This window comes from Bradyrhizobium sp. ORS 86 (assembly GCF_045571475.1).
GTDB lineage: Bacteria > Pseudomonadota > Alphaproteobacteria > Rhizobiales > Xanthobacteraceae > Bradyrhizobium.
Genome location: NZ_CP120699.1, coordinates 3,308,750 through 3,362,506 on the forward strand (window position 1 = coordinate 3,308,750; position 53,757 = coordinate 3,362,506).

The 53,757-nt window shown below is 64.0% G+C and carries 64 protein-coding genes; 50 read left to right on the forward strand and 14 right to left on the reverse strand.

Annotation, left to right across the window (positions count from 1 at the left end; translation table 11 throughout):
• Positions 1-370: 370 nt before the first annotated feature.
• From rpsL to P6U25_RS15170, 33 genes are all read left to right on the forward strand, one after another.
• Positions 371-742 carry a 30S ribosomal protein S12 gene (gene rpsL / locus P6U25_RS15010; RefSeq protein WP_006611834.1) on the forward strand — a complete coding sequence of 124 codons (372 nt, stop codon included), beginning with the start codon at positions 371-373 and terminating at the stop codon, positions 740-742.
• 15 nt (positions 743-757) lie between these two features.
• Positions 758-1,228: a 30S ribosomal protein S7 gene (rpsG, locus tag P6U25_RS15015; RefSeq protein WP_280977347.1), complete on the forward strand. Its 471-nt coding sequence runs from the start codon at positions 758-760 to the stop codon at positions 1,226-1,228.
• A 30-nt stretch (positions 1,229-1,258) separates the two neighbouring features.
• Positions 1,259-3,331: an elongation factor G gene (fusA, locus tag P6U25_RS15020; RefSeq protein WP_407151928.1), complete on the forward strand. Its 2,073-nt coding sequence runs from the start codon at positions 1,259-1,261 to the stop codon at positions 3,329-3,331.
• Positions 3,332-3,370: 39 nt separating this feature from the next.
• A complete protein-coding gene (gene tuf / locus P6U25_RS15025; RefSeq protein WP_407151929.1) occupies positions 3,371-4,561 on the forward strand; it encodes an elongation factor Tu in 1,191 nt (396 codons plus the stop codon).
• An 86-nt stretch (positions 4,562-4,647) separates the two neighbouring features.
• Positions 4,648-4,956, forward strand: coding sequence for a 30S ribosomal protein S10 (gene rpsJ, locus P6U25_RS15030; RefSeq protein WP_002712302.1), 309 nt, complete (start codon positions 4,648-4,650; stop codon positions 4,954-4,956).
• A gap of 54 nt (positions 4,957-5,010) precedes the next feature.
• Entirely contained in the window at positions 5,011-5,730 is a 720-nt protein-coding gene (gene rplC / locus P6U25_RS15035; protein WP_407151930.1) for a 50S ribosomal protein L3, read from the forward strand.
• A 1-nt stretch (position 5,731) separates the two neighbouring features.
• Positions 5,732-6,352 (forward strand): 50S ribosomal protein L4, encoded by a 621-nt coding sequence (gene rplD / locus P6U25_RS15040; protein WP_407151931.1) that lies wholly within the window; start codon positions 5,732-5,734, stop codon positions 6,350-6,352.
• The gene (locus tag P6U25_RS15045) at positions 6,349-6,648 is read left to right on the forward strand and encodes a 50S ribosomal protein L23 (protein ID WP_044538543.1); all 300 of its coding nucleotides are present in this window, start codon (positions 6,349-6,351) and stop codon (positions 6,646-6,648) included. Before rplD ends, P6U25_RS15045 begins: the two co-directional genes overlap by 4 nt.
• Positions 6,649-6,660: 12 nt before the next feature.
• Positions 6,661-7,494 (forward strand): 50S ribosomal protein L2, encoded by an 834-nt coding sequence (rplB, locus tag P6U25_RS15050; protein WP_407151932.1) that lies wholly within the window; start codon positions 6,661-6,663, stop codon positions 7,492-7,494.
• A gap of 12 nt (positions 7,495-7,506) precedes the next feature.
• Positions 7,507-7,785 (forward strand): 30S ribosomal protein S19, encoded by a 279-nt coding sequence (gene rpsS / locus P6U25_RS15055; protein WP_008136357.1) that lies wholly within the window; start codon positions 7,507-7,509, stop codon positions 7,783-7,785.
• Positions 7,786-7,795: 10 nt separating this feature from the next.
• On the forward strand, positions 7,796-8,182 hold the full coding sequence (gene rplV / locus P6U25_RS15060; protein WP_280977354.1) for a 50S ribosomal protein L22: 387 nt from the start codon (positions 7,796-7,798) through the stop codon (positions 8,180-8,182).
• Between the two features lie 17 nt (positions 8,183-8,199).
• Complete coding sequence (rpsC, locus tag P6U25_RS15065; RefSeq protein WP_280977355.1) at positions 8,200-8,904, forward strand: 30S ribosomal protein S3; 705 nt, start codon at positions 8,200-8,202, stop codon at positions 8,902-8,904.
• Positions 8,905-8,934: 30 nt separating this feature from the next.
• The gene (gene rplP / locus P6U25_RS15070) at positions 8,935-9,348 is read left to right on the forward strand and encodes a 50S ribosomal protein L16 (RefSeq protein ID WP_212498891.1); all 414 of its coding nucleotides are present in this window, start codon (positions 8,935-8,937) and stop codon (positions 9,346-9,348) included.
• A 5-nt stretch (positions 9,349-9,353) separates the two neighbouring features.
• Positions 9,354-9,560, forward strand: coding sequence for a 50S ribosomal protein L29 (gene rpmC, locus P6U25_RS15075; protein WP_407151933.1), 207 nt, complete (start codon positions 9,354-9,356; stop codon positions 9,558-9,560).
• 10 nt (positions 9,561-9,570) lie between these two features.
• Positions 9,571-9,819: a 30S ribosomal protein S17 gene (gene rpsQ, locus P6U25_RS15080; protein WP_407151934.1), complete on the forward strand. Its 249-nt coding sequence runs from the start codon at positions 9,571-9,573 to the stop codon at positions 9,817-9,819.
• Positions 9,820-9,894: 75 nt separating this feature from the next.
• A complete protein-coding gene (gene rplN, locus P6U25_RS15085) occupies positions 9,895-10,263 on the forward strand; it encodes a 50S ribosomal protein L14 (RefSeq protein ID WP_006611848.1) in 369 nt (122 codons plus the stop codon).
• Positions 10,263-10,577 (forward strand): 50S ribosomal protein L24, encoded by a 315-nt coding sequence (gene rplX, locus P6U25_RS15090; protein WP_280977358.1) that lies wholly within the window; start codon positions 10,263-10,265, stop codon positions 10,575-10,577. Before rplN ends, rplX begins: the two co-directional genes overlap by 1 nt.
• A complete protein-coding gene (rplE, locus tag P6U25_RS15095; RefSeq protein ID WP_407151935.1) occupies positions 10,570-11,127 on the forward strand; it encodes a 50S ribosomal protein L5 in 558 nt (185 codons plus the stop codon). Before rplX ends, rplE begins: the two co-directional genes overlap by 8 nt.
• Positions 11,128-11,173: 46 nt before the next feature.
• The gene (gene rpsN, locus P6U25_RS15100) at positions 11,174-11,479 is read left to right on the forward strand and encodes a 30S ribosomal protein S14 (RefSeq protein ID WP_280977360.1); all 306 of its coding nucleotides are present in this window, start codon (positions 11,174-11,176) and stop codon (positions 11,477-11,479) included.
• Positions 11,480-11,494: 15 nt separating this feature from the next.
• Complete coding sequence (gene rpsH, locus P6U25_RS15105) at positions 11,495-11,893, forward strand: 30S ribosomal protein S8 (RefSeq protein WP_280977361.1); 399 nt, start codon at positions 11,495-11,497, stop codon at positions 11,891-11,893.
• A 14-nt stretch (positions 11,894-11,907) separates the two neighbouring features.
• On the forward strand, positions 11,908-12,441 hold the full coding sequence (gene rplF / locus P6U25_RS15110; RefSeq protein WP_407151936.1) for a 50S ribosomal protein L6: 534 nt from the start codon (positions 11,908-11,910) through the stop codon (positions 12,439-12,441).
• Between the two features lie 11 nt (positions 12,442-12,452).
• Positions 12,453-12,812, forward strand: a complete 360-nt coding sequence (gene rplR / locus P6U25_RS15115; RefSeq protein WP_407151937.1) for a 50S ribosomal protein L18 — start codon at positions 12,453-12,455, stop codon at positions 12,810-12,812.
• A gap of 57 nt (positions 12,813-12,869) precedes the next feature.
• Positions 12,870-13,445, forward strand: coding sequence for a 30S ribosomal protein S5 (gene rpsE / locus P6U25_RS15120; RefSeq protein WP_016843761.1), 576 nt, complete (start codon positions 12,870-12,872; stop codon positions 13,443-13,445).
• Positions 13,446-13,484: 39 nt separating this feature from the next.
• Positions 13,485-13,676, forward strand: a complete 192-nt coding sequence (rpmD, locus tag P6U25_RS15125; RefSeq protein WP_028335461.1) for a 50S ribosomal protein L30 — start codon at positions 13,485-13,487, stop codon at positions 13,674-13,676.
• 22 nt (positions 13,677-13,698) lie between these two features.
• Positions 13,699-14,187, forward strand: coding sequence for a 50S ribosomal protein L15 (gene rplO / locus P6U25_RS15130; protein WP_407151938.1), 489 nt, complete (start codon positions 13,699-13,701; stop codon positions 14,185-14,187).
• Between the two features lie 161 nt (positions 14,188-14,348).
• Entirely contained in the window at positions 14,349-15,680 is a 1,332-nt protein-coding gene (secY, locus tag P6U25_RS15135) for a preprotein translocase subunit SecY (RefSeq protein WP_407151939.1), read from the forward strand.
• A 76-nt stretch (positions 15,681-15,756) separates the two neighbouring features.
• Positions 15,757-16,617, forward strand: a complete 861-nt coding sequence (locus P6U25_RS15140) for an adenylate kinase (protein ID WP_407151940.1) — start codon at positions 15,757-15,759, stop codon at positions 16,615-16,617.
• A 190-nt stretch (positions 16,618-16,807) separates the two neighbouring features.
• Positions 16,808-17,176, forward strand: coding sequence for a 30S ribosomal protein S13 (gene rpsM, locus P6U25_RS15145; protein WP_137483446.1), 369 nt, complete (start codon positions 16,808-16,810; stop codon positions 17,174-17,176).
• A gap of 125 nt (positions 17,177-17,301) precedes the next feature.
• Positions 17,302-17,691, forward strand: a complete 390-nt coding sequence (gene rpsK, locus P6U25_RS15150; RefSeq protein WP_006021048.1) for a 30S ribosomal protein S11 — start codon at positions 17,302-17,304, stop codon at positions 17,689-17,691.
• Positions 17,692-17,792: 101 nt separating this feature from the next.
• The gene (locus P6U25_RS15155; protein ID WP_407151941.1) at positions 17,793-18,824 is read left to right on the forward strand and encodes a DNA-directed RNA polymerase subunit alpha; all 1,032 of its coding nucleotides are present in this window, start codon (positions 17,793-17,795) and stop codon (positions 18,822-18,824) included.
• Between the two features lie 140 nt (positions 18,825-18,964).
• The gene (gene rplQ / locus P6U25_RS15160; protein WP_280977368.1) at positions 18,965-19,381 is read left to right on the forward strand and encodes a 50S ribosomal protein L17; all 417 of its coding nucleotides are present in this window, start codon (positions 18,965-18,967) and stop codon (positions 19,379-19,381) included.
• A 135-nt stretch (positions 19,382-19,516) separates the two neighbouring features.
• Positions 19,517-20,311: an SDR family NAD(P)-dependent oxidoreductase gene (locus P6U25_RS15165; RefSeq protein WP_407151942.1), complete on the forward strand. Its 795-nt coding sequence runs from the start codon at positions 19,517-19,519 to the stop codon at positions 20,309-20,311.
• A 6-nt stretch (positions 20,312-20,317) separates the two neighbouring features.
• Positions 20,318-20,614: a DUF1330 domain-containing protein gene (locus P6U25_RS15170; RefSeq protein WP_407151943.1), complete on the forward strand. Its 297-nt coding sequence runs from the start codon at positions 20,318-20,320 to the stop codon at positions 20,612-20,614.
• 40 nt (positions 20,615-20,654) lie between these two features.
• Here the strand turns inward: P6U25_RS15170 and P6U25_RS15175 are convergent, their stop codons facing one another.
• The 3 genes from P6U25_RS15175 to P6U25_RS15185 all read right to left on the reverse strand — a co-directional run bounded on the left by P6U25_RS15175 (position 20,655) and on the right by P6U25_RS15185 (position 24,348).
• Positions 20,655-21,782, reverse strand: a complete 1,128-nt coding sequence (locus P6U25_RS15175; protein WP_407151944.1) for a hypothetical protein — start codon at positions 21,780-21,782, stop codon at positions 20,655-20,657.
• A gap of 71 nt (positions 21,783-21,853) precedes the next feature.
• The gene (locus P6U25_RS15180) at positions 21,854-22,933 is read right to left on the reverse strand and encodes a phosphotransferase (RefSeq protein WP_407151945.1); all 1,080 of its coding nucleotides are present in this window, start codon (positions 22,931-22,933) and stop codon (positions 21,854-21,856) included.
• 401 nt (positions 22,934-23,334) lie between these two features.
• Positions 23,335-24,348 carry a zinc-binding alcohol dehydrogenase family protein gene (locus P6U25_RS15185; protein WP_407151946.1) on the reverse strand — a complete coding sequence of 338 codons (1,014 nt, stop codon included), beginning with the start codon at positions 24,346-24,348 and terminating at the stop codon, positions 23,335-23,337.
• A gap of 120 nt (positions 24,349-24,468) precedes the next feature.
• On the opposite strand from P6U25_RS15185, the gene P6U25_RS15190 reads away from it, so the two are divergent.
• Positions 24,469-24,846, forward strand: a complete 378-nt coding sequence (locus P6U25_RS15190) for a winged helix-turn-helix transcriptional regulator (RefSeq protein ID WP_407151947.1) — start codon at positions 24,469-24,471, stop codon at positions 24,844-24,846.
• Between the two features lie 84 nt (positions 24,847-24,930).
• On the opposite strand, the gene P6U25_RS15195 is transcribed toward P6U25_RS15190, so the two are convergent.
• Positions 24,931-26,523 (reverse strand): OprO/OprP family phosphate-selective porin, encoded by a 1,593-nt coding sequence (locus P6U25_RS15195; protein ID WP_407151948.1) that lies wholly within the window; start codon positions 26,521-26,523, stop codon positions 24,931-24,933.
• Between the two features lie 312 nt (positions 26,524-26,835).
• On the opposite strand from P6U25_RS15195, the gene P6U25_RS15200 reads away from it, so the two are divergent.
• A complete protein-coding gene (locus P6U25_RS15200; protein ID WP_407151949.1) occupies positions 26,836-28,248 on the forward strand; it encodes a DegQ family serine endoprotease in 1,413 nt (470 codons plus the stop codon).
• Complete coding sequence (locus P6U25_RS15205) at positions 28,245-29,579, forward strand: replication-associated recombination protein A (RefSeq protein ID WP_407151950.1); 1,335 nt, start codon at positions 28,245-28,247, stop codon at positions 29,577-29,579. The genes P6U25_RS15200 and P6U25_RS15205 overlap by 4 nt, the downstream gene beginning before the upstream one ends.
• A 108-nt stretch (positions 29,580-29,687) precedes the next feature.
• Here the strand turns inward: P6U25_RS15205 and P6U25_RS15210 are convergent, their stop codons facing one another.
• The 4 genes from P6U25_RS15210 to P6U25_RS15225 all read right to left on the reverse strand — a co-directional run bounded on the left by P6U25_RS15210 (position 29,688) and on the right by P6U25_RS15225 (position 33,480).
• Positions 29,688-30,551: a class I SAM-dependent methyltransferase gene (locus P6U25_RS15210; protein ID WP_407151951.1), complete on the reverse strand. Its 864-nt coding sequence runs from the start codon at positions 30,549-30,551 to the stop codon at positions 29,688-29,690.
• A 159-nt stretch (positions 30,552-30,710) separates the two neighbouring features.
• Positions 30,711-31,637: an NmrA family NAD(P)-binding protein gene (locus P6U25_RS15215; RefSeq protein WP_407151952.1), complete on the reverse strand. Its 927-nt coding sequence runs from the start codon at positions 31,635-31,637 to the stop codon at positions 30,711-30,713.
• A 156-nt stretch (positions 31,638-31,793) separates the two neighbouring features.
• On the reverse strand, positions 31,794-32,549 hold the full coding sequence (locus P6U25_RS15220) for an alpha/beta fold hydrolase (protein ID WP_407151953.1): 756 nt from the start codon (positions 32,547-32,549) through the stop codon (positions 31,794-31,796).
• A 37-nt stretch (positions 32,550-32,586) separates the two neighbouring features.
• The gene (locus tag P6U25_RS15225; RefSeq protein WP_407151954.1) at positions 32,587-33,480 is read right to left on the reverse strand and encodes an NAD(P)/FAD-dependent oxidoreductase; all 894 of its coding nucleotides are present in this window, start codon (positions 33,478-33,480) and stop codon (positions 32,587-32,589) included.
• A 115-nt stretch (positions 33,481-33,595) separates the two neighbouring features.
• Here P6U25_RS15225 and P6U25_RS15230 point away from each other — a divergent pair, with 115 nt between their 5' ends.
• On the forward strand, positions 33,596-34,330 hold the full coding sequence (locus P6U25_RS15230) for a TetR/AcrR family transcriptional regulator (RefSeq protein WP_407151955.1): 735 nt from the start codon (positions 33,596-33,598) through the stop codon (positions 34,328-34,330).
• 182 nt (positions 34,331-34,512) lie between these two features.
• Positions 34,513-35,262, forward strand: coding sequence for an IS5 family transposase (locus P6U25_RS15235; protein ID WP_407151956.1), 750 nt, complete (start codon positions 34,513-34,515; stop codon positions 35,260-35,262).
• A 578-nt stretch (positions 35,263-35,840) separates the two neighbouring features.
• On the opposite strand, the gene P6U25_RS15240 is transcribed toward P6U25_RS15235, so the two are convergent.
• Positions 35,841-36,779 (reverse strand): alpha/beta hydrolase, encoded by a 939-nt coding sequence (locus tag P6U25_RS15240; RefSeq protein ID WP_407151957.1) that lies wholly within the window; start codon positions 36,777-36,779, stop codon positions 35,841-35,843.
• A 131-nt stretch (positions 36,780-36,910) separates the two neighbouring features.
• On the opposite strand from P6U25_RS15240, the gene P6U25_RS15245 reads away from it, so the two are divergent.
• From P6U25_RS15245 to P6U25_RS15255, 3 genes are all read left to right on the forward strand, one after another.
• Positions 36,911-38,161, forward strand: a complete 1,251-nt coding sequence (locus tag P6U25_RS15245; RefSeq protein ID WP_407151958.1) for an RluA family pseudouridine synthase — start codon at positions 36,911-36,913, stop codon at positions 38,159-38,161.
• Positions 38,162-38,312: 151 nt separating this feature from the next.
• A complete protein-coding gene (locus P6U25_RS15250) occupies positions 38,313-39,506 on the forward strand; it encodes an amidohydrolase family protein (RefSeq protein WP_407151959.1) in 1,194 nt (397 codons plus the stop codon).
• Positions 39,507-39,564: 58 nt separating this feature from the next.
• Positions 39,565-39,876, forward strand: coding sequence for a hypothetical protein (locus P6U25_RS15255; RefSeq protein ID WP_407151960.1), 312 nt, complete (start codon positions 39,565-39,567; stop codon positions 39,874-39,876).
• A gap of 11 nt (positions 39,877-39,887) precedes the next feature.
• Here the strand turns inward: P6U25_RS15255 and P6U25_RS15260 are convergent, their stop codons facing one another.
• Positions 39,888-40,235: a hypothetical protein gene (locus tag P6U25_RS15260; protein ID WP_407151961.1), complete on the reverse strand. Its 348-nt coding sequence runs from the start codon at positions 40,233-40,235 to the stop codon at positions 39,888-39,890.
• 258 nt (positions 40,236-40,493) lie between these two features.
• Here P6U25_RS15260 and glsA point away from each other — a divergent pair, with 258 nt between their 5' ends.
• From glsA to blaOXA, 8 genes are all read left to right on the forward strand, one after another.
• Positions 40,494-41,492, forward strand: coding sequence for a glutaminase A (gene glsA / locus P6U25_RS15265; protein WP_407151962.1), 999 nt, complete (start codon positions 40,494-40,496; stop codon positions 41,490-41,492).
• A 72-nt stretch (positions 41,493-41,564) separates the two neighbouring features.
• The gene (locus tag P6U25_RS15270; RefSeq protein WP_407151963.1) at positions 41,565-43,217 is read left to right on the forward strand and encodes an MFS transporter; all 1,653 of its coding nucleotides are present in this window, start codon (positions 41,565-41,567) and stop codon (positions 43,215-43,217) included.
• Positions 43,218-43,301: 84 nt separating this feature from the next.
• The gene (locus P6U25_RS15275; RefSeq protein WP_407151964.1) at positions 43,302-43,865 is read left to right on the forward strand and encodes an HdeD family acid-resistance protein; all 564 of its coding nucleotides are present in this window, start codon (positions 43,302-43,304) and stop codon (positions 43,863-43,865) included.
• A 111-nt stretch (positions 43,866-43,976) separates the two neighbouring features.
• Entirely contained in the window at positions 43,977-45,341 is a 1,365-nt protein-coding gene (locus tag P6U25_RS15280; protein WP_407151965.1) for an amidohydrolase family protein, read from the forward strand.
• Positions 45,342-45,553: 212 nt separating this feature from the next.
• Positions 45,554-46,339, forward strand: coding sequence for an ATP12 family chaperone protein (locus tag P6U25_RS15285; protein WP_407151966.1), 786 nt, complete (start codon positions 45,554-45,556; stop codon positions 46,337-46,339).
• Between the two features lie 63 nt (positions 46,340-46,402).
• Positions 46,403-48,001, forward strand: a complete 1,599-nt coding sequence (locus P6U25_RS15290) for a flagellar hook-length control protein FliK (RefSeq protein WP_407151967.1) — start codon at positions 46,403-46,405, stop codon at positions 47,999-48,001.
• Entirely contained in the window at positions 47,998-48,261 is a 264-nt protein-coding gene (locus P6U25_RS15295) for an EscU/YscU/HrcU family type III secretion system export apparatus switch protein (protein ID WP_407151968.1), read from the forward strand. Before P6U25_RS15290 ends, P6U25_RS15295 begins: the two co-directional genes overlap by 4 nt.
• A gap of 73 nt (positions 48,262-48,334) precedes the next feature.
• Entirely contained in the window at positions 48,335-49,147 is an 813-nt protein-coding gene (gene blaOXA / locus P6U25_RS15300) for a class D beta-lactamase (protein WP_407152526.1), read from the forward strand.
• Between the two features lie 6 nt (positions 49,148-49,153).
• On the opposite strand, the gene P6U25_RS15305 is transcribed toward blaOXA, so the two are convergent.
• Together P6U25_RS15305 and P6U25_RS15310 are read right to left on the reverse strand one after the other, a co-directional pair.
• Positions 49,154-49,714: a hypothetical protein gene (locus tag P6U25_RS15305; protein WP_407151969.1), complete on the reverse strand. Its 561-nt coding sequence runs from the start codon at positions 49,712-49,714 to the stop codon at positions 49,154-49,156.
• Between the two features lie 34 nt (positions 49,715-49,748).
• Positions 49,749-51,104, reverse strand: a complete 1,356-nt coding sequence (locus tag P6U25_RS15310; protein WP_407152527.1) for a PLP-dependent aminotransferase family protein — start codon at positions 51,102-51,104, stop codon at positions 49,749-49,751.
• Between the two features lie 152 nt (positions 51,105-51,256).
• On the opposite strand from P6U25_RS15310, the gene P6U25_RS15315 reads away from it, so the two are divergent.
• The gene (locus P6U25_RS15315) at positions 51,257-52,153 is read left to right on the forward strand and encodes a DMT family transporter (RefSeq protein WP_407151970.1); all 897 of its coding nucleotides are present in this window, start codon (positions 51,257-51,259) and stop codon (positions 52,151-52,153) included.
• 72 nt (positions 52,154-52,225) lie between these two features.
• Here the strand turns inward: P6U25_RS15315 and P6U25_RS15320 are convergent, their stop codons facing one another.
• Positions 52,226-53,227: a dienelactone hydrolase family protein gene (locus tag P6U25_RS15320; protein ID WP_407151971.1), complete on the reverse strand. Its 1,002-nt coding sequence runs from the start codon at positions 53,225-53,227 to the stop codon at positions 52,226-52,228.
• Positions 53,228-53,285: 58 nt separating this feature from the next.
• Complete coding sequence (locus P6U25_RS15325) at positions 53,286-53,696, reverse strand: DUF4260 domain-containing protein (RefSeq protein WP_407151972.1); 411 nt, start codon at positions 53,694-53,696, stop codon at positions 53,286-53,288.
• Positions 53,697-53,757: the final 61 nt, after the last annotated feature.

Sequence of the window (53,757 nt, forward strand, 5' to 3'; positions counted from 1 at the left end):
CGTCGGAACGGGACACCCCAAGCTCTCTTTTCGGGAGCCGAACGGGCACCAACCTCGACGAATGCCGCTCAAACGCTGTCGAAGATAGCTAGGCAATGCCAGGACGATTTTAGTTCTCTTGAGCAAGTCCTCTTGAGAGTGAATTCGGATGCATGACCTCGGCGGCGGGCTGAACGGCGAACGCTGAGCAGTTCTTTGTCGCGGTCCTCTGTGGCGTCGATGCGCTTTCCGCTCAGCGATGAGTGGTTGGCGCGATTTCGTTTTGCGTGGGTGTTTGTTCCGCGCCGAACGGGCCGTACGGGATGGCTGATCCCGAGAAGAATTTGCGGGGCCACTGAAGGTTTCGCGCGAACTAAAGGGTGAAGGCTGCATGCCGACGATCAACCAACTGATCGCTAATCCACGTGAAGTGCAGAAGTCGCGCAAGAAGGTGCCGGCGCTGCAGCAGTCGCCGCAGAAGCGCGGCGTTTGCACGCGCGTCTACACCACGACCCCGAAGAAGCCGAACTCGGCGCTTCGTAAGGTCGCCAAGGTGCGCCTGACCAATGGCTTCGAGGTGATCGGCTACATCCCGGGTGAGGGCCATAACCTGCAGGAGCACTCGGTGGTCATGATCCGCGGCGGCCGCGTCAAGGACTTGCCGGGCGTGCGTTACCATATCCTCCGCGGCGTGCTGGATACCCAGGGCGTCAAGAACCGTAAGCAGCGTCGTTCGAAGTACGGCGCGAAGCGTCCGAAGTAAGCGGGAAACGATCAGATGTCGCGTCGCCATTCTGCCGAGAAGCGTGAAGTTCTTCCCGATCCGAAGTTCGGGAACATCGTCATTACGAAGTTCATGAACTCGGTGATGTACGCCGGGAAGAAGTCGGTTGCCGAAAACATCGTCTACGGTGCGCTCGGCATGATCGAGGCCAAGACCAAGCAGAACCCGCTCGGCGTGTTCGAGCAGGCGCTCGAGAACGTGATGCCGACCATCGAGGTTCGCTCCCGCCGCGTCGGCGGCGCGACCTACCAGGTGCCGGTCGAAGTCCGTTCGGTGCGCCGTCAGGCGCTTGGCATCCGCTGGCTGATCTCGGCCGCGCGCGAGCGCAACGAGAAGACCATGACGGAGCGGCTCTCGGCGGAGCTGCTGGACGCGTCGAACAATCGCGGGAACGCCGTCAAGAAGCGTGAAGACGTGCACCGGATGGCGGAAGCCAACCGCGCCTTCTCGCACTATCGCTGGTAAGGCGAACAACGGAATCTAAGGAACAGTCTCATGCCCCGCCAACATGCCATCGAGGACTACCGCAACTTCGGTATCATGGCGCATATCGACGCCGGCAAGACCACGACCACCGAGCGCATCCTCTATTACACCGGCAAGAGCCACAAGATCGGCGAAGTGCACGAAGGTGCCGCGACGATGGACTGGATGGAGCAGGAGCAGGAGCGTGGCATCACGATCACCTCGGCTGCGACCACCGCGTTCTGGAACGGCAAGCGCCTGAACATCATCGACACCCCCGGCCACGTCGACTTCACCATTGAGGTCGAGCGTTCGCTGCGCGTGCTCGACGGCGCCGTTTGCGTCCTCGACTCCAACCAGGGCGTCGAGCCGCAGACCGAGACCGTGTGGCGTCAGGGCGACAAGTACAAGGTGCCGCGTATCGTCTTCGCCAACAAGATGGACAAGACCGGCGCCGACTTCTTCAAGTGCCTGTCTGATATCGTCGACCGTCTCGGCGCCAAGCCGATCGCGATCCAGCTTCCGATCGGTGCCGAGAACAACTTCAAGGGTCTCGTCGACCTCGTGAAGATGAAGGGCATCGTCTGGAACGATGAATCGCTCGGCGCCAAGTTCGACTACGTCGACATCCCGGCCGATCTCGCCGACCAGGCCAAGGAATATCGCGAGAAGATGGTGGAAGCCGCCGTCGAGCTCGACGACGATGCGATGGCCGCTTACCTCGACGGCAAGGAGCCGGACGAGGCGACGCTGAAGCGGCTGATCCGCAAGGCGGTGCTGACCGGCGCGTTCTATCCGGTGCTGTGCGGCTCCGCGTTCAAGAACAAGGGCGTGCAGCCGTTGCTCGATGCTGTCGTCGACTATCTGCCGTCGCCGCTCGACGTGCCCGCGATCAGGGGCACCGACGACAAGGGCAACGAGGTTGTGCGCAAGGCGGACGACAAGGAGCCGCTGGCGCTGCTCGCGTTCAAGATCATGGACGACCCCTTCGTCGGCACCATCACCTTCTGCCGCATCTATTCCGGTATTCTGCAGTCGGGCACCGGCGTGGTGAACTCGACCCGCGAGAAGAAGGAACGTATCGGCCGCATGCTGCTGATGCATGCCAACAACCGCGAAGACATCAAGGAAGCCTATGCCGGCGACATCGTCGCGCTGGCGGGCCTGAAGGAAGCGCGCACCGGCGACACGCTGTGCGATTCGGCCCATCCGGTGATCCTCGAAAAGATGGAATTCCCGGAGCCGGTGATTGAGATCGCGATCGAGCCGAAGTCGAAGGCTGACCAGGAAAAGCTGGGCGTGGCACTTGCCAAGCTTGCCGCCGAGGATCCGTCATTCCGCGTGTCGACCGACCACGAGTCCGGCCAGACCATCCTCAAGGGCATGGGCGAACTCCATCTCGACATCAAGGTCGACATCCTCAAGCGCACCTACAAGGTCGACGCCAATATCGGCGCACCGCAGGTGGCGTTCCGCGAGCGTGTCACCAAGCGGGTCGAGCACAGCTACACCCACAAGAAGCAGACCGGCGGTACCGGCCAGTTTGCGGCCGTGACGCTGATCGTCGAGCCGAACGAAGCCGGCAAGGGCTATGAGTTCGAGTCGAAGATCGTCGGCGGTGCGGTGCCGAAGGAATACATCCCCGGCGTCGAAAAGGGTCTGGAGAGCGTGCTGTCCTCGGGCGTGGTCGCCGGCTTCCCGGTGGTCGACGTCAAGGTGCAGTTGATCGACGGCAAGTTCCACGACGTCGACTCATCGGCGCTGGCCTTCGAAATCGCCACGCGCGCCTGCTTCCGCGAGGCGCTGCAGATGGGCAAGTCTGTTCTGCTCGAGCCGATCATGAAGGTCGAGGTGGTGACCCCGGAAGACTACACCGGTTCGGTCATCGGCGACCTGAATTCGCGGCGCGGCCAGATCCAGGGCCAAGACATGCGCGGCAATGCCAACGTCATCAACGCGATGGTACCGCTCATGAACATGTTCGGTTACGTGAACAACCTGCGCTCGATGAGCCAGGGTCGCGCGACCTTCACCATGCAGTTCGATCACTACGCCGAAGCTCCGGCGAACGTGTCGGCTGAAGTCCAGAAGAAGTTTGCCTGATTGTCGTTGACGGCAGTCAACGATTGAACGGAGAGTCAAATGGCCAAAGCAAAATTCGAACGTACCAAACCGCACTGCAACATCGGCACCATCGGTCACGTCGACCATGGCAAGACGTCGCTGACCGCAGCGATCACCAAGGTGCTGGCAGAAACCGGCGGTGCAACGTTCACCGCCTACGACCAGATCGACAAGGCGCCGGAAGAGAAAGCGCGCGGCATCACCATCTCGACCGCGCACGTCGAATACGAGACGACCAACCGTCACTATGCCCACGTCGACTGCCCCGGCCACGCCGACTACGTGAAGAACATGATCACCGGCGCTGCCCAGATGGACGGTGCGATCCTGGTCGTGTCGGCCGCTGACGGCCCGATGCCGCAGACCCGCGAGCACATCCTGCTCGCCCGCCAGGTCGGCGTGCCCGCGCTCGTCGTGTTCCTCAACAAGTGCGACATGGTCGACGATCCGGAGCTGCTCGAGCTCGTCGAGCTCGAAGTCCGCGAGCTGCTCTCGAAGTACGAATTCCCGGGCGACAAGATCCCGATCATCAAGGGTTCGGCGCTCGCCGCCCTCGAAGACAAGGACAAGAAGCTCGGCCATGACGCCATCCTCGAGCTGATGCGCAATGTCGACGAGTACATTCCGCAGCCGGAGCGTCCGGTCGACCAGCCGTTCCTGATGCCGGTTGAAGACGTGTTCTCGATCTCGGGCCGCGGCACCGTGGTCACCGGCCGCGTCGAGCGCGGCATCGTCAAGGTTGGCGACGAAATCGAAATCGTCGGCATCCGCGAGACCCAGAAGACCATCGTCACCGGCGTCGAAATGTTCCGCAAGCTGCTCGATCAGGGCCAGGCGGGCGACAACATCGGTGCGCTGCTCCGCGGCACCAAGCGCGAGGAAGTCGAGCGCGGCCAGGTGCTGTGCAAGCCCGGTTCGGTCAAGCCGCACACCAAGTTCAAGGCTGAGGCCTACATCCTCACCAAGGAAGAGGGCGGTCGTCACACCCCGTTCTTCACGAACTACCGTCCGCAGTTCTACTTCCGCACCACCGACGTGACCGGCGTCGTGCACCTGCCGGAAGGCACCGAGATGGTGATGCCGGGTGACAACATCGCGATGGAAGTGCACCTGATCGTGCCGATCGCGATGGAAGAAAAGCTGCGCTTCGCGATCCGCGAAGGCGGCCGCACCGTCGGCGCCGGCGTCGTCGCCGCGATCATCGAGTAAGAACGCGAATAGGGAATGGCGAGTAGCGGGTGGATCACTCCATTCGCTATTCGCTACTCGCCACTCACTAAAGAAAGAATACGGCAATGAACGGCCAAAACATTCGCATCCGTCTCAAGGCGTTCGACCATCGAATCCTCGATACGTCGACCCGTGAGATCGTGAACACGGCGAAGCGCACCGGTGCGCAGGTTCGCGGACCCATTCCGCTGCCGACCCGCATCGAGAAGTTTACCGTCAACCGTTCGCCGCACGTTGACAAGAAGAGCCGCGAGCAATTCGAGATGCGCACCCACAAGCGCCTTCTCGACATTGTCGACCCGACCCCGCAGACCGTCGATGCGCTGATGAAGCTCGACCTGGCCGCCGGTGTCGACGTCGAGATCAAGCTCTAAGGATTTGGATTTTTACGTCCGCCGCTTGCGGACAGAAAGACAGGAAGCACGCCGATGCGCTCCGGAGTGATCGCACAAAAGGTCGGGATGACGCGGGTCTTTACAGAGGCCGGCGAGCATATCCCTGTGACCGTGCTGAAGCTGGGCAACTGCCAGGTGCTGGGCCACCGCACGACCGAGAAGAACGGCTACGTCGCCCTTCAGCTCGGCGCCGGCACCCGCAAGACCGTGTACATGCCCAAGGCCGAACGCGGCCAGTTCGCGGTCGCCAAGGTCGAGCCGAAGCGCAAGGTCGCCGAGTTCCGCGTGTCCGAGGACTCGCTGATCCCGGTGGGCGCGGAAATCCAGGCGGACCATTTCGTGGTCGGCCAGTTTGTCGACGTGACCGGCACCTCGGTCGGTAAGGGTTTTGCCGGCGGCATGAAGCGCTGGAACTTCGGCGGTCTGCGCGCCACCCACGGCGTGTCGATCTCGCACCGTTCGATCGGTTCGACCGGCGGTCGTCAGGACCCCGGCAAGACCTGGAAGAACAAGAAGATGCCCGGTCACATGGGCGTCGATCGCATCACCACGCTCAATCTGCGCGTGGTGCAGACCGACGTCGAGCGCGGCCTGATCCTCGTCGAAGGCGCCGTCCCCGGCTCCAAGGGCGGCTGGATCTCGGTGCGCGACGCGGTGAAGAAGCCGCTGCCGAAGGAAGCCCCGAAGCCTGGCAAGTTCAAGGTTGCCGGCGGCGAAGCTGCCGAGGCTGCGGCCGAGAAGGAGGGCGCGTGAGATGGAACTGAAAGTCACGACCCTTGAAGGCAAGGACGCCGGATCGGTTCAGCTCTCGGACGCGATCTTCGGTCTCGAGCCGCGCGCCGACATCATCCAGCGCTGCGTGCAGTGGCAGCTCAACAAGCGTCAGGCCGGCACCCACAAGGCCAAGGGCCGCGCCGAGATCTGGCGCACCGGCAAGAAGATGTACAAGCAGAAGGGCACCGGCGGCGCCCGTCACGGCTCGGCGCGCGTGCCGCAGTTCCGCGGCGGTGGCCGTGCGTTCGGCCCGGTCGTTCGCTCGCATGCGACCGACCTGCCGAAGAAGGTGCGTGCGCTGGCGCTGAAGCATGCGTTGTCGGCCAAGGCCAAGGACGGCGGGCTTGTCGTGATCGACAGCGCTGCCGTCAAGGAAGCCAAGACCAAGGCGCTGCTCGGTCACTTCTCCGGCCTCGGGCTCACCAACGCGCTGATCATCGACGGCGCGGAGCTGAACGCCGGTTTCGCGACCGCGGCCCGCAACATCCCGAACATCGACGTGCTGCCCATCCAGGGCATCAACGTCTACGACATTCTCCGCCGCCAGAAGCTGGTGCTGACCAAGGCTGCGGTTGATGCGCTGGAGGCGCGCTTCAAATGAAGAATATTGATCCGCGCCACTACGATGTGATCGTCGCTCCTGTCGTGACGGAAAAGGCGACGCTCGCCTCCGAGCACAACAAGGTGCTGTTCAAGGTCTCCGGCAAGGCCACCAAGCCGCAGATCAAGGAAGCGATCGAGAAGCTGTTCGACGTCAAGGTGAAGAGCGTCAACACCCTCGTTCGCAAGGGCAAGACCAAGGTGTTCCGCGGCAATCTCGGCTCGCAGTCGGATACCAAGCGCGCGATCGTGACCCTGGAAGAGGGCCACCGGATCGACGTGACTACCGGACTATAAGGCGCAACGACGATGGCATTGAAAACCTACAATCCCACGACGCCGGGCCAGCGCCAGCTGGTCATGGTCGATCGTTCGGCGCTCTACAAGGGCAAGCCGGTAAAGACGCTGACCGAGGGCAAGCTCGGCAAGGGCGGCCGCAACAACACCGGCCGCATCACCGTGCGATTCCGCGGCGGCGGCCACAAGAAGGCCTACCGTACCGTCGACTTCCGCCGCGACAAGGTGGACGTGCCGGCGACCGTGGAGCGGCTGGAATATGATCCGAACCGCACCGCGTTCATCGCGCTGATCAAGTACCAGGACGGCGAGCAGGCCTACATCCTGGCGCCGCAGCGCCTGGCGGCGGGCGACACCGTCGTCGCCGGCAACTATGTCGACGTGAAGCCCGGCAACGTCATGCCGCTCGGCAACATGCCGGTCGGCACGATCGTGCACAATATCGAGCTGAAGATCGGCAAGGGCGGGCAGCTCGCGCGCTCGGCCGGTACCTACGCCCAGATCGTGGGCCGCGACCAGGACTACGTGATCATCCGACTGAACTCGGGCGAGCAGCGCTTGGTGCACGGCCGTTGCCGCGGCACGATCGGCGCGGTGTCGAACCCCGATCACATGAACATCTCGATCGGCAAGGCCGGTCGGACCCGCTGGCTCGGCTGGCGTCCGCACAACCGCGGCGTCGTCATGAACCCGATCGATCACCCGCACGGCGGTGGTGAAGGTCGTACCTCGGGCGGTCGCCACCCGGTTACTCCGTGGGGCAAGCCGACCAAGGGCAAGAAGACCCGCACCAACAAGTCGACCAACAAATTCATTCTCCTAAGCCGCCACAAGCGGAAGAAGTAAGGAACGCCGGACATGGTTCGTTCAGTCTGGAAAGGCCCGTTCGTCGAAGGCTCTCTGCTCAAGAAGGCAGATGCCGCGCGCGCGTCCGGCCGTCACGATGTCATCAAGATCTGGAGCCGCCGCTCGACCATCCTGCCGCAGTTCGTCGGCCTGACGTTCGGCGTCTACAACGGCCAGAAGCATGTGCCGGTCGCGGTCAACGAGGAAATGGTGGGTCACAAGTTCGGCGAGTTCTCGCCGACCCGGACCTTCCACGGCCATTCGGGCGACAAGAAAGCCAAGAAGGCTTGAGGAATAGACGATGAGCAAACCAAAGCGCGAACGTAGCCTCGCGGACAATGAGGCCAAGGCCGTCGCCCGCATGCTGCGCGTCAGCCCGCAGAAGCTCAACCTGGTGGCGCAGCTAATCCGCGGCCGCAAGGCGTCTGCTGCGCTCGCCGACCTGCAGTTCTCGCGCAAGCGGATCGCGGTCGACGTCAAGAAGTGCCTGGAGTCGGCGATCGCGAACGCCGAGAACAACCATGACCTCGATGTCGACGATCTCGTCGTTGCCGAGGCGCATGTCGGCAATGGTCTCGTGATGAAGCGCTTTGCGCCGCGTGGTCGTGGCCGTTCGGGCCGTGTGTACAAACCGTTCTCGCACCTGACCATCGTGGTTCGTCAGGTCGAGGCCGAGGCAAGCGCTTAAGGGCGCAGGAGAAGACGATGGGTCAAAAGATCAATCCAATCGGGCTGCGTCTCGGCATCAACCGGACCTGGGATTCCCGTTGGTTCGCCGGCAAGCAGGAATACGGCAAGCTGCTGCACGAGGACGTCAAGATCCGCGAGATCCTGCACAAGGAGCTCAAGCAGGCGGCTGTGGCGCGCATCGTGATCGAGCGTCCGCACAAGAAGTGCCGCGTGACGATCCACTCGGCGCGTCCGGGTGTGGTGATCGGCAAGAAGGGCGCCGACATCGACAAGCTGCGCAAGAAGGTCGCCGACATCACCTCGTCGGACGTCGTGATCAACATCGTCGAGATCCGCAAGCCGGAGCTCGACGCAACCCTGGTCGCCGAATCGATCGCCCAGCAGCTCGAGCGCCGCGTTGCGTTCCGCCGCGCCATGAAGCGCGCCGTGCAGTCGGCGATGCGCCTCGGTGCCGAAGGCATCCGCATCAACTGCTCGGGTCGTCTTGGCGGCGCTGAAATCGCGCGCATGGAGTGGTACCGCGAGGGCCGCGTGCCGCTGCACACGCTGCGTGCCGACGTCGACTATGGCGTTGCGACCGCGTTCACGACCTTCGGCACCTGCGGCGTCAAGGTCTGGATCTTCAAGGGCGAGATCCTCGAGCACGATCCGATGGCCCAGGACAAGAAGATGGCCGAAGGCGACACCCCGCGTTCGCGTCGCGATGCGGCGGCCGCTTGAGGCAAAGCAGGAATTTGAGGGCTTAAAGCCATGATGCAACCTAAGAAAACGAAGTTCCGGAAGGCGCATAAGGGCCGTATCCACGGCGTTGCGACCTCTGGCGCGACGTTGGCGTTCGGCCAGTTCGGCCTGAAGGCGATGGAGCCTGAGCGCGTCACCGCCCGTCAGATCGAAGCCGCCCGCCGCGCGCTGACCCGTCACATGAAGCGCGCCGGCCGCGTCTGGATCCGCGTGTTCCCCGACGTGCCGGTGTCGAAGAAGCCTGCCGAAGTCCGCATGGGCTCAGGCAAGGGTTCGCCGGAATTGTGGGTGGTCCGGGTCAAGCCGGGCCGCGTGATGTTCGAGATCGACGGCGTGCCGGTGCAGACCGCGAGGGAAGCGCTGTCGCTCGCCGCCGCCAAGCTGCCGATCAAGACGCGCTTCGTCGCGCGCATTGCGGAGTAATCGCCATGGCCGAGATGAAAGTTGAAGACATTCGCGCGATGAGCGACGACCAGCGGGAGGATGCGATCCTCAACCTGAAGAAGGAGCGCTTCAACCTCCGCTTCCAGCGCGCCACCGGTCAGCTCGAGAACACCTCGCGGATGCGGGAAGCCCGCCGCGACATCGCCCGTATCAAGACCATCGCTGCCGAGCAGCGCGCGAAGAAGAAGTAAGGGGCCAGCTATGCCGAAACGTACTCTGCAGGGCGTGGTCGTCAGCGACAAGCAAGCCAAGACGGTGGTGGTGCGCGTCGATCGCCGCTTCACCCATCCGATCTACAAGAAGACGATCCGCCGTTCCAAGAACTACCACGCGCACGACGAGAACAACCAGTTCAAGCCTGGCGACACGGTCTGGATCGAGGAATCGAAGCCGATCTCGAAGCTGAAGCGCTGGACCGTGGTCCGGGGCGAACACAAGAAAACGGCCTGATCACTTCGGCTTGGCCGAGGCATTTCAGGGAAATTTTGAGCGCGCTAAAGCGCAGAAAGAGGACGAGGTGCATCAATGATTCAGATGCAGACCAACCTCGACGTGGCCGATAATTCAGGCGCACGCCGTGTCATGTGCATCAAGGTGCTTGGAGGCTCCAAGCGCCGCTATGCCACCGTGGGCGACATTATCGTTGTGTCGATCAAGGAAGCCATTCCGCGTGGCAAGGTGAAGAAGGGCGACGTGATGAAGGCCGTCGTGGTGCGGGTCCGCAAGGACATCCGCCGCGCCGACGGTTCGGTGATCCGTTTCGACCGCAACGCCGCCGTGCTGATCAACAACCAGTCGGAGCCGGTCGGCACCCGTATCTTCGGGCCGGTGCCGCGCGAACTTCGCGCCAAGAACCACATGAAGATCATTTCGCTCGCGCCGGAGGTGCTGTGATGGCTGCCAAGATCCGCAAAGGCGACAAGGTCATCGTGCTCACCGGCCGCGACAAGGGTCGCACCGGCGAGGTCTTCGAGGTGCGTCCGGACGAGAACAAGGCTCTCGTCCGCGGCATCAACATGGTGAAGCGTCACCAGAAGCAGACCCAGTCCCAGGAGGGCGGCATCATCTCCAAGGAGGCGCCGATCCACCTGTCGAACATTGCGTATGTCGGCAAGGACGGAAAGCCGACCCGCATTGGGTTCAAGATTCAGGCCGATGGCAAGAAGGTTCGTGTTGCCAAGAGCTCGGGAGCAGAGATCGATGGCTGATACCGCTTACGTGCCGCGCCTGCGCGCGGAGTATGACAAGAAGATCCGCGGCATGCTGACCGAGAAGTTCGGCTATGCCAACGTGATGCAGGTTCCACGCCTGGACAAGGTCGTGCTCAACATGGGCGTCGGCGAGTCCGTCAACGACCGCAAGAAGGCCGAGACCGCGGCTGCCGAGCTTAGCCAGATCGCCGGCCAGAAGGCGATCGTGACCTATTCGCGTGTCGCGATCGCGACCTTCAAGCTGCGAGAGAACCAGCCGATCGGCTGCAAGGTCACGCTGCGCAAGGCCCATATGTACGAGTTCATCGACCGCCTGGTGAATGTGGCGCTGCCCCGCGTCCGTGACTTCCGCGGCCTGAACCCGAAGAGCTTCGACGGCCGTGGCAATTATTCGCTCGGCATCAAGGAGCACATCATTTTCCCCGAGATCGACTTCGACAAGGTCTCGGAAGCGCGTGGCATGGACATCACGGTCTGCACCACCGCCAAGACCGACGACGAGGCGCGCGCCTTGTTGACCGCTTTCAATTTCCCGTTCCGGCAGTGAGTAGCTGAGTCAAGGCAACTCAAACGCGGATACCCAGGAGCCAAGCATGGCAAAGAAGAGTTCAGTCGAGAAGAACAACCGGCGCAAGCGGATGGCGAAGAACGCCGCTCCGCGCCGCGAGAAGCTGAAGGCGATCATCGCCGACAAGACCAAGCCGATGGAAGAGCGCTTCGCGGCGACCCTGAAGCTCGCCGAGATGCCGCGCAACTCGTCGCCTACGCGCATCCGCAACCGGTGCGAGCTGACCGGGCGTCCGCGCTCGAACTATCGCAAGAACAAGCTATCGCGCATCGCGCTGCGTGAACTCGGCTCCAAGGGCCTGGTTCCCGGGCTCGTGAAGTCGAGCTGGTAAGGGAGGGTCGGAACCATGTCTACGCACGATCCGATCTCCGATCTCATCACCCGCATCCGCAATGCGCAGATGCGCTCGAAGTCCAAGGTCTCGAGCCCCGGCTCGAAGATGCGCGCCAACGTGCTCGAGGTGCTGAAGGCCGAGGGTTACATCCGCGGCTACGCCAGCGTCGAGCATGCGAGCGGCCGCAGCGAGCTCGAGATCGAGCTGAAGTATTTCGACGGCGAGCCCGTCATCCGCGAGATCGAGCGGGTGTCGAAGCCGGGCCGCCGCGTTTACGCCTCGGTGAAGAACCTGCCGCGCGTGAACAACGGTCTCGGCATTTCGGTGTTGTCGACGCCGAAGGGAATCATGGCTGACCACGAGGCGCGCGAGGCGAACGTGGGCGGCGAAGTTCTCTTCACGGTGTTCTGAGGAAGGATTTTACGATGTCACGTATCGGCAAGCGGCCGGTGACGATCCCGTCGGGTGTGACGGCGACTGTCGAGGGTCAGACGGTAAAGGTGAAGGGGCCGAAGGGTCAGCTTCAGTTCGTCGTGCATGACGACGTCGAGGTGAAGTTCGACAACAGCCAGATCAAGGTCGCTCCGCGCGTCAAGACCAACCGCGCGCAGGCGATGTACGGCACCGCGCGCGCGCAGGTGGCCAATCTCGTCGAGGGCGTCACCAAGGGCTTCGAGAAGAAGCTCGAGATCACCGGCGTCGGCTACCGCGCCGCGATGCAGGGCAAGAACCTGCAGCTCGCGCTCGGCTACAGCCACGACGTGGTCTATGCGATCCCGGAAGGCATCACCATCGCGGTGCCGAAGCCGACCGAGATCACGATCACCGGCAACGATCCGCAGCGTGTCGGCCAGGTGGCCGCGGAGATCCGCGCCTACCGTCCGCCGGAGCCCTACAAGGGCAAGGGCGTGAAGTACGCCAACGAATTCATCTTCCGCAAGGAAGGCAAGAAGAAGTAACGGAGCCGGTCATGTCACTCAAGGTTACGAATGCCCGGCGCAAGCAGCGCGTGCGCCTTGCGCTTCGCCGCTCGGCAGGCGGCCGTCCGCGGCTGTCGGTGTTCCGCTCGTCGAAGCACATCTACGCCCAGGTCATCGACGACCAGAAGGGCGAGACGCTGGCGTCCGCCTCGTCGCTGGAGAAGACGATGCGCGACTCCGGCAAGACCGGCGCCGACATCGATGCGGCGAAGGCGGTCGGCAAGCTCCTGGCGGAGCGTGCGGCGCAGAAGGGTGTCAAGGAAGTCGTGTTCGATCGCGGCGCCTACATCTATCACGGGCGCGTCAAGGCGCTCGCTGATGCGGCGCGCGAAGGCGGATTGAGCTTCTAAACGAATCGAACGATTACGAGGAAAGAGGCGCAGGCCTCCTAGAGATTGGAAAACACCATGGCAGGTGAACGCGAACGCGGCGGACGCGAACGGAGCAGGGAGCGCGAGGAGCGCGACAGCGAGTTCGTCGACAAGCTCGTCCACATCAATCGCGTGGCGAAGGTCGTCAAGGGCGGCAAGCGCTTCGGCTTTGCGGCGCTGGTCGTGATCGGCGACCAGAAGGGCCGGGTCGGTTTCGGCCACGGCAAGGCGCGCGAAGTTCCCGAGGCGATCCGCAAGGCGACCGAGTCGGCCAAGCGGAACCTGACGCGTGTCGCGCTGCGCGAAGGTCGCACGCTGCACCACGACATCGCCGGCCGTCACGGTGCCGGCCGCGTCTATCTGCGCGCCGCTCCGGCCGGTACCGGCATCATCGCCGGCGGCCCGATGCGCGCGGTGTTCGAGACGCTCGGCATCCAGGACGTGGTGGCGAAGTCGATCGGCTCGTCGAATCCCTACAACATGGTTCGCGCGACCTTCGACGCGCTGAAGCATCAGGATTCGCCGCGCTCGGTGGCAGCCCGCCGCAACATCAAGGTCTCCACCCTGCAGTCGCGCCGCGTCGGCGGCGACGCCGAAGTGGTGGCGGAATAACCCGCGCGGGAAACCAGCGCGCTATTTGGAGTTATTGTCATGGCCAAGGCCAGCAAGACGATCAAGGTCGAGCAGATCGGCAGCGCAATCCGCCGCCATCACTCGCAGCGTTCGACGCTGATCGGCCTCAAGCTCAACAAGATCGGCCGGGTCGCTGAACTGCAGGACACCCCTGAAGTTCGCGGCATGATCAGCAAGGTCCAGCATCTCGTCCGCGTCGTCGGCGAGTAAGCAAGATATAAGGAGAAGGGCGATGAAGCTCAGCGATATCGCCGACAACGCCGGCGCCCGCAAGAAGCGGATGCGTGTCGGCCGTGGCATCGGTTCCGGCAAGGGCAAGACCTCGGGCCGCGGCGGCAAGGGCCAGACCGCGCGTTCGGGCGTCCGCATCAAGGGGTTCGAAGGCGGGCAGATGCCGATGCATCGCCGTCTGCCCAAGCGGGGCTTCAACAACATCTTCAAGCTCGACTTCGCCGAGATCAATCTCGACCGTCTGCAGGAAGCGATCGACAACAAGCTGGTCGATACGTCTGCGACCGTGAACGCGGAATCGCTGGTGAAGGCCGGCGTGCTGCGCCGCGCCAAGGACGGCCTGCGGCTGCTTGGCCGCGGCGAGATCAAGGCCAAGCTGACCATCGAGGTGCATGGCGCCTCCAAGTCGGCCATTGCCGCCGTCGAGAAGGCTGGCGGTTCGGTCAAAATCCTGGCCCCCGCCAAGAAGGAAGAAGGCGAGGCGGCGTAACATCTGCGTCATTGCCCGCGCCAGGCGCGGGCGATCCGCCGATCGAATGATGGACTTATCGCGGCCGAGCACCAGATAATGTCCGGTGTCTGCCGACCACCCCAGGGAGAACTGTTCTCTTGGGGGCGTCGGCGAAAGGGGGCTCCGGGAGAAGCCGAAACATGGTCTCAGCAGCCGAACAACTTGCAGCAAACCTCAATTTCGGAGCTCTGGCGAAGGCTGACGAGCTGAAGAAGCGCATCTGGTTCACCCTGGGTGCGCTGCTTGTTTATCGGCTGGGGACCTACATCCCGCTGCCCGGCATCGATCCCAACATCTGGGAACAGGTGTTCCGCACCCAGGCCGGCGGCATCCTCGGCATGTTCAACATGTTCGCTGGCGGCGGCATCCACCGCATGGCGATCTTCGCGCTGAACATCATGCCGTACATTTCGGCATCGATCATCATCCAGCTCCTCACCACCGTTTCGCCGCAGCTCGAGGCCCTGAAGAAGGAAGGCGAGGCAGGCCGCAAGACGCTGAACCAGTACACCCGCTACCTCACGGTGATCCTGGCCCTGTTCCAGTCCTACGGCATCGCGGTCGGCCTCGAAGGTGCCGGCAATGTCGTCAGCGACCCCGGCATGTTCTTCCGCCTCTCGACCGCGATCACGCTGACCGGCGGCACCATGTTCCTGATGTGGCTCGGCGAGCAGATCACCTCGCGCGGCATCGGCAACGGTATCTCGCTGATCATCCTGTCCGGCATCGTCGCCGAGCTGCCGTCGGCGCTCGCCAACATGCTCGAACTCGGCCGCCAGGGCGCGATGTCGACCGGCCTGATCCTGATCGTCATCGTGATGGCGGTCGCGGTGATCGCCTTCATCGTGTTCATGGAGCGGGCGCAGCGCCGGCTGCTGATCCAGTATCCGAAGCGCCAGGTCGGCAACAAGATGTTCGAGGGCCAGTCCTCGCATCTGCCGCTCAAGCTCAACACCTCGGGCGTGATTCCGCCGATCTTCGCCTCGTCGCTGCTGCTGCTGCCGACCACGGTCGCAAACTTCAACGCGGGCAAAGGGCCGGAATGGTTCCAGTGGATCACCACGCAGCTCGGCCATGGCCGACCGCTGTTCCTGATCCTTTATCTCGCGCTGATCGTGTTCTTCGCGTTCTTCTACACCGCGATCGTATTCAACCCGACCGAGACCGCCGACAACTTGAAGAAGCATGGTGGTTTCATTCCAGGCATCCGGCCAGGCGAACGCACCGCTGAATATATCGACTACGTGCTGTCGCGGATCACGGTGCTCGGCGCGATCTATCTTGCTATCGTCTGTCTGATTCCGGAGATTCTGATTTCCTACGCCTCGGTGCCGTTCTACTTTGGTGGCACGTCGCTCCTGATCGTCGTCAGCGTGACGATGGATACCGTGGCGCAGGTTCAGGGTTACCTGCTCGCCCATCAGTATGAAGGGCTGATCAGGAAGTCGAAGCTCAGGGGTCGTCGCCGCTGATCGGGGTGCGCGGCGATACCAAATTCAAAACTCGGGTGCGCGGCTCTCGCTCACCTAGCCGGGGGGCGAATTAGTCATGAGATTGATCCTTTTGGGGCCGCCGGGCTCGGGCAAGGGGACCCAGGCGCAGCGGCTGGTCCATAAACACGGCATCGTCCAGCTCTCGACCGGCGAGATGCTGCGCGCGGCGGTTGCCGCCGGCACGCCGATCGGGCTGCAGGCCAAGGAGATCATGGCCAATGGCGGCCTGGTGCCCGACGAGGTCGTGGTCGGGATCATTGCCGACCGCATCGAACAGCCCGACGCCAAGAAGGGTTTCATCCTGGATGGCTTCCCGCGCACGGTTCCGCAGGCCCACGCGCTCGACGAACTGCTCAGGAAGAAGCATCTCAAGCTCGACGCGGTGGTCGAACTGCGCGTGAACGAGAGCGCGCTGCTGGACCGAGTTGAGAAGCGTGCCGAGGAGACCCGGGCGCGCGGCGAGGAGGTCCGTCTCGACGATACGCCGGAAGTGTTGACCAAGCGCCTTGCGCAGTACCGTTCGCTGACGGAGCCGCTGATTCACTATTACTCGGAGCGGCGGAAGCTCCTGACCGTCGATGGCATGATGACCATCGAGCACGTCACCCGCGAGATTAACCGGATCCTGACTGCGATCGGCGCGCTGGAACCGAAGGCTGCCGAATCGGCCAAATCCGCTGCGGCGGCGAGGAAGCCCGTCAAGCCGGCTTCGAGGCCCGCCAAGAAGGCTGCGGCGACCTCCAGGGCAGCCAAAAAGGCCGCCAAAGGCGCCAAAAAGACCGCCAAACCGGCCCGGAAGGCTGCCAAGGTCGCCAAAAAAGCCAAAAAGGCGGCCAAGGCCAGGGCCACCGGGAAGGGCAGGAAAACCGCCAAGAAGGCAGCAAAAAAGCTCACGAAAAAGCGAGCTAAGCGTTAGGAGCGGTTGACGAAACCGACATGAATCCTTTAATAAGCCCCGCATCCAAGTCGGATAGTTTATGACGATGCCGGGCCCCAAAGGACATGAGGGGAAGGGCGTCGTGTTCGCGTTTGTGGACACCTTGCCCGCGAAAGCAAGAACTTGAGAAGCCCGTATCCGTGATGGATCGGCGACAGGAGAGAAGTCCGTGGCCCGTATTGCCGGCGTCAACATTCCCACCAACAAGCGCGTGCTGATCGCGCTTCAGTACATCCATGGCATCGGCCAGAAGAACGCCGCCGACATCATGGAGAAGGTCAAGATTCCGCTGGACCGTCGCGTCAACCAGTTGACCGACCAGGAAGTCCTGCAGATCCGCGAAGTCATCGACCGCGACTATCTGGTTGAGGGCGACCTCCGTCGCGAGGTGGGCATCAACATCAAGCGTCTGATGGACCTCGGCTGCTATCGCGGCCTGCGCCATCGCCGCGGTCTGCCGGTGCGCGGCCAGCGGACCCACACCAATGCGCGTACGCGCAAGGGGCCGGCCAAGGCGATCGCCGGCAAGAAGAAGTAATTTGGCGAATAGCGAACAAAGGGTGGCGAATAGGTCCTATTCGCTGCCCGCCGTTCGCTCATCGCTTTTTTTAGGTGTAGCCGCTGGCGTTACGGCGGCGTCTGAGATCACAGGAAAGGTTAGAAATGGGCAAGGAAGCCACCCGCGTACGCCGCCGCGAACGCAAGAACATCGCCTCCGGCATCGCGCACGTGAATTCGTCGTTCAACAACACGACCATCACCATCACCGACGCGCAGGGCAACACGATTGCCTGGTCGTCAGCGGGCACCATGGGCTTCAAGGGCTCGCGCAAATCGACCCCCTATGCCGCGCAGGTCGCGGCGGAAGACGTCTCCAAGAAGGCGCAGGAGCACGGCATGCGCACGCTGGAGGTTGAAGTGGCCGGCCCAGGTTCGGGCCGGGAGTCGGCGCTCCGTGCGCTGCAGGCTGCGGGCTTCACCGTCACCTCGATCCGCGACGTGACCACGATCCCGCACAATGGCTGCCGCCCGCGCAAGCGCCGGCGTGTTTGATTGAAATCGCGGGCGGCCCGGTCGCTCGCGATCGTTTTTGGCATTGACCGCGCGGACTGTTCCGCGATCTCCAACGCCACGCTCGTCCATTCGACTGGCACATGGGTGAAACAGTGACGATCCAGAAAAATTGGCAAGAACTCATTCGACCGAACAAGCTGCAGGTGACGCCGGGCTCGGACGCGTCCCGGTTCGCCACCGTCGTCGCCGAGCCGCTCGAGCGTGGCTTCGGCCAGACGCTCGGTAACGCGCTGCGTCGCATCCTGTTGTCCTCGCTGCAGGGCGCGGCGGTGCAGTCGGTGCATATCGATGGCGTGCTGCACGAGTTCTCCTCGATCGCTGGCGTTCGTGAGGACGTCACCGACATCGTGCTCAACATCAAGGACATCTCGATCAAGATGCAGGGCGAAGGCCCGAAGCGCATGGTCGTGAAGAAGCAGGGCCCGGGCGCGGTCACCGCCGGCGACATCCAGACCGTCGGCGACATCACCGTCCTCAACCCCGAGTTGCAGCTCTGCACGTTGGACGACGGCGCCGAGATCCGCATGGAGTTCACGGTCACGACCGGCAAGGGCTACGTCGCCGCCGAGCGCAACCGTCCCGAGGATGCGCCGATCGGCCTGATCCCGGTCGACAGCCTGTTCTCGCCGGTCCGCAAGGTCTCCTACAAGGTCGAGAACACCCGTGAGGGTCAGATCCTCGACTACGACAAGCTGACCATGACGATCGAGACCAACGGCGCGATCTCGCCGGAGGATGCTGTGGCCTATGCCGCGCGCATCCTGCAGGATCAGCTCAACGTGTTCGTCAACTTCGAGGAGCCGCGCAAGGAAGTCGCGCAGGAGATCATCCCGGATCTCGCCTTCAATCCGGCGTTCCTCAAGAAGGTCGACGAGCTCGAGTTGTCGGTGCGTTCGGCAAACTGCTTGAAGAACGACAACATCGTCTACATCGGCGATCTCGTGCAGAAGTCGGAAGCGGAAATGCTGCGCACCCCGAACTTCGGCCGCAAGTCGCTGAACGAGATCAAGGAAGTGCTGGCCCAGATGGGTCTGCATCTCGGCATGGAGGTGCCGGGCTGGCCGCCGGAGAACATCGACGAGCTCGCCAAGCGCTTCGAGGATCACTACTGAGCGAATAGCGATGAGGGAATAGCGAATGGAAGCCATTCGCTATTCACCATTCTCTACTCGTGTCTTGGGCGAACGCAGGAAGCCCACCTGGGAAACTTGTCGCTGAACCACCGCGACAGAATTGAAAAAGGAATAAGTCAATGCGTCACGGCAAGGTTCATCGGAAGCTCAACCGCACCGCAGAACATCGGCGTGCGATGTTCGCCAATATGGCGGCCGCGCTGATCAAGCACGAGCAGATCGTCACCACGCTGCCGAAAGCCAAGGAGCTGCGGCCGATCGTCGAGAAGCTCGTCACCCTCGGCAAGAAGGGCGGTCTGGCGCTGCGCCGTCAAGCGATCTCCGAGCTGCGCGACGTCGACCAGGTCAAGAAGCTGTTCGACACGCTGGCGCCCCGCTACAAGGATCGCCAGGGCGGCTACACCCGCATCATCAAGGCCGGCTTCCGCTACGGCGACAACGCGGCGATGGCCGTGATCGAGTTCGTCGATCGCGATGTCGATGCCAAGGGTCAGGACTCCGGCCCGACGCAGGAGAAGGAAGCCGAGGCGGCGTAAGCCGGTCTCGAGCCAAGGTTTCGAAAGCGGCGCCTTCGGGCGCCGTTTTTTTGTGATTCCGTCGTGCCTGCATCCGGCTTGCGACAACGCGCGAGCACGCAAATATCTCCTGCACGGCAGACTGGAGAGCTCCCAATGAAAATCGATCTTTCCGGGAAGACTGCGCTCGTGACCGGCTCGACCGCGGGCATCGGCAACGCGATCGCAAGGGGCCTCGCGGGGGCCGGGGCGGATGTCATCATCAACGGCCGCGGCCAGGCCAAGGTCGATGCCGCCGTTGCAGCGATCGCAAAGGCTGTGCCGGGCGGCAAGGTGCGCGGCGTCGCTGCCGACGTCTCGACCGCCGCTGGCTGCAAGGCGCTACTTGCGGCCGTGCCCGAGGTCGATATCCTCGTCAATAACGCCGGCATCTTCGAGCCGAAGGACTTCTTCGACATTCCCGACGAGGATTGGGATCGCTTCTTCGACGTCAACGTGATGTCGGGCGTGCGGCTGTCGCGCGGCTACATGCGGGGGATGCTGAAGCGCAATTGGGGCCGTATCGTCTTCATCTCCTCGGAATCCGGTCTCAACATCCCGACCGAGATGATCCACTACGGCATGACCAAGACCGCGCAGCTTGCGATCGCCCGCGGGCTGGCGCAATTGACCAAAGGCACGGCCGTCACGGTCAACTCCGTGCTGCCCGGGCCGACCATGTCGGAGGGGGTGGGGGCGTTCGTCAAGGATCTGGCGAAGCAGAACGGCCAGTCGGTTGATGACGCGGCTTCCAGTTTCGTCAAGCAGCACCGGCCGACCTCGCTGCTGCAGCGCCTGGCCAGCACCGAAGAGATCGCCAACTTCGTGGTCTACGTCTGCTCGAAACAGGCATCGGCGACCAACGGCGCCGCGCTCCGCGCCGAAGGCGGCATCGTCAACACCATCGCGTGAGGACGCATGCCGGCCTATGCGATTTCCGAAGTCGAGATGCGAGACCCTGTCGCGTTCGAGGCTTATCGCTCGCTGGCGGCAAACACCATCGCGCAATATGGCGGGCGTTACATCGTGCGTGGCGGCGCGGCCGAAGTGGTGGAGGGCGGTCCATCGCCGAAGGCCATCGTCATCGTCGAATTTCCGACGATGGCGATCTTGCGCGAATGGTACGCATCACCCGAATATGCCGAGGCGCTGAAACTGCGCGCGAGCGCGCTGGAGCGGCGGCTGATCTTCGTCGAGGGCGTACCGCCAGTTTGAGACGGACGTCCGTGAGCGGGAGTCCCGCTATATCGCAGCACTACCCTTTGGCTCCATCGAGGAAATCGCTGAAGCCGGCGGGACGGTAGGGGCCGAAGCACAATTGCTCCAGCACTCCGATCCCGGTCTGGTCGCCCTGGCGGGCGCGGACCACCTGCTGCACGTGCACGTTCTCGCGGGCCAGCGGATCGAGCGTCGTGGGATCGAACGATTCGCCGCCGACCTCCAGCTCACCCTTCCACATGCCCTGACCCCATTGCGGATGACCGTAGCCTAGGCCCTTCATCTGGAATTTGAGGATCGGGTCGAGCGCGATGGTGCTCGTCTGGCCGTCGATGTCGACGAGGTCGATCTCGGCATGTCGTGCCAGCCGTGTGTTCGGAACGTATTCCACGCGGTGGCGTGCGGTCGCCATCCGGCGATCACGTCCGTCGACGACGCCGGGGATCTCAGCTTCGCTCGAATAGAGCGGCGCGGTAAAGCCTTCGCGGACCAGCGCTTCGCCATGCGTCCCATCGAAAAAGATGGCGTGCGATATGTGATCATCCCAGAACAGCGGCGCCCAGAGGAAAAACACGCTCGGCGGCGGCATCGGTGCGCCTCCGATATCCCGTTCGCCGACGCTGCGAACGCCCCAGGAGCGATCCTTGGTGCCGTAGCACGATCGATCATCCACCTTGATCTCGCCATCGGGATGGCGAACGACACCGCGCCAGCGGCCGAACTGGTCGAACCGGGTCGAGTCCATGACGCGGCGGTCGCCCGACCAAAGCGTCTGCCGCGCTTCCTGGATCGCCGCCGTGCGCGCGGAGAACGTCAGGTCACACGCCAGGCCGGTCGTATTGTCGTCAAGCACGACGCGGGTCCGCAACATCGGTTCGATAATTTCCAGCCGGAACGGACCAACCTGCATGTCAGTTCGTTCGATCGGAGCGCGCCGCGAGCCGAAAAAGCAGTGTTGTCGTCCTCCGCGTTCCACCACGCTGAAGGCGCAATCGAGAATCTTGCGGTGCGGATAGATCGCGATGCCGATCCCGAAATAGTAGGCGCCGTCGGCCGTGTAGCCGTTGAACCAGGTTCGATCATAGACATTGCGATCGCTGGTGAACGGAACCGCAATCGGATCCGGCGTCTGGTGGATTGGGAAGTCGTCAAATTTGTTGAGCACGCGGATCCCCTTCGATGTGTTCTTGTCGGGCGTGTTTCCTCACGCGGATCGTATCAGCATCGTTGGACGCTCTAATCCTGCCAGAATTCGAAACTGTCGTGGTCCAGCGCCTGCGCGCAGGCGCCTTCCGTCATCTTCAGGAAAAGAGCGTCGCCGCGCTCTGAGCGCTGGACGCTGAGAGCGGAGACGACGCCCATCATGATCCCATGCAAGGTGTAGCGGCGATAATCCCGCCAGCAATGATCCCAGTCATAGCCTCGTACGCCGCGACGGATCAGCTCCGCATGATAGAACTGCACCAGATCGAGTTCGTGAAGCCGCCGTTCGGACGGATCAATGCCGGCCGACAGAAAATAGCTGACGTCAACGATGCCTGGACCGACCGTCAGCGTCTGCCAATCCAGCGTCGCCATCGGCTGGGTCTTGCCCCGCACGTCAAACAGGATGTTGTCGAGCCTGAAGTCGGCATGTTGCAGAGTGCGCGGCGTCGACCGGTCAGATTGGTAGTGCGGCATCGCATCTGGAAGCCGGTCGATGAGATCGAGGAATTCCGGCTCGATCACATCGCGATATCGATCCTTGTAGTGACCGATGATGGCGGGCAACGTGGCGCGGAAATCCTTTCGCTTGCCTGCGGCAACTGCAAAGCAAGGCACCGTGTCCAGGGTCGGATCGCCCCATCGCGGCGCATGCAAGGCGGCAGCTTCGGCCATCGCCGTCTCGCAGTCCGCGATCGAGCATCCGGCGAGCTGGTCACCTTGGCGCGCGGGCGCCAGATCCTCCAGGATCAATGTGAAGTCGTCCGTCGCCGGATCGATCTCGGCGAGGATCGGTCGCGGGGTGTGAATGGCGACCGTGGTCGCCAGCTCGCGATAGAACGCGACCTCGCGAAGATAGAGCATGTGCGCGGACCCGGAGCGGCGGCTGTCGGGATTTGCAGCGGGGAATTTGCCGATGACAGTGGCGGGCGCTTGCGGCTGATCTTCGTCATAGGTCAGACGAAATCGATAACTGTCTCCGACGAGACCATTGCCGACCGGCTCGCAGGCGAGATCGACGACCCGCGCTTGGCGGATCATGCCGGCTTTGCGCAATGCCCGCGTCATCCAGTCCGGATCGATCCGTGACGGATCGGCCGTGAGCAAACTCATCGGCTTCCTCCCATCCCCGCAAGGGGTCACCGCCGCTCCAGCCGCTTCTTGCGTCGGCCGGATTTAGAACGGGGTGATCGTGCCGGAATGTATACAGGCTATGTCGTGCCCTTGGCAAAACCATGCGCCGGTCCGCAGACAGGGCTGTCGCATATGTCGCCTTGGGTGGCTGCGCACATATTCGGCCTCATGGTTCGAGACGCGCCGCATGCGGCGCTCCTCACCATGAGGGTCTACCATTGTGCCGCAAAACTAGACCTCATCCTGAGGAGCCCGCCAAAGGCGGGCGTCTCGAAGGATGGCCGCAGGCGCTTTTCTCCCAAATGCGATTGCCCTGGGTCCGCAGGGGACACTATGCCCGGGAAGGATCCCGGGCATGACGAGGCAGCTCCCGAAGTGTCCTACCAGCCCTCCAGCACGATTTTGCCGCGCGACTTGCCGCTTTCGAGCAGCGCGTGGGCGCGCTTGAGGTTGGCGGCGTTGATGGTGCCGAAGGTCTGGTCGAGGGTGGTGCGCAGCACGCCCTTGTCGATCAGGTCCGAGACGTCATTGAGCAGATGATTCTGCGCGATCATGTCAGGCGTCTGGAACGAGGAGCGCGTGAACATCGATTCCCAGTGCACTGATACCGCCTTGCCCTTGAACACCGCGACGTTGAACTCCGGCGGATCATCGATCAGGCCGAACTTGCCCTGCGGCGCGATGAAGTCGGCGATCGCCTTGTAGTGCTGATCGGTGAAGGTGAGGCTGGCGACCAGCCCGACCGGCGGCAGCTTCAGCTTCTCGATCTGCTCCTTCATCGGCTTGGCATGATCGATCACCGCATGCGCGCCGAGATCGAGGCACCATTTCGCGGACTCCGGACGCGCCGCGGTCGCCACCACGGTGAGGCCGGTAAGACGGCGCGCGAGCTGGATCAGGATCGAGCCGACGCCGCCGGCGCCGCCCATGATGAGGAGTGTGCGCGGATCGAGGCTCTTGCCCGGCACCGCGCCGAGCCGGTCGAACAGCAATTCCCATGCAGTGATCGAGGTCAGCGGCAGCGCCGCGGCCTGCGCGAATGACAGGGATTTGGGCTTCCTGCCGACGATGCGCTCGTCGACCAGGTGAAATTCCGAGTTGGTGCCCTGGCGCTGAATCGAGCCGGCATAGAACACCTCGTCGCCCGGCTTGAACAGGCTGACGTCGGGGCCGACCGCGTCGACCACACCGGCTGCATCGAAGCCGAGGATCTTGTATTCGCCAGCGGGCGGCGCCGCGCGCTTGCGGACCTTGTAGTCGACCGGGTTGGCCGAGATCGCCTTCACCGCGACGCGGATGTCGTGGCCCTTCGGCTCCGGCTTTGCGGTTTCGAAATCAACGAGCGAATCCGCCGCCTCGATCGGCAGCGATTTTTGGTATCCGACGGCTTTCATGCCCTGTCTCCATTGGTGGCGGCGATTGCCTGCTGCTTAACTGTCGCGCTGGCCTCCACTTGGCAAGTACTGTAAATTCAGGGAACTAGTCCCCGTTTGGATACTATTGGGAATAATCCAATGAAACGGCAGAATTTCGTACGCCGGCCGGGCTGCGCGGTCGAGACGGCGCTCGACCTGATCGACGGCAAATGGAAAGGCGTGATCCTGTTTCATCTACAGGCCGGCACCCAGCGCTTCGGCGAGTTGCGGCGGCGGATGCCCGGCATCACCCAGCGCATGCTGACCAAGCAATTGCGCGCGCTCGAGGACGACGGCCTCGTGATCCGCAAGGTCTATGCCGAGGTGCCGCCGCGGGTCGAGTACACGCTGTCCGAACTCGGCGAGAGCCTGCGCCCGGTGATCGATATCCTCAAGGCATGGGGCGAGAGCCATCAGGAGCGGTTGTCCTGTGCACCGGCGCCGGAGGTATCGAGGAAACCGAAACGCGCGGCCTGAGCCGCGCAAGAGATCATAGCGAAAGCCGGGAGCAGGGTGCGGCTGCCGGCTATCGCGACGATGATCGCCGGCGATCACGCCGTGTCAGAACGCGACCTGCGTGCGCATCGCCACGGCGTCGAACTTCGAGCCGACGTCGGCGGGCGAAGTGGGCGATGCTTGCCTGGCGACGTTGCCATGCAGGTAGTCCAGCATGAAGCGGATGTTGCCGTTGACGTACCAGTTCAGCGCGGCCGTGTAGACGGTCTGCCGTCCGCCCGCGATGCCGGTTGCCGATCCGATCTGGTCATTCAGGTCGATCGTGCTGATGCGCCCGGCGATTTCCCAGGCACCCCAGCCGCCGCCGTCGAGCGAGAACGGGTGCGCGGGTTTGACACCGTTATAGGCTGCGGCGGAAGCGTTGTAGGTATGCGTCTCGCCGGTCAGCACGTAGCCGGCTTGCGCGTAGCCGCCCTGGAATTTCAGGCTCGGCGCACCGATCGGCGGCAGGCCGGTGTTTGCGCCACGATCGACATTGAACCAGAAATACTCGCCCTGCAGGATCAGCGGGCCATAGGTCGCGGCTGCTTCGACGCTGTAGACTTGCGCCCCCGACGCGTTGGCGATCGCGCCGGTGGTCGCCAGCACGGTCGGATCGATGCGCAGTTCGGGCCGATCGCTGAGCGTGACCGTCTGCGCCTGCGTCACCAGATTCCGCGCCGGCTGAATCAGCCATTCTGCGTCGGCGCCGATATGCACCGAATAGTCGTGGCCGCTGATCGGATTGCCGGCGATGCGGGCGACTGCGCCATATTGCTCGGTGCTTCCGGCCGGCGAGGTGCTCGACGCGGAGTGGATCGCACCCGTGGTCGGTCCGGTGACATAGCCGCCGATCCAGAGCTGGTCGTTCCACCAGCGGGTGCCGACGGTCGAACGGAAGTCGCCGGCCGCGATGTTGGTCGCGACGACGCCGGCCGAAGCGCGCTCCATGAACAGGATATCGTTGGAGCTCGTGGCTTCGTCGAGCGTGTAGGGCAGGTCCATGATGCCGCCTTCGATCGCCATCTTGCCGCCGAACGGTTTGAGGCCGGTGTAGCTCAGATAGGCGTTCTCGACGCCGGAGACGCCGCCGCCCGGCAACGATCCCGGCGCTGAGCCACCGAAGCCGTCCGATGAGCCACCGAAGTCGTAGATCAGCGCGTAATTCCAGTCGCTGAGGAACTTGCCGATGATGCCGATGCGCGCGCGGCGGACATTCTCGCCGCTGTCCAGCCTTTGCGGCGATGTCCCCGCGGAATTGGGACGATAGTCGTAGCCCCCGACATCCCAGTGCAAGCGACTCGTGATCGCGATGCAGTTCTGTTCGTCCGCTGTGCAAATCGTCGGCCGGTTGTTCGGCATCGACACCACGGCGCCGGACGGCGCGGTCGGCCCCTTGACCGGAATGGCCGCATTGGCGTTCGCGACGCTCGATGCCTTTGCATCTGCCGCCCTCGCATGCGCATTCGCGGCGGCCGCCGTCGCCGCGTTCGCGTTGCTCTGCTTCTGCAGCTTGTCGATCTTCTGCTCCAGCATGCGGAGCTGCTGCTTGAGCAGCGCGATCTCCGCATCGCTGTTGGCCGTTTCCGAATGTGCCGGCGAGCTGGCGAGAGCTCCCGCCACGCCGAGCGCGATTGCACCCAACCTTGTCGCACCCATCTTACGCTCCCCTGTTGAGATGAAGTCCCCACTCACCGAGCAGAGTCCTAGGAGCGTATCGTGACTGACGCACGACAGCGCCGTCCGGGCGTGCTGTTCCGCTCGTCGTATGTCTGCAACAAGCGCAGTTGCGCAGTGAGAGGACGACAATCATAGGAGCTTGGCGGCGTGCATCAACGTGTCCCGAACCGGTTTTGCACCGTTCGGTTGGGCGGCGGACCCCACCGACGAGGCGCCAGATATTGGACCGGATACCCTTCAATTGCCGTACGAACACGCCTATATTCCGGCGTTTTTCCGCAAGAGGTGAGAATGCTCCGATTCATCCGCTTTGCCGCTATTCCCGTCCTGTGCGCGCTGGCCTTTACGGCGAGCCTTGGCCCTGCCGGGGCGCAGGAGCGTCGCGTTCCGTCCTCACAGGCGGAGCTGCAGCTCTCCTACGCGCCGATCGTGCAGCGGGTGCAGCCGGCGGTGGTCAATGTCTACGCGGCCAAGATGGTGCAGAACCGCAATCCCTTCCTGGACGATCCGATCTTCCGCCGCTTCTTCGGCGTGCCGGGCCAGCAGCCCGAGCAGATGCAGCGCTCGCTCGGCTCCGGCGTGATGGTCGATGCCTCCGGTCTCGTCGTCACAAACAATCACGTGATCGAGGGCGCCGACCAGGTCAAGATCTCGCTTGCCGACAAGCGCGAATACGAGGCCGAGATCGTGCTGAAGGACAGCCGCACCGACCTTGCGGTGCTTCGGTTGAAGGACACCAACAAGGAGAAATTCGCGACGCTCGACTTCGCCAATTCCGACCAGTTGCAGGTCGGTGACGTCGTGCTCGCGATCGGTAACCCGTTCGGCGTCGGCCAGACCGTCACGCACGGCATCATCTCGGCGCTGGCGCGCACCCAGGTCGGCATCACGGATTATCAATTCTTCATTCAGACGGATGCCGCGATCAACCCCGGCAATTCGGGCGGCGCGCTGGTCGACATGACAGGCCGGCTCGCCGGCATCAACACCGCGATCTTCTCGCGCTCCGGCGGTTCGCAGGGCATCGGCTTTGCGATTCCCGCCAACATGGTGCGCGTGGTGGTGGCCTCGGCCAAGAGCGGCGGCAAGGCGGTGAAGCGGCCGTGGCTCGGCGCGCGCCTGCAGGCGGTGACGCCCGAGATCGCCGAGACGCTGGGGCTCAAGCTGCCGTCCGGCGCGCTCGTCGCCAACGTCGCGCCAAGCAGCCCGGCGGCCAAGGCGGGGCTGAAGCTGTCCGATCTGATCGTCGCGATCGACGGGACGCCCATCGACGATCCCAATGCGTTCGACTATCGCTTCGCGACCCGTCCGCTCGGTGGCACCGCGGAGATCGACGTGCAGCGCGGCGGCAAGCCGGTCAAGCTCACCGTGCCGCTGGAGACCGCGCCCGATACCAACCGCGACGAGATCGTGCTGACCGCGCGCTCGCCGTTCCAGGGTGCCAGGGTCGCTAACATCTCGCCGGCGTTGGCCGACGAGCTGCATCTCGACGCGGGAGCCGAGGGTGTCGTGGTGACCGAACTTGCCGATGACGGTACAGCGGCCAATGTCGGCTTCCAGAAGGGCGACATCATCCTTGCCGTCAACAACCAGAAGATCGCGCGGACCAGCGATCTCGAGAAGGCGTCGAAGACGGGGACGCGGGTCTGGCGGATCACGCTGGTGCGCGCCGGCCAGCAAATCAACGTGACGCTTGGCGGATGAGCCCGAAGCAACCACGCGAGACGTCCAATCTGTTCGCTGCGGCGGGAATGGAGCAGGATGCGCCGCATCCGCTCCCGGACCGGCTGCGGCCGCGGACACTTGCCGATGTCGTCGGCCAGGATCACATCCTCGGTCCCGACGGTGCGTTGACGCGCATGCTGGAGACGCGGACGCTGGGCTCGCTGGTGTTCTGGGGACCGCCCGGCACCGGCAAGACCACCGTGGCGCGGCTGCTTGCCGACGCCACCGAGCTGCATTTCGAGCAGATTTCGGCGGTGTTCTCCGGCGTCGCCGACCTCAAGAAGGTGTTCGACGCCGCGCGCGCCCGCCGCGAGACCGGCAAGGGCACGCTGCTGTTCGTCGACGAGGTGCATCGCTTCAATCGCGCGCAGCAGGATTCCTTCCTGCCCGTGATGGAGGACGGCACGGTGGTGCTGGTCGGTGCCACTACGGAGAATCCATCGTTCGAACTCAACGCCGCGCTGCTGTCACGCGCCCGCGTGCTGGTATTTCACTCGCTCGACGCGGCCGCGATCGAAAAACTGTTCGCCAACGCCGAGAGAGTCGAGGGCAGGAAGCTGCCGCTCGATGCCGAGGCGCGCGCCGTGCTGGTGCGGATGGCCGACGGCGACGGCCGCGCATCGCTCACGCTCGCCGAAGAGGTCTGGCGCGCCGCGCGCAAGGGCGAGGTGTTCAACGCCGCGCAGTTGCAGGACATCCTGCAACGGCGCGCGCCGATCTACGACAAGTCGGCCGATGGTCATTACAACCTGATCTCGGCGCTGCACAAGTCGGTGCGCGGCTCCGATCCCGACGCCGCGCTGTATTATCTGGCGCGCATGTTCGATGCCGGCGAGGACCCGCTGTTCCTGGCGCGGCGCGTGGTGCGCATGGCGGTGGAGGATATCGGGCTCGCCGATCCGCAGGCGCTGGTGATCTGCAACGCCGCGAAGGATGCCTATGACTTCCTCGGTTCGCCCGAGGGCGAGCTCGCGATCGCACAGGCCGTGATCTATCTCGCGACCGCGCCGAAATCGAACGCGGCCTACACCGCGTTCGGGGCTGCGATGCAGACCGCCAAGCAGGGCGGCTCGCTGCTGCCGCCGAAGCATATCCTGAATTCGCCGACCAAGCTGATGAAATCGGAAGGCTACGGCTCCGGCTATCAATACGATCACGACATGCCCGATGCCTTCTCCGGGCAGGACTATTTCCCGGAAGCGCTGGGCCGCCAGACTTTCTACGATCCGCCGGACCGCGGCTTCGAGCGCGAGATCCGCAAGCGGCTGGATTACTGGGCGCGGCTCCGGAAAGAGCGGGGCGGCGGCTAGGGCGCGTACTCATAAATCGCTGTGCTCCGACACCGCGGATACGCCCTCATCTGATCCCGCTGACCGGCCAAAGGCCACCGAGCGGGGGCGTCTTCCCCTCTTAATCCCTCAGCTTGCCGGATTGCGCGCCGTGACGATCCACGTCGCGCTGTTGATCATCACCGACCGCTCGCCGGCGCAGCCCGCGAAGGCGGCACGAACCGCGGCCGAGGCGCGGGCGCGGATGTCGTCGGGCTGCGCAGCGAGTGCGCGCGACAGCGGGCCGACCTCGAACGTCATCTTCACCGCGTCGTCGATCGCCGCGTCCCGCGTCGCGCCCTCGCCAAACGGGACGGAAACATCGAATGGCGCGATAGCAATGTCGGTGAAGCCGGCCGCCGTCAGGATCCGATCCACCCGCCCCCGGTCGCCAAACGAGAATGGACCGGGCGCTTCGGGATCGGGCAGCGCCGTCGGCGGGACGATGCCTTTGATCGCGCCCATCGGCAGGCGCACCCAATCGTTTTCGGCCGCGCCGCGCCAGCAGACGAAAGCGACCCGCCCGCCCGGCTTGAGCGCGCGGCGCATATGGGCGAACGCCCCTGGCGGATCGTCGAAGAACATCACCCCGAAACGCGAGAACAGGATATCGAACGCCCCCTCGGGCAGCTCGGCGCTGCTGGCGTCGGCCACCTGGAACAGGACCGGCGTATCCTGTGGCGCAAGCGCGCGCGCTCGGGCGATCAGCGGTTCGGATATGTCCACGCCCAGCACTTGGCCCCCCGCGCCGACGAGGGCGGCCAGAGCCAGACTCGACGCGCCCGCGCCGCAGCCGACGTCCAGCACGCGCTCGCCCGCCGCGGGCGCGGCGGCTTCGACCGCGGCCTGGCCGAACACCGCCAGCCTGGCGTCGAGCCGGGCCTGGTGGGCGATCCAGCGCTCCCCGCTTTGGCCATTCCAGTCGGCGACCCGACCGGCATTGTGCTGTGCCATGACATATCCTTGTTCTGATCCGTTCTTCACCAAGCCATCCGATGCCGAAGCGATCATCGTCTCCAGCGATCCCGCCTCCAGCTACCCGATCACTGGGCGCAGCGGCGACCGCCGGGCACTTCCGAGATGATGCATTTCATCCGGCCTCCAAGCGAAAGATTACGGCTTGCGCGCGTCTGCCTTCAGAAAGTCGTTCTGATGCGCGCGCACGAAGTCCTCGATCGACATCGGCGGCACACCAGTCAGCAGGTCCACATCGCCCGAGGATCGGTCGTATCGGCCGTCCCGGTGCAGCAGTGCCATCGACTCCAAGTGCGCGACCACGTGTGCGGATGCGCCAATGGATCGCAGGCTCTCCAGCCAGGGCTCCAACGGAATGTTCTTGTAGGTGATTGGACGCCCCAAGACTCTTGTGAAATCTTCGGCGACCTCGCGAAGCGTCTCCGCACGGGGACCCGTCAGCTCGTATACCTTTCCAAGGTGAGCCTCGGGATTGGCCAACACCTCTGTCACGCACCGCGCAACATCGTGGGCGGCGATTGGCGACGTCTTTTCCTCTCCGAAGGGCAACATCAGCGCGTCCTGAGCGGTGACCGTCGGAACGGCAAATCGCCGGAAGAACGCGTCCATGAAGGCGGTCGGACGCATCGTGACCACCGGCAAGCCGCTCCACTGCAAGACCTGTTCGGCCAGCCAGTGCTGCTTGTGCTGCGGGCTGCGCGCGGTCTCGCGGATGCTCATCTCCGAGACCGTCATCTGCGACATGTTGACGAATGCTTCGACGCCATGGTGTCGGGCAACCACCGCCACGTTCGTCGTAGCCTCGAGATACTTCTCGTTGACCGACATGCTGAAGTACAGGCGCTTGCAGCCATCCACGGCGCGGTGCACCGCGTCCAGGTCGAACAGATCTCCGACGATCACCTCGGCACCAAGTGCCCTCAGCGATTCCGCCCGGCCGTCATCCTGGCGGACCATGGCGCGCACCTTCAGCCCGCGCTCCAGCAGAGACTTCGTCACGCTCGGTCCGATCGCGCCAACTTGGCCAGCGGCACCGGTGACAAGGATGGGATGGGAGTGTTTCATGTCAAGGTTTCCGCGAGACCGATGCCGGCGCTCCCGCCCGTGACGAGAATGGTGTGACCGGACAACTTCACTGGCGACTCCTGGAAATGGTGTTGAATTGATCGACGGGGCTGTTCGAGGCCGATCACCTGGGATCGAGCGAGCGCTCGGCGCGACTCACGATGCCACCATGTCGGCGTGAATCGCCTCGACGACCGCCGCGGGGTGGGTCAGTGGGATCATGTGTGCAGCCCCCGGGACAACGACCGTGCGAGCGTCGAACGCTTCCGCGAGCAGACGGCTCACCGACCGCGGAGCGGCCGACGTTCGCTCTCCGACGAGCACCGAGGTCGGCACCGCGGTCGAGGTGAGCTCGGCGAGCGTGGTCCGATCGGCTGCGCTGGCGGTCATATCGAGCCGCAGCCGCGGTGTGAGCCCTGCAACTAGCGCACGGCCCTTCTCGCCCAGCGCGTTCCACGCGCCGGGGCCGCTCCAGTGCTCCACCAACAGGCAGGCGGCCGCATCGTGATCCGGGGGCGCGCGCATGAACCGATCGCAGAGGGTCTGCACCTCGCGCAGGGCGTCTTCCTCCCCGGGCACGCGCAGCACGCTGACGACCACAGGATCGACCAACGTGAGCCGCGCCACGCGAGACCCGACGGCCAGCCGCAGGTGAAGTCCGAAAAAGGCCCCGATCGAGTGGGTGACGAGGTGGAACGCGCCGACGCCCTGCATGTCGAGCCAGCCGCGCAGGTGGGCCATCTCGTCCTTTAGCTGCCACGCCTTGCTCGGTGTCGGCGACCGTCCGTAGCCGAGCATGTCGGGTGCCAACACCCTGGCGCCGTGCGCCTCCAGACCCGTGCGGACCGCGGCCCAGGAGTGGGAGCCGGTGGCGGAGCCATGGAGGAGCACAAGGGGGAGGTCGTCCGTCATCGGAGATCCTAACTTCGGGAGGAGGGAATCTGTGCTCTCAAACCAGCATCGACTGCTGGGCGAAGATGCCCGCCATCGCGCCCTGCGATGATGCCTGGGTGACCGAGGGCAAGAAGGGCGTGGTGAGGTCGCCGGCGGCGTAGATGCCGGGCATGTTGGTTTGGCGGCGCTCGTCCACCTTGAGGACGATGCCGACGGGCGTTTCCACCGTGGCGAGGCCCAGTGATTCATGCAGGCTTGCGGACGGCTTGTTGCGCGGATGGGCGAACAGGATGTCGACCGCGACATTGCGGCCGGTATCGAGATTGACGCTGGCGATATGGCCCTTGTGATGGGCGATCTCGACGATCAGGCCATCGACGACAGGTATCTTGCGGCGCGCCAGATCGGCCTGGATATCGGGCGGAATGTCGTGACCATCGGCGAAGAGCGTCAACTTGTCGGTCCAATCGAGGAACAGCCTGACCTGATTGTGCGACTGCGGGCTGGACCAGACGAGCCCCCAATGCTGGCCGGCGACTTCAAAGCCGTCGCAATAGGGGCATGGCACGATGGATGTGCCCCAGCTTTCGGCGTAGCCCGGAACATCAGGCATCTGGTCGGCGACGCCATAGCTCAGGATCAGACGACGCGCCGCAAGGCTTTCACCATCGCCAGTAAGGACAGAGAAATTGTCGATGGCGCCGGAGACACTTTCGGCCCGGGCACTCACCAGCTTGATCGCGGGATAACGCGCCAACTGCCGCCGCGCCTCCGCTAGGATGTCCAGCGGCGGCTTGTGATCGTGGCCGAGCAGTCCATGCGAGTGGCCGGCGAAGCGGTTGCGTGGCAGACCGGTATCGAGAACGGTGACCTTGCGGCGGGCACGGCCGAGTTGCAGGGCGGCGGCGAGGCCGGCGAAGCTGCCGCCGATGATGATCACGTCATCCATGGTGATGGGCTCCGGATGGAGGACAGGTCGAAACCTACCCGTTGGCTTGCACAATTCGGATACTTCATGGTATCGTAATTCGAGAATTGGGATACTGTCAAGTACTGGAATTACCGTGACCGAAAACAGCCAGGGCCGGCGCGGCCGGCCCGCCAACGAGGCGCTTGGCCAAACCATCATCGACGCCGCGCGCGAGCTCTTTGTGGAGTTGGGTTTTCAAGCGACGACATTGGACAAGGTCGCCCAGCGAGCGAAGATATCCAAGCTCAGCATCTACAGGCACTTCGAGAACAAGGAGGCGCTGTTCGGCGCGGCCATGGCGGCCGGCTGCCATCAGTTGTTTACACCACAGGCCCTTCTTGAAGGCGTCGACGGTTCGGTCGAAGACCAACTCGTGGCGGTGGGATCATCACTGCTTCGCACGCTGTTGAGATCAGACGTCCGCAGCCTCGAAGCCATGGTCATGGCCGACAAGACGAGTCAAAACGCGTTAAGCAAGCTCCATTTCGAAGCCGGCCCCGCCCATGTCATCGCCGAAATCGAGGCCCTGTTGCGTCAGTTGCACGCGAAGGCGGTTCTGAACGTGCCCGATCCTCTCCGGTCCGCCCGCTTGTTCGCCGCGCTCTTTAAAGGATCCGATCTCCTGATGATCGCACGCTTCGATCAGGCGAAAGCAGAGGACGACAACGAAATCGAATCCTATTGCCGGTCGGCCGTCGCCATGTTCATCGCCGCGCACCGTGACAACGACCAAGTGGGCGGAGATTTGCCTGCCCAAAGTCAAAAAACAAAACTTGAATCGTGCGTGATCGCGTCGGACAGCAGATCAAGGCAGGCCAGCCGATCATGAAAATCGACGAGTCGGCCACACGATCCGACTAACGTCCGCCTTGGGTCATTTTCGAAGATTTGAGCGGGGGTCGTCGTGTGGCTGATGTCCGCTTTGACCTGAAAGCGCCAAACCATCGCCAGCCAAAAGGTTGCGTTTGGCCGGACGCTCATGATTCAACTCGCATATTTGGGGCTCGAATCATGCGCTACGAACTTGCCGATTGTGAATGGGTTGCCATCAAGCCGATGTTGCCGAACAAGCCGCGTGGCGTTCCTCGGGTAAACGACCGACGTGTCCTCAATGGCATCTTCTGGGTCTTGCGATCCGGGGCACCTTGGCGTGATCTGCCCGAAGCGTTTGGCCCATACACCACTTGCTACAACCGGTTCGTCCGCTGGCGGCGGGCTGGTGTCTGGGGCCGCATCATCGACGCGCTCGCCGCTGCCCATGATGCCGCTGTCCAGATGATCGACACCTCCATTGTCCGAGTGCATCAGCATGGAGCCTGCATCACACGAAACCAGCGCCAGTCGATGGGGAGATCACGCGGCGGCTTGACGAGCAAAATTCATGCGGTGGTCGATAGCAATGGTCTGCCGGTACGGCTGGCGCTGAGCCCCGGCGAGGCACATGACGTTCGACTCGCCGGAAAACTGCTGTCTCGACTGAAATCCGGGTCGATGCTGCTTGCGGATCGTGGCTATGATGCCGACTGGATCAGGGAGCTTGCCATGAAGAAGGGCGCGTGGGCCAACATTCCACCGAAAAGCAATCGCAGCGATCCGATCTGCTTCAGTCCCTATCTCTACCGCGCTCGCAACCAGGTCGAGCGGTTCTTCAACAGAATCAAACAATGTCGTCGGGTGGCAACGCGCTACGACAGGCTCGCCGCTAACTACCTTGCCTTCGTACAGCTTGCATCGATCAGGGTATGGCTGGCTGCGCGTTAATGAGTCCACGTCCTAGTCTTACTGCGTCACAAGCCCTGTAACCCTCATGGTGAGGAGCGCGGAACGCGCGTCTCGAACCATGAGGCCCCATCTATGGCCTACATCCTTCGAGACGCCCGCTTCGCGGTCTCCTCAGGATGAGGAGATACAACACTTATGACGCAGTAAGACGAGAGCAGGATGAGATGAGGCTGCGGCCGCGAATAAGGCGGCGTTCCCTTTCCCGCCTGCGGCGCGAAAGCGTCAGTAGCACAAGCCCGCAAATACCAAATGCGATAGGCCTTGCGGAGGGGAACGCTTATGCAATTTCGGAATATTAGAATGATATCCCTGAGTTGCCCGACGCGTCAAGTTGTTTGGTCGAACGTTGCTTGGTCGAACGCCGGCCGCCGCCGGCTACTTTGCATGGGGTTGTTTTCGATATTTTGGTCGCGCCCGCTGCGACGGCCCCATAACTTCATGTTACTCCAAAGTGCGATGAGTTTTGGTTGAATCGGGTTCACCTCTCCCCGTTGTTGGGGAGAGGTGAACTGTCGACGCTGTTCCAGCTCAACCTAGTCTCATCAGGCTTTGGCGCCTCACTTCCCGTTCTTCACGAATTCCAGCACCTGGTCGGTCAGCCGCGTCTCCGTCGTGTTGATGGAATAGACCTCCGACATGTGGCTGTGCTGCGGCAGCATGAACGTGCGGGCGCAGCCGCTCGGTCGCTTGCAGGCGGCCTGCTTCAACAGCTCGAACTGCTCGACAAAGCGCGGCGGATCGAGCTCGGCCGCAGCGACCATGAATGGGATCGGGCTTGCGACCAGACCCAGCGACGAGGAGCGCTCGGCGTAACGCGACGGATCGGAGCCGTAATAGGCGAGCTCGGCATCGCCGGCCGGAGACGCCGTCAGATCGTAGATGCCCGACAGCATGATCGCGCCGGCAAGGCCGCCGCCTTTGACCTTGTGGAATTCGGGGTGGGAGACATAGCTCGCGACGTGGATCGCACCGGCCGAGTGGCCCATCAGGAAGATGCGTGAACCATCGCCGCCGCGCTCCCCGATCTTCTCCGAGACCCATTGCACGATCGTCCCCATGTCCTCGGCGCCGGCCGGCCACGGGAAGGCGGGCGCCAGGCGGTAAGTGGCGTTGATGCCGACGAAGCCGTTCTTCACCGCCCACAGCATGATGTTGTCGTAGAACGGACTGCCCGGATTGCGCTTGTTGCCCGTGACGAAGCCGCCGCCGTGGACGAAGATCAGCACTGGCCGCGGCGGCGATGCTGCCTCCGGCGTGAACACATCGAGCAGATGCCGGTCGGCGGGACCGTATTTGATGTCGCGCTCGATTTTGACGCCCTGATAGGGCTCCTTCTGCTGCAGCGGCGCGTAGAGTGCGGCGGTCTTGGGCGGATCGACCACGCGGCCGAGTTCCAGCAGCTTCCAGGCCAGGTCGTCCGGCATCGGGCTCTGGGCCAGCGCCGCGCTCGCGATCATCGTGGCCGCCGTTGCCAAAGCCGATAGTGTCAGTTTCATTGAAAGCTTCCCCTCGATTGCCGCGTGCGGCCGAACGTGGCCGACGTTGCGCTGGATTTACACCGATTTCGCCGTGACGATTCGGGGCATTTGCGCTACGCACAATGCAGGTCTGGAGCCGAAAAATCACCATGAGCCGCCGCATCAAGAGAACGATATCGCCGGGCGATCGCGCCAAGGACCGCAGCAAGGACCGATCCAAGGATCAGACCAAGGCGGGGCCGGGACAACGCAGTCGCAAGCCGGACGAGCGCAAGGCAAGCGACCGCCCGCCGTCGCACCGCGGGCCGGCCAAGCCGCCGCGCTTTACCGAGCCGCGCCGCAATCGGCAGGAGCGTCCGGAGCCGGCCGCTTCCAGGCCCGCGAAGGGCGAAAGCGAGCTGCCGCTGCCGACCAAGGTGCAGACCGTCGTGGTGACGGCGGACGAGAACAACATGCGGGTCGACCGCTTCCTTGAGGCGCGGTTTCCGGGCCTGTCGTTCTCCCATATCCAGCGCATCGTCCGCAAAGGCGAGCTCAGGGTCAACGGCAAGCGCGCCGATTCCAAGGACCGGCTGGAGGAGGGACAGAGCGTCCGCATCCCGCCGTTGCGGCTCGACGCGCCCAAGGGGGCGGGTGTGTTGTCCGAGGCCCAGACCAGGACCTTGCAGGCGCTCAAGGAGATGACCCTCTACGAGGACGACGACGTGCTGGTGCTGAACAAGCCGGCGGGGCTCGCCGTGCAGGGAGGCTCCGGCATGACGCGCCATGTCGACCAGATGCTGGAGGTGATGCGTGACACCAAGGGGCAGAAGCCGCGCCTGGTGCATCGCCTCGACAGGGAGACGTCCGGCTGCTTGCTGGTCGCCAAGACGCGTTTTGCGGCGACGCATCTGACGGGCGCTTTCCGTTCGCGGTCCGCGCGCAAGATCTACTGGGCGCTGGTCGCCGGCGTGCCGAAGCCGAAGCAGGGCCGGATTTCGACCTATCTCGCCAAGGAAGAGGGCGAGGAGGACACCATCATGCGGATCGCGGCGCATGGCGACGAGGGCGCCAGTCATGCGGTGACCTACTATGCTGTGGTCGAGACCTCGGCGCAGAAGCTCGCCTGGGTCTCGCTGAAGCCGGTGACCGGCCGGACGCATCAACTACGCGCGCATATGGCGCATATCGATCACGCGATCGTCGGCGATCCCAAATATTTCAACAAGGAGAACTGGGCGCTGCCCGGCGGTCTGCAGAACCGCCTGCATCTGCTCGCCCGCCGCATCGTGATCCCGCATCCGCGCGGCGGCGTGATCGACGCGACCGCACCGTTGCCGCCGCATATGCAGCAATCCTGGAATCTGCTCGGGCTGGAGTCCGATCGGTTCGATCCGATCGAGAACGCGCCCGAGGAATGATCGGCGCTCGGCACCGGCGTTGAATAAAACTTCGCCGACCGCAACGACGATCAAAGCGGTGTCGGACGTCGCGGCTATCGTGCCGCGCCGGCATCGGCCGGCGTGCGTTCATGATCGAAAGGGCTTGTGTATGATCAGGACCTTGCTCCGCATGGCGCTGCTCGTCGTTGGCTCTGCCGCCATCACGGTAACGGCTCACGCCGAAACGGTCACGCTCCGTGGCGGCAATCTCTACGCATCGCCCTACGCTGCGCCGCTGCCGGATGCCGTGATCGTGATGACCGACGGCGTCATCAGCGCGGTCGGCAAGGCGAGCGACGTGCAGGTACCCGCGGACGCGCGGGTGATCGATTGCAGCGGCAAGATGATCGTCGCAGGTTTCTGGAACAGCCACGTCCATTTCACGCAAGGCATCTGGCACAATGCCGGCGACGCGCCCGCGGCGCCATTGACCGAGCATATGCAGGAGATGCTGACGCGATGGGGCTTCACGACGGTCTGGGATCTCGGCTCGGACCCGCGGGACACACTGCCGCTGCGCCGGCGCATTGCCGCGGGTGAAGTCGCTGGCCCTAATATCTTCCTCGTCGGCAGCATCTTCCCGAAGGATGGTCATCCCGCCTATCTGCCGGCAGAGATGCAATTGCCCGAGGCGTCGACGCCGGACGAGGCCGCGGAGCTGGCGCGCACCTACATGACCCTCAAGCTCGATGGCTTGAAACTGTTCACCGGTGTCTACAAGGGAAACAAGCCCGTCGTGAACATGGACCCTGCCGTTGCCAAGGCCGCCGTCGACGTGGCGCATGCGCAGGGCAAGCCGGTGTTTGCCCATCCGCAGAATGAGGTTGGCGTCGAGACGGTGATTACGGCCGGCGTCGACATCCTCGCGCACAGCAACCCGACCGAAGGCGGCTACACGGCGGAGCAACTGGCGCGGCTCAAGGCACAGGGAACGGCGTTAATTCCGACGCTTTCGCTCTATACGACCATCGTTCTGATCCCCGATGTGACGAACCGCCTGGTTGCCGCAGCCGTCAACGAGCTCAAGCAGTTTTCGGAGAACGGCGGGCCCGTCCTGTTCGGCACCGATGTCGGCTTCATCAAGCTGTATGACACCACGAAGGAATATGAGCTGATGCACCGCGCGCTGTCGGAGCGTCAGATCCTGGCGTCGCTGACGACAAATCCGGCGCAATATTTCAAGGCCACGAAGAAGGGCCGGCTGGAGCGCGGATTCGACGCCGATATCGTGGTGCTCGACGGCGACCCCATGAACGACATCCACAATCTCGCGAAAGTGACGTACACGATCCGCGCCGGTCACGTGATCTATCAGAAACCGTGACCGCCGAACATACGACCCATGACTTGAAGCGCCGCCGGACAATGACGACATTCCGCTTATGATACGCTTGTTGATCACGACCTGTGCGGCGATCTGGATGGTCGGTGCGTCCGGTGCGTTTGCGCAAGTCATCCCGCCGGGCGGCTCGATCTTCAATCCGCCGCCCCCGAGGCCCCCGCCGCCGCCCCGCATCGAGGTGCCGCCAATCCCCAAGATGGATGCGCTGCCCACCCGGCCGAGCGTCCGCTCCACCGGCCGCGCATCGTTTGGAGACCGCATGAGCCGATGCATGGACGAAACCGCTGCCGGCGGCGGCTTGAGCCAGGCCGAGCGCGCTGCCTATGCGAGGTCGTGCGCCAACCGCGATTAGAGGCCGGTGGTCTATCCGAGCGGATTATCTTGATTACGTCTTACGATCTTGAGCGTGAGCAAGACTGCTCCCACTATGAGGAGCAGAAGGCCGATGACCAGCGTCCCGGTGGATTCGAATGTTGCGCCGACAGCGGTCAGCAAGCAGCCAAGGATGATTGCGACAAGCCCGCCAAGCTTCTTTGCCAGCAGAAGCTGCCCGTCGCTCGCGTGCGCTACCATGATCAACCTCACTCTTTGAGTGACGCGGCCGACGAGCCCGGTTGCCTGAACGAGTGACAGGCCCGCATCCGCAGGCTGCAATCGTACACTCGCGCACCCACCATGGAAATCCTTCGTTGTGCGCTCTTTTTGATTCAATTGCGCTCCTGACGATTGGGACAATTCTCCTTACCTAGCAGTACGAGGGAACGGGCGCGCGATCGACGCGACGATATTGCCATCACGACGGCGGAACCGCGGAATGCGCCACCGCGATGCATTTGTCGCAAAATGTTTCAACGCACCCGCCGCAGCTCAGTGAGCACGGTCGTTGACAGCGTCGCGTTTTGAGCGCCTACTTCCGATGATGATAGTGGACTGAAGCCCGTAGAGGTTGAGTTTGGGAAGGAGGAGCCGATGTGGCCGCCTTCGATCGCTGAACAAGCGGAACGGCCTTACATCTCGACGGGGCACCTGCCCGAACCCGAGATGGTGCAGAGGCTGGTGTCCGAAGCCCATCTGCGCTTCAAGTCGAACAACGAGGGCGCCAATTCGCAGGTCTATCCGGCCCTCGCGAGAGTGCCGAGCGAGTTGTTCGGGATCTGCGTGGCCGGGACCAGCGGGCGCATCTACGGCGCCGGCGACATCGACCACGAATTCTCGATCATGAGCGTATCGAAGCCCTTCGTGTTCGCGCTCGTGTGCGAGAGCATCGGCCCGGAAGAGGCTCGCGCACGGCTGGGCGCGAATGCAACGGGGCTCCCGTTCAACTCGCTGGCGGCCGTCGAGCAGGGCGGGGGACGCACCAACCCGATGGTCAACGCCGGCGCGATCGCGACCACAAGCCTCGTGCCTGGCAGCAGCGCGGAAGAGCAATGGCGGTTCATTCACGACGGGCTGTCGCGCTTCGCGGGCCGTAGGCTTCCGCTCAACGAGGAAGTCTATGCGTCGGCATCGAAGACGAATTTCCGCAATCGAAGCATTGCCCGGCTGCTGGAGAGCTACGACCGGATCTACTGCGACGCCAAGCAGGCAACCGATCTCTACACCCGGCAGTGTTCCCTGAATGTGAGCGCCAGGGATCTGGCCGTGATGGGCGCGACGCTGGCAGACGGCGGAGTCAATCCGGTCACCAGGCAGCGCGTGGTCGATGCGGCGGTCTGCCACTATGCGCTGGCCGTCATGGTCACCGCCGGACTGTATGAGACGTCGGGCGACTGGCTATACGACATCGGCCTGCCGGGAAAGAGCGGCATCGGCGGTGGCATCGTCGCGGTGTCTCCCGGAAAAGGTGGTTTCGGTACCTTCGCCCCGCCGCTGGACGCGGCCGGCAACAGCGTGCGAGGGCAGCTCGCCGCGAAATTCCTGTCGCAACGACTGGGCATGGACCTGTTCGTGTCCCAACCGGACGAGTGAGCCAGGTGCTCGAGGGAGCAATCAACCCGTAGCCGAACCGATCGCAAGACCGAAAGCAGATTGGAGGACGCGATGGCAACGCAAGCAATCTCAATCGGCGACGTTCATCAGGAAGAGCGTGCATCATGGGTGCCAATGATCGCGATTGCGCTCGGTCAGATGATCATGTCGTTCAACGTTGCGTCGCTTCCGGTCGCCATGGGGGGCATGGTGGCGAGCTTCGGGGTGCCGCCGACCACGGTGGCGACCGGAATCGTGGCCTACTCGATGCTCGTGGCCGGGTTCGTGATGCTTGGCGCGAAGCTCGCGCAAAGGTTCGGGGCGGTGCAGGTCTTTCGCGCCGCCGTCGTGCTTTTCCTGATATCGCAGATCACGATGACATTCAGCCCCACGGCCGCCGTCATGATTGTCGCGCAAGGGCTGTGCGGCGCCGCGGGGGCCGTGATCGTGCCCTCACTTGTTGCCTTGATTGCCGAGAACTATGCCGGTCGGCAGCAGGCGACCGCTCTCGGCGCGCTTGGCTCGGCGCGGGCTGCTGCTGGCGTGCTGGCATTCGTGGTTGGTGGGTTGCTCGGAACCTATATCGGCTGGCGTCCCACGTTCGGAATTCTCATCGTCGCCTCGGCGGTTGCTTTCGCCCTGAGCTTCCGCCTGCGGGCGGACCGCGGCCGTCCGGATGTTCAGATCGATCTGATCGGTGTTGTTCTCGCCGCGACCGCGATCATTTTTATCAGCTTCGGGTTCAATAATCTGAACGGGTGGGGCGTGCTCGTGGCGACGCCTAACGCGCCGTTCGATCTGCTGGGCGCTTCGCCGGCACCGATCCTGATCGTGCTCGGCATCGTGCTCGGGCAGGCATTCCTGATGTGGACGCACCGCCAGCAAGCTGCGGGGAAGACGCCGCTGCTCGCGCTCGAGGTGATCGACTCGCCGGAGGAGAGATGTGCGGTCTACGCGCTGTTCGCCGTCGTTGCGCTCGAAGCCGCACTGAACTTCACCGTGCCGCTGTACATCCAGATCGTGCAGGGACGTTCACCGATTGCGACCGCGATTGCGATGATGCCCTTCAATCTGACCGTCTTTGTCGCGGCGATGCTGATCGTCAACGTCTATGACAAATTGACACCGCGCCAGATCGGACGCTTCGGCTTTGGCCTCTGCACGATCGCGCTGTTATGGCTTGCTTTCGTCGTCCGTAACGATTGGAGCGAAATCCCCGTTCTGCTGGGGCTCGTGCTGTTCGGCATTGGTCAAGGCTCGCTCGTGACGCTGCTGTTCAATGTTCTGGTCACCGCCTCGCCCAAGGAACTCGCCGGGGACGTCGGATCATTGCGCGGGACCACACAGAATCTGGCGGCTGCGGTCGGTACGGCGGTTGCAGGAGCTCTTCTCGTGGGGCTCCTGAGCACGATCGCACTCGGCAAGATCGCGGCCAGCCCGGTGCTGACCAAGGAGCTCCAGAGCCAGGTCGATCTCGGCAATATCACCTTCGTCAGCAACGACCGGCTGCGCAGCGTGCTGGAAGGCATGACCGGAACGCCGCAGCAGGTCGAGGAAGCCGTTCGGGTCAACACCGAGGCGCGGCTGCGCGCGTTGAAGATCGGACTGCTGATCATGGCCGGGCTTGCGCTGCTTGCGGTCATTCCCGCCGGTCGGCTGCCGAACTACCGGCCGGGAGAGATACCGGGCGATGAAGCAGCAAACGAGGGCGAGCGATTGGCCTGAGCACGTGGAAAGCTCCGCCGGGCAACAATTCCTCGGACATGGCGGCGGAGCACGGCATGGCCGCTCAACATCGGGGAGACCAACATGACCACCTATGAGAACAGCTCCAATATGCTCCGCGGCCTGCCCACACCGCCACTATGGGTGTGTGCTCTGCTCGGTATCGTCATGGTCCTTGCGGGCCTTGTTATCCTGGGAGATGTCGCGCTGTTCACCGTGATCAGCACGATCTTTATCGGCTGGACGGCCATCGTCGCCGGCGCATTCGAAATCCTGCACGCGTTCTGGACGAAGGGGTGGGGCGGCTTCGTATGGCAACTTCTGCTCGGAGCCCTCTATCTTGCATTCGGAATCGTCCTGCTGAGCCAGCCGGTGACGAGTGCGCTGATCCTGACTTACGTGCTTGGTCTGTTGCTCTTGCTGTCCGGGGTCGTGCGCATGCTGGTCGGCATCGGGCATTGGCAGCAGTCCGGTTGGATCATGCTGGCATCCGGCATCTTCGGTGTTTTGGCGGGGCTCATCATTCTGACCGGGTTTCCGGCCACCGGGCTGTGGGTACTTGGGCTGCTGCTCGGGATCGACCTGCTGTCACACGGCGTCGGATGGCTGACCTACGCTTTGCAGCCTGCCGTCAGAACGGCCCGGTAAGTCGTCGATTCATCGGCGAGCGGCAGAACGCTCACGCATCAGCAGAAAATCAGAACGGTCCCGTGTGCACAGCGAGACCTATGTCGAACCCGGGCCTGGCGGAGAGTGGATATGTCGGCTTCGAGAACGTCAGGCTTCAGGATCACTGCGCTGATCGCGTCGATTGGGCTAGGTCTCCTGACTTCGCTGCCGGGGCAGGCTCAACAGGACTCCGGGGTCCTGTTCCAGAACGTCCGCATCTTCGATGGGAAGCATGGCGCGCTCTCCGCGCCGTCCAACGTGCTGGTCCGGAACCACAAGATCGAGAAGATTTCGACTGACGCGATTACGACCGATGCGCAAGTGATTGCCGGCGATGGACGGGTGCTGATGCCGGGACTGATCGACGCGCATTGGCATGCGATGCTGGTGCGCCCGACGCCGGTGGCCGCGATCTCAGACGATGTCGGCTACACCAATCTTCTTGCGGCTGCGGAGGCCACGGCCACGCTCATGCGAGGCTTTACCACCATCCGCGACATGGGTGGGCCCACCTTTGGGCTCAAGCGGGCAATCGACGAGGACCTCGTCGCAGGCCCTCGCATCTACCCATCCGGTGCCATCATCACTATCACCGGCGGCCATGGTGACTTCCGCCAGCTTTCCGAACTGCCGAGGACGATCGGTGGCATGCTTAGCCGCATGGAGAGAATAGGCGGCAGCATGGTTGCGGACAGCCCAGACGAGGTCCGCCTGCGCGCCCGCGAGCAGCTCATGCAAGGCGCATCGCAGGTCAAGCTCACCGCCGGCGGTGGAGTCGCGTCGCCATTCAGCCCGCTCGACGTATCCACGTTCACTGAAGGTGAGCTACGTGCCGCGGTGGAAGCGGCCGAAAATTGGGGGACCTATGTCGCCGTCCACGCCTATACGCCGGTTGCGATCCAGCGATCGATCGCAGCGGGTGTGAAATGTATCGAACACGGTCACCTGATGGACGACGCAACAGCGCGCATGATGGCGGAGAAGGGAATATGGCTGAGCACACAGCCCTTCGTCGCTCTGTCAGGCGCCGGCGCGCTTGGACCTGCCGAGCAGGACAAGATGCGACAGGTCGTTGCCGGCACCGACAGGGTCTACGGCTTTGCGAAGAAGTACAAACTGAAGACGGCGTTCGGCACCGACATATTGTTCTCGAAGACGCTCGCCGAAGGGCAGGGAGCCATGCTGGCCACCCTCACGCGATGGTATACGCCGGCCGAAGCGCTCATCATGGCGACATCGGAAAATGCCGAATTACTCGATATGTCGGGACCTCGAAATCCGTATCCGGGCAGGCTGGGCGTGGTGGAGGAAGGTGCGCTGGCCGATCTTCTGCTGGTCGATGGCAATCCAATCGACAACATCAGGCTTGTGGAGGACCCGGCGAAGAATTTCCTGGTCATCATGAAGGACGGAAAGGTCTACAAGAATCTTCTCGTCGGCGACCGGAGCCGATAGCCCATGACGGGTCAGCGGGCCGCGCGTCCGCGGGATCGCGCGTTGCGGATCCGCGATTCCAGCGAGCGGAACCGGCGTCGGCCGCGGCCGCGCGGGCCCAAACGACGAATTCAAGGCCTGCGAGGATTTTAGCGCATCCCATCAGCTTTATTTGCCGGCGTCCCTGACATATCTTGCAGGCAAATCCCTCGGAACCAAAGCCGGCCGGCGCGATGCGCGAACTCTTTGACGAAGTTGCAGGACAATCCCAGTTCGATCCGCAGGAGGCGGTGCGGCGTCATACCCGCGCGCCCCAGCGCAAGCGCTTTTATGAGAGCGCCGGTGTCGCGAAGGCCGATGGCGGATTTTCAGTTGCGCTCGACGGCCGGCCGATCCGCTCGCCTTCGGGCAAGCCGATCGTCGTGCCGACGCGTGCGATCGCCGACACGGTCGCGGACGAGTGGAATGCGCAGGGCGAGACCATCGATCCCCTGACCATGCCGCTGACGCGCTTTGCCAACAGCGTTGTTGAAGGGGTGATCGATCGCGTCGACGAGGTGTCCGAAGACGCCGCGAAATTTCTCGGCAGCGACATGCTGTTCTATCGTGCCGGTCATCCCGAGGCACTGGTGGCGCGTGAAGCTGCGCATTGGGACCCCGTCCTGTTCTGGGCCGCCGACACGCTCGGTGCCCATTTCATCCTCGCCGAGGGGATCATGCATGTCGGCCAGCCCGCCGCCGCGATCGCGGCGGCGCGGAGTGCCTTTCCCGCTGATCCATGGTCGGTCGCCGCGGTTCATGTGGTGACGACGCTGACCGGCTCGGCGCTATTGGCACTGGCGCTGGCGCATGGCTTTCGCGACGAGGACCAGGTCTGGGCCGCTGCCCATGTCGACGAGGACTGGAACATCGAGAAGTGGGGCATCGACGAGGAGGTCGCCGTGCGCCGCGCAGCCCGGCTGGTCGATTTCAAGGCCGCGGCGAGCATTCTCCAAGCTCTGAGGCCGGGCGGCGGTTAACGAGTGGTTTAGGGCGCTCGGCTAGCCTGCCGCACGATCTTACCGGCTGGCCGAGACCCCGACATGGCAACCACCATCAACCCCGTGCTGCCGGTGCCCGTGCCCCAGGCTGCGGGGAGCGTTGCGCCGGACCTCACACTGCAAGCGGGCAATGTGGTCAACGCGCAGGTGCTGAAGGTGCTGTCCGCCGATCTGGTGCGGATTGCGATTGCGAGCCTGTCGATCGACGTGCAGTCCGAAGTGCCGCTGCAGCAGGGCCAAACCCTGCAGCTTGCCGTCCTGAACACGCAGGACGGCGTTCGCCTGCAAGTGGTCGGATCGGGTGAGGAGGCAGTCGGTGCATCGGTCGATGCGGCGAAGCTGTCGCCGGCCGTGGCGGCCGACGTTGGCACCACATCGCAGCCGAATGCTACACCGCCCCGGGCCGCGCTGACGCCGCTCGAGCGTGTCGCCGTCACGGCAGCCGTGCAAAGCGCTGCGACGGCGCAGGGGAGCCAGGGCCCGCTGTTTGCCAATCTTGCCGCAATCGCGTCGGCCAATCTGCCGCCGAAGCTGCAAGCGGCGATCGCGCAGGTATTGGCGCAACAGACGAGCCTCGACGACAATCTCAGCGGCGACGCGGTCAAGGCCGCGTTCCAGAAATCCGGCGTGCTGTTCGAGGCCTCACTCGCCTCGGGCGCGGCGCCGCCCACAGGTCACGTGCCCGACCTCAAGGCCGCCCTGATCGTGCTGCGCCAGACCTTGCAGTCGTCGCTCGCTGCCAGCGATGCTGCCCGCGTGCCCTCCGCGCCGGTGGCTCAGGAGGCGCCGCTGTCGAACCTTGGATCAGCGCCAGACCTGGTGCCGCCGGCGATGCCCGACTTCGAGGTGCAGGAGATCTTGCTGCCGCAGGCGCGCGTGCCGGTCGCGGAGGATCTCACACCTGGCGGTGCGCGCCTTGTCGGCGCGCTTGCCGACGCGCTCGACGCCGGTCCGTCGCCAGGTGGCGCGCTCAATCTGCTTCAGGAGGCCCTGCATGAGCTTGGTGGTCCGGCCGGGCCTGGCGCTGGTCCACCGGACATGCAAACCGGCGACGCCGCGCGCACCAACACACCGCCGCCGCCGTTCCGCGGCGGGCTGCCGGCGGCGCAGGCCGTGGCCGCGCCATCGATCGCGCCAGACGCGCCGCTTGCGACCGTTGCGCACCGCCTGATGGAAAACACCGATGCCGCACTTGCGCGGCAGACGCTGCTGCAAGTCGCGTCGCTGCCGGACCGGGGCGACGCCCTGCGCGCGCAGATCGATGCGATGACGCCGCGCTGGAATTTCGAAATCCCGTTCCTGACCCCGCAGGGCACGGCGATGGCGCAGTTCGAGATTTCCCGCGATGGCGGCAGCGAGGCCGCTGAGGCGGCCAGGCGGGTGTGGCGGGCGCGCTTCACGCTCGACGTCGAGCCGGCAGGCCCGGTGCACGCGCTGGTCTCCCTGAGCGGCGAGCGCACATCGGTGCGAATGTGGGCGGAACGGCCGTCAACCGTGGCGCGGTTGCGCGCCGGCGCCGCCGAGTTGAGCCAGGCACTCACCAGGGCCGAGCTCACGCCTGGCGACATCGAGATCCGCGACGGCGTGCCGCCGCAAGCAGCGCCCGCGCGCGCCGGCCATTTCCTGGATCGGGCGCTATGAGCGACACCAAGTCCCAGCTCGCGGTCGCCCTGCATTACGACCACTCCGGCGCGCCCCGCGTCGTCGCCAAGGGTAGGGGCACGATCGGCGCCAAGATCATTGAGGTCGCGAAGGCCCACGACATCCCGATCGAGGAGAACGAGGTGCTGGCCGGCGCACTCTCCAATGTCGAGCTCGGCGACGAGATTCCGGCTGAGCTCTACAAGGCGGTCGCCGAGGTGCTGATCTTCGTGTTGCGTCTGTCGGGCCGGGTGAGATAACCCCCATTGCCATCCTTTGACCACGATGGCATCAACCATCGTGGTCAGCGTCAAGAACTGTTCAGGGCCCGCCGTGATCAATCGCCGCCATGCGCTCGGTCTCCTCGCCGCAGCTAGCACGCTGCCATCGCGCAGCTTCGCCAACGTGTCCTACCAGCGCAGCGAGTTTCGCGAGGATCTCGCGCGGCGGTTCTTCGATCTCGGCACCGTCGGCACGTTCGTCGGCTACAAGGTCGAGGACTACCTGATCATCGCGAGCGACAAGAACCGGTCGGGCGAGGGCAAGCTGCCGGCCTCGACCTTCAAGATCCCGAACTCGCTGATCGCGCTCGAGACCGGCGTGGTGCAGGACCCCGACAAGGACGTGTTCAAGTGGGACGGCGTGACCCGCAGCATCGCCGCCTGGAACAAGGATCACACGCTGCGCTCGGCGATCGCGGTGTCGGCATTCCCGGTCTATCAGGAGATCGCGCGCCGGATCGGCGAGGAGCGGATGAAGACTTATGTCGACATGCTCGACTATGGCAATCGCGACATCGGCGGCGGCATCGACCAGTTCTGGGTGTCCGGCAATTTGCGGATCGATCCGATCCAGCAGGTCGATTTCGTCGACCGGCTGCGCCGCGGCGTGCTTCCGGTGTCCAAGCGCAGTCAGGAACTGGTGCGCGACATTCTCCCCGTGACCAAGGTCGGCGATGCCGTCATCCACGCCAAGACTGGGTTGACTGACAAGGCGCACGGCTCGCTCCGCTGGCTGGTCGGCTGGGTCGAGAAGGGCGACACGGTGACGGTGTTCGCGATGAACATGGACTGCAAGACGCAGGCGCAGATTGACGCGCGAATGAGCGTGACGCAGCAATGCCTCACCGATATCGTCGCGATCTGACGGGCCCTAGTGCCGCGTGAGCGAGAGTGAAACCGCTCTTATGCTGCTGTTCGGCTCTGGTCGGATCGACACGGATTGTCTGCTGCCGCGTGTCGTCAGCGACAGATTGGCGGAGAAATTGTTACCGCGTGCGGCGGCTTCGACATGATCGCCGGCTGCGCGTCCGGAAATGGTTCCGGATGCATTGCGGCTCGCTTCGGTCCATTGGCCGGAGATTGCGCCGCCACGATATTCAACCTCGCTGGCCAGATCGAAATTATAACTCTCGCTGGCGCATCGGAGCGACAGGCGAAGCTCCGTGCCCGTCCCGGCGACGTTGTAGTTTGCCCGGCAGCGCAGCCGTTCTTGCATGCCATCCGACGTGGTCAGGACGCCGCCGCCGGACCATGAGCCGGCCATGGCAAGGAAGGGCGAGGCGGGTGCGGCTTGCGAGGACGGGGCGGCCACGCACATTGACAGCAGCACCAAGCTGGCCCCGGCGAGTGTGGATCGAGACATCTTTGGCCTCCTCTGACGGTTGGTGCCCGTCAACGCAGCAAGGTTCCAAAGGTTCTTGGCCGCCTCCACCCATGCAGGTTCCGCAACGACCGCCGAGGGCGAATTAGCGCCGGATCGCTCGCTGCAGCGCCGCCGTCACCTTCGGGTCGCGGCATTGTGCGACGTTGAAGCGCATGAAGGCGGCGGCCGATTGCGAGGCGCTGAACACATTGCCCGGCGCGAGCACGACATTGTCCGCCAGCGCCGCGCGCGCCACGTCGGCGGAGTCGCAGCCTGCGGGCAGGCGGCACCAGAGATAGAAGCCGCCGCGCGGCATCAGCCATGGCGCAATGCCAAGCCGTTGCAGCCTATCGCCGACGTCGCGGCGTGCGCGCGCCAGCCGCCGCCGCAGTTCCTCGACATGCTTGCGATAGAAGCCGCTGGCGAGCACGCTTCCGATGATTTCGGTTGCCACCGCGCTCGGGCCGCCGAAGCCGGTAGCCACTTGCAGATCGACCAGGTCCTCGATCCAGTCGGCGCGCGCGGCGATGTAGCCGCAGCGCACCGAGGCCGACAGCGTCTTGGAGAAACTGCCGATCCGGATCACGCGGTTGAGCCCGTCGAGCGCGGCCAGCCGCGCCGAGGGTTCGGGCTCGAAATCGGCGAAGATGTCGTCCTCGACGATCGTCAGGTCGTAGGTCGCGGCGGCGTTCAACAGCCGGTGCGCGGTCTGCGGCGACAGCGTCGCGCCGGTCGGGTTATGCAGCGCCGAGTTGGTGACGTAGAGGCGCGGCCGCTCGGCAGACACGACTGCCTCGAAGCGCGCGACATCAGGACCCGACGGCGTGTAAGGCACGCTGACAATTCTGACTTGATGGGCGCGGAGCAGGGCACGGAAATTGAAGTAGCAGGGATCGTCGACCAGCACGGCGTCGCCGGGGCGCAGCAGGAAGCGGCAGATCAGATCGATCGCCTGCGTGCCGGAGGCGGTCAGTAGCAATTGCTCGGGGGGCAGTTCCAGTCCTTCGTCGGCGAAGCGGGCCATCAGGATCCGGCGCAGCGTGAGCGACCCGCGGGTGGCGCCGTAGTCCGAGAGCGCGGCGTCCTCGGCCCGCGCCAGGCCGCGCAGGGCGCGGCGCAGCGCCTCGGTCGGCATCCAGTCAGCCGGCAGCCAGCCGCAGCCCGGCTTCAGCGTGGCGCCATCGCTGTCGAGCGACTGCCGCGACACCCAGAACGGATCGACGGCGCGGTCGCGTTGCGGCTGATCCTTGGCAAGCGCCAGCGGTGGCAGCGCGGCGGCCGAGACATAGAAGCCCGAGCCGGGCTTGGCCCGGATCAGGCCCTCGGCGACCAGCCGGTCATAGGCTTCGACCACGGTGGAGGGCGACACGCCCATGCTCGCCGCGAAGCTCCTGATCGAGGGCAGGCGGTCGCCGGCGACCAGCGCGCGGCTCGCCACTCTGGCGCGGATCGCGTTCATCACGTCGGCGGTCCGCGTCGCCTTGCTGCGGTCGAACGGCTGCTGCAAGTGTATGCCTACCTTCACCCATACAGTTTGGCAGTATTGTACTGATCTGTAAGTGCCTTGGCCAGCCCGCGCAAGCTAACCTCGCGAGCGGAAAGCGAGGTGCGATGACCGATTCGAGAGTGGTGTCGGGCGAGGCGATGAGCAGGGCGTCGCTCGACGGCTGGGGCAGCGGCATGCTCGGCGTAATCATCTTCAGCGGCTCGCTGCCGGCGACGCGGGTTGCGGTCGCCGGCTTTTCGCCGCTGTTCCTCACCGCGGCGCGCGCCCTGATCGCGGCGGTGCTCGGGGCGGCACTGCTCGCGGTGCTGCGGCAGCCGTGGCCGAAGCGCGAGGATCTGGTGTCGCTCACGATCACCGCGCTTGGGGTCGTGCTCGGCTTTCCGCTGCTGACAGCGCTCGCGCTTCAGCACATCACCTCGGCGCATTCGATCGTCTTCATCGGCCTGCTGCCGCTGTCGACCGCGATCTTCGGCGTGCTGCGCGGCGGCGAGCGGCCGAAGCCGCTGTTCTGGCTGTTCTCCTGCCTCGGCAGCGCCACTGTGGCGGCATTCGCGATCTCGAACGGCGGAGCCGCCTCGCTGACCGGGGACCTTTTGATGGTCGCCGCCATCGTCGTCTGTGGTCTCGGCTACGCCGAAGGCGCAACGCTGTCGCGCCGGCTCGGTGGCTGGCAGGTGATCTCGTGGGCGCTGGTGCTCTCGGCGCCGCCGGTGCTCGTGTTGACGATCGCGACGCTGCCTTCGAACTGGGACGGCGTCGGCGTTCCGGCCTGGCTCGGGCTCGCCTACGTCTCTGTCTTCAGCATGCTGGTCGGCTTCGTATTCTGGTATCGCGGGCTCGCGCTCGGCGGCATCGCCAGCGTCGGCCAGTTGCAATTGCTGCAACCGTTCTTCGGCCTCGCGCTGGCCGGCCTGCTGCTGCACGAGCAGGTGCCGTGGACGATGATCGCGGCGACCGCGCTGGTCGTCGCCTGCGTCGTCTTTGCGCGAAGATTTGCGTGACTTGCTTATCTCCCCCGCAAGCAGGAAAGGGGGGCGCACCATCTTCGCGGCCAACAATTCGATTTGATCTGGCTACCCCAGCCCAAACAGCGTCGTCAGGAAATCGCTGACCGCCTGGCGCGCCTCGATCGCGGTGGTCGGATTGCCGCCGACATGCGGGCCGCGCTCGACGCAGGCATCCTTGTAGCTGAACGGCTCCCGCGTTGCCGCGTTCATCAAGACGCCGCCTTCGCTTTCCCTGATGGTGCAGTGGCGCACGGTTTGCGAGGTGGTCGCTTCCACCACCGTGTTGTTGCCGAGCAGGCCGGAATCGAAGCCGTGCGCGGAATCCGGATATTCGGTCAGCGCCACGTCGCGCTTGGCCTCTTTGAGGCGCGCGACATAGGCCTTGCAGCTCGCCACCGGATTATAGTCGTCGGGCGTTCCGTGGAAGATCCGGATCGGACGCGCCGCGACTTCGGTGTCGGTCAAATAGCTCGTCGAGCAATCCGGATAGAACGGGATGTAGGCCGCGAACTGCGCGCCGGACTTGTTCCAGAGCTTGTTGAAGCGGTCGAGGCTCGCATAGAGCGCCGCCTGTCCGCCGCGCGAAAATCCCATCAGCGCGATGCGATCAGGATCGACCCGTGGATGCTTGGCCAGGATCTCGAGAGAGCGGTAGATGTCGAGGATCAGATTGAGCCGGCCGAGCAGCGCCTGGTTCGGCCCGGTTGCGGTCAGACCGCGGCCGGAGAAGCCGTCGATCACGAAGGTCGAGATGCCCATGCTGTTGAACTGGCGCACCCAGGCATCCATCCCGCTGCCGACGCCGCTCGAGCCGTGCATCAGCACCACCACCGGCAGCCGGCCGCTGCCTTGCGCGATCCTGAGTTCGCCGCCGACCGTGACGTGCTTGCCATTGCTGTCGCCGGTCAGGAATTGCTGGTCGGAGATCGTCAGCGAGGGAATGGCGTAGATCTCGGTGCGGGCGGCGATCTCCTTCGGGATCTGCTGCGCGCTGGTCTCGATGCAGGTGAATAGCACGGCGCAGCAAAAGAGGATGGCCGTCGCGGCCAGGCGCCAGTCTGTCAGCATCGGATGCCCCCGGAGAGTCTACGGTCCGCCCTTGGCGCGCGACTACAGCAAGCGTCCGTCAGCCTGTCAATTTGTCCTTCCCGATCCGCCCGAGATGGGTGAAGCCAAAGCCTCTGGAATATTTCAGCCCGTAGCCGAGCGCGCGGTCGATCCCGATATGGGCGAGCCAGATCATCGCGATCGAGAGCACCAGCGGCTCGGCGCTGGCGAAGCCGAGCGTCATCAGCGCCACCGGCGCCAGATAGGCATGGGCCGCGTTATAGACGATGGCGCCGACCCGAGGACCGGCGAGATAGGCGGCGAAGCTCAAGTCGGGCACCAGGAAGAGCAGGACATAGACCAGCCACGAGCCCTCCCATTGCGCGTAGAGCACGGTCATCCCCAGGAACAGCACCAGGCCCTCCAGCCGGAGCAGGGTGCGCACCCCGCCGGTCGGTGCGCCGGTCTCGGCCTCGGTCGTTTCGGTCATCGCCATCTCCCCAGATATCGGAAAATCCTACCGTTTTTGCGCCCCGACCCGCCCACAAGGC

What these genes read in the sequence shown, in the direction of transcription:
- P6U25_RS15045 (WP_044538543.1), top strand. Translation starts at nt 6,349, where the DNA reads ATGAAGAATATTGATCCGCGCCACTACGATGTGATCGTCGCTCCTGTC.
- rplE (WP_407151935.1), top strand. Translation starts at nt 10,570, where the DNA reads ATGGCTGATACCGCTTACGTGCCGCGCCTGCGCGCGGAGTATGACAAG.
- P6U25_RS15195 (WP_407151948.1), bottom strand. Translation starts at nt 26,523, where the DNA reads ATGGGTGCGACAAGGTTGGGTGCAATCGCGCTCGGCGTGGCGGGAGCT.
- tuf (WP_407151929.1), top strand. Translation starts at nt 3,371, where the DNA reads ATGGCCAAAGCAAAATTCGAACGTACCAAACCGCACTGCAACATCGGC.
- P6U25_RS15295 (WP_407151968.1), top strand. Translation starts at nt 47,998, where the DNA reads ATGAGCGACACCAAGTCCCAGCTCGCGGTCGCCCTGCATTACGACCAC.
- P6U25_RS15270 (WP_407151963.1), top strand. Translation starts at nt 41,565, where the DNA reads ATGGCAACGCAAGCAATCTCAATCGGCGACGTTCATCAGGAAGAGCGT.
- P6U25_RS15235 (WP_407151956.1), top strand. Translation starts at nt 34,513, where the DNA reads ATGCGCTACGAACTTGCCGATTGTGAATGGGTTGCCATCAAGCCGATG.
- rplO (WP_407151938.1), top strand. Translation starts at nt 13,699, where the DNA reads ATGAAGCTCAGCGATATCGCCGACAACGCCGGCGCCCGCAAGAAGCGG.
- rplC (WP_407151930.1), top strand. Translation starts at nt 5,011, where the DNA reads ATGCGCTCCGGAGTGATCGCACAAAAGGTCGGGATGACGCGGGTCTTT.
- P6U25_RS15140 (WP_407151940.1), top strand. Translation starts at nt 15,757, where the DNA reads ATGAGATTGATCCTTTTGGGGCCGCCGGGCTCGGGCAAGGGGACCCAG.
- rpsL (WP_006611834.1), top strand. Translation starts at nt 371, where the DNA reads ATGCCGACGATCAACCAACTGATCGCTAATCCACGTGAAGTGCAGAAG.
- P6U25_RS15320 (WP_407151971.1), bottom strand. Translation starts at nt 53,227, where the DNA reads ATGCTGACAGACTGGCGCCTGGCCGCGACGGCCATCCTCTTTTGCTGC.
- rpmD (WP_028335461.1), top strand. Translation starts at nt 13,485, where the DNA reads ATGGCCAAGGCCAGCAAGACGATCAAGGTCGAGCAGATCGGCAGCGCA.
- rpmC (WP_407151933.1), top strand. Translation starts at nt 9,354, where the DNA reads ATGGCCGAGATGAAAGTTGAAGACATTCGCGCGATGAGCGACGACCAG.
- P6U25_RS15275 (WP_407151964.1), top strand. Translation starts at nt 43,302, where the DNA reads ATGACCACCTATGAGAACAGCTCCAATATGCTCCGCGGCCTGCCCACA.
- rpsJ (WP_002712302.1), top strand. Translation starts at nt 4,648, where the DNA reads ATGAACGGCCAAAACATTCGCATCCGTCTCAAGGCGTTCGACCATCGA.
- rpsH (WP_280977361.1), top strand. Translation starts at nt 11,495, where the DNA reads ATGTCTACGCACGATCCGATCTCCGATCTCATCACCCGCATCCGCAAT.
- P6U25_RS15240 (WP_407151957.1), bottom strand. Translation starts at nt 36,779, where the DNA reads ATGAAACTGACACTATCGGCTTTGGCAACGGCGGCCACGATGATCGCG.
- P6U25_RS15180 (WP_407151945.1), bottom strand. Translation starts at nt 22,933, where the DNA reads ATGAGTTTGCTCACGGCCGATCCGTCACGGATCGATCCGGACTGGATG.
- P6U25_RS15215 (WP_407151952.1), bottom strand. Translation starts at nt 31,637, where the DNA reads ATGAAACACTCCCATCCCATCCTTGTCACCGGTGCCGCTGGCCAAGTT.
- rpsS (WP_008136357.1), top strand. Translation starts at nt 7,507, where the DNA reads ATGGTTCGTTCAGTCTGGAAAGGCCCGTTCGTCGAAGGCTCTCTGCTC.
- rplF (WP_407151936.1), top strand. Translation starts at nt 11,908, where the DNA reads ATGTCACGTATCGGCAAGCGGCCGGTGACGATCCCGTCGGGTGTGACG.
- P6U25_RS15200 (WP_407151949.1), top strand. Translation starts at nt 26,836, where the DNA reads ATGCTCCGATTCATCCGCTTTGCCGCTATTCCCGTCCTGTGCGCGCTG.
- rpsC (WP_280977355.1), top strand. Translation starts at nt 8,200, where the DNA reads ATGGGTCAAAAGATCAATCCAATCGGGCTGCGTCTCGGCATCAACCGG.
- rplP (WP_212498891.1), top strand. Translation starts at nt 8,935, where the DNA reads ATGATGCAACCTAAGAAAACGAAGTTCCGGAAGGCGCATAAGGGCCGT.
- rpsE (WP_016843761.1), top strand. Translation starts at nt 12,870, where the DNA reads ATGGCAGGTGAACGCGAACGCGGCGGACGCGAACGGAGCAGGGAGCGC.
- P6U25_RS15220 (WP_407151953.1), bottom strand. Translation starts at nt 32,549, where the DNA reads ATGACGGACGACCTCCCCCTTGTGCTCCTCCATGGCTCCGCCACCGGC.
- P6U25_RS15155 (WP_407151941.1), top strand. Translation starts at nt 17,793, where the DNA reads ATGGGTGAAACAGTGACGATCCAGAAAAATTGGCAAGAACTCATTCGA.
- rplQ (WP_280977368.1), top strand. Translation starts at nt 18,965, where the DNA reads ATGCGTCACGGCAAGGTTCATCGGAAGCTCAACCGCACCGCAGAACAT.
- secY (WP_407151939.1), top strand. Translation starts at nt 14,349, where the DNA reads ATGGTCTCAGCAGCCGAACAACTTGCAGCAAACCTCAATTTCGGAGCT.
- rpsQ (WP_407151934.1), top strand. Translation starts at nt 9,571, where the DNA reads ATGCCGAAACGTACTCTGCAGGGCGTGGTCGTCAGCGACAAGCAAGCC.
- P6U25_RS15280 (WP_407151965.1), top strand. Translation starts at nt 43,977, where the DNA reads ATGTCGGCTTCGAGAACGTCAGGCTTCAGGATCACTGCGCTGATCGCG.
- P6U25_RS15205 (WP_407151950.1), top strand. Translation starts at nt 28,245, where the DNA reads ATGAGCCCGAAGCAACCACGCGAGACGTCCAATCTGTTCGCTGCGGCG.
- P6U25_RS15185 (WP_407151946.1), bottom strand. Translation starts at nt 24,348, where the DNA reads ATGAAAGCCGTCGGATACCAAAAATCGCTGCCGATCGAGGCGGCGGAT.
- rplD (WP_407151931.1), top strand. Translation starts at nt 5,732, where the DNA reads ATGGAACTGAAAGTCACGACCCTTGAAGGCAAGGACGCCGGATCGGTT.
- P6U25_RS15255 (WP_407151960.1), top strand. Translation starts at nt 39,565, where the DNA reads ATGATACGCTTGTTGATCACGACCTGTGCGGCGATCTGGATGGTCGGT.
- P6U25_RS15170 (WP_407151943.1), top strand. Translation starts at nt 20,318, where the DNA reads ATGCCGGCCTATGCGATTTCCGAAGTCGAGATGCGAGACCCTGTCGCG.
- rpsN (WP_280977360.1), top strand. Translation starts at nt 11,174, where the DNA reads ATGGCAAAGAAGAGTTCAGTCGAGAAGAACAACCGGCGCAAGCGGATG.
- rpsK (WP_006021048.1), top strand. Translation starts at nt 17,302, where the DNA reads ATGGGCAAGGAAGCCACCCGCGTACGCCGCCGCGAACGCAAGAACATC.
- P6U25_RS15310 (WP_407152527.1), bottom strand. Translation starts at nt 51,104, where the DNA reads ATGAACGCGATCCGCGCCAGAGTGGCGAGCCGCGCGCTGGTCGCCGGC.
- rpsG (WP_280977347.1), top strand. Translation starts at nt 758, where the DNA reads ATGTCGCGTCGCCATTCTGCCGAGAAGCGTGAAGTTCTTCCCGATCCG.
- P6U25_RS15250 (WP_407151959.1), top strand. Translation starts at nt 38,313, where the DNA reads ATGGCGCTGCTCGTCGTTGGCTCTGCCGCCATCACGGTAACGGCTCAC.
- rplR (WP_407151937.1), top strand. Translation starts at nt 12,453, where the DNA reads ATGTCACTCAAGGTTACGAATGCCCGGCGCAAGCAGCGCGTGCGCCTT.
- P6U25_RS15225 (WP_407151954.1), bottom strand. Translation starts at nt 33,480, where the DNA reads ATGGATGACGTGATCATCATCGGCGGCAGCTTCGCCGGCCTCGCCGCC.
- rplB (WP_407151932.1), top strand. Translation starts at nt 6,661, where the DNA reads ATGGCATTGAAAACCTACAATCCCACGACGCCGGGCCAGCGCCAGCTG.
- P6U25_RS15285 (WP_407151966.1), top strand. Translation starts at nt 45,554, where the DNA reads ATGCGCGAACTCTTTGACGAAGTTGCAGGACAATCCCAGTTCGATCCG.
- P6U25_RS15210 (WP_407151951.1), bottom strand. Translation starts at nt 30,551, where the DNA reads ATGGCACAGCACAATGCCGGTCGGGTCGCCGACTGGAATGGCCAAAGC.
- P6U25_RS15190 (WP_407151947.1), top strand. Translation starts at nt 24,469, where the DNA reads ATGAAACGGCAGAATTTCGTACGCCGGCCGGGCTGCGCGGTCGAGACG.
- glsA (WP_407151962.1), top strand. Translation starts at nt 40,494, where the DNA reads ATGTGGCCGCCTTCGATCGCTGAACAAGCGGAACGGCCTTACATCTCG.
- P6U25_RS15245 (WP_407151958.1), top strand. Translation starts at nt 36,911, where the DNA reads ATGAGCCGCCGCATCAAGAGAACGATATCGCCGGGCGATCGCGCCAAG.
- rplV (WP_280977354.1), top strand. Translation starts at nt 7,796, where the DNA reads ATGAGCAAACCAAAGCGCGAACGTAGCCTCGCGGACAATGAGGCCAAG.
- fusA (WP_407151928.1), top strand. Translation starts at nt 1,259, where the DNA reads ATGCCCCGCCAACATGCCATCGAGGACTACCGCAACTTCGGTATCATG.
- P6U25_RS15165 (WP_407151942.1), top strand. Translation starts at nt 19,517, where the DNA reads ATGAAAATCGATCTTTCCGGGAAGACTGCGCTCGTGACCGGCTCGACC.
- P6U25_RS15325 (WP_407151972.1), bottom strand. Translation starts at nt 53,696, where the DNA reads ATGACCGAAACGACCGAGGCCGAGACCGGCGCACCGACCGGCGGGGTG.
- P6U25_RS15315 (WP_407151970.1), top strand. Translation starts at nt 51,257, where the DNA reads ATGACCGATTCGAGAGTGGTGTCGGGCGAGGCGATGAGCAGGGCGTCG.
- P6U25_RS15290 (WP_407151967.1), top strand. Translation starts at nt 46,403, where the DNA reads ATGGCAACCACCATCAACCCCGTGCTGCCGGTGCCCGTGCCCCAGGCT.
- rplN (WP_006611848.1), top strand. Translation starts at nt 9,895, where the DNA reads ATGATTCAGATGCAGACCAACCTCGACGTGGCCGATAATTCAGGCGCA.
- rplX (WP_280977358.1), top strand. Translation starts at nt 10,263, where the DNA reads ATGGCTGCCAAGATCCGCAAAGGCGACAAGGTCATCGTGCTCACCGGC.